We start from the raw sequence: 57,671 nt of genomic DNA on the forward strand, positions 1-57,671 counted from the left end.
TCGGCCAGCGGAATGCCTCCCACGTTCATGCCCAGCAAACCCGCAATCATGTTGATCGGCAGCGCCAACACGGTCACGATGGTCAGCACATACAGACTGTGGTTGTCCGACTCGGCCACGCGCGCAGCAATTTCTTCTTGCAGCAGCTTGATGCGCTCTTGCAACGCGGCCATGTCGCTCAGCGCCACGTTGAACTCCTCGGTGGATTGGCGCAAATCGGCCAAATCGTCCTGCGCAATCCAATCGGGCGGGCGGTGCAGCAAGCGAAACAGCGAAGCTGGCTCTGGTGCCAACAAACGTTGCAAGCGCACCAGCAAGCGGCGCAGCGCGCTCAGATCAGCCCGTTTGGCCCCCAGACGACCAGCCAGCAAAGTATCTTCAATGTCATCGACCCGTTGGGTGGTAGCGCGCACAATGCCCGCCAGCACATCGCCTTGGTCGTGCATCAAGTGCACCAGCAGGGCCATGCTGCTGGGCAAGCGCTCGCCGTGGCGCACCGCATCGCGCAGCCGGTCTATGGCACGCAGGGGTTGCAAACGGGCCGACACCACCAGCCGCTCGCCCACGTAGAGCCACAACGTGGCCAAGTCGGCGGCCTCAAAGGCAAAGTCATAGCGCACATCGTTCACCACGGCCAGCAAGGCCTCGTCGTGCCGCTCCACCCGGGTAGAACGCGAGCTTTCGCTCAGTAAGTCGTGGAATTCGTCGGGCAACTGCACTTGGCTGCGCAGCCATTTGCGCGTAGCGGTGTGCGACAGGCTGAAGTGCAGCCACACAAAGCCTTGCTGCGCGGTGCGGGCGGTCTCAAGCCTGTGCAAAGCCTGCAGGCCATCGACGTTGTGCCCTTGACCATGGGCATCGAAATAAAACCCGCACACCAGCCCCGAGTCGTCGGAGCCATAGCTATCCACCGCTGACATCAGCTTTGGGCGGCCACGTGCAGTAGCACGCGCTCCACTTGGGCAAAAATGGCGGCCCAGCTCATGCCTTGCGCGGTGTCACGGGCGGCTGCGGCACAACGCTGGCGCAGCGCGCTATCGCGCACCATGGCCTCGGTATGGGTCAGCAAGGCTTGCATATCGGTCGTGCCGCCCTGCGCAGGGTTGTAATGGGCCAGCAAACCATTGCTGCCGTGCTGCACCAGCAAGCGCGCTGCAGCATCGTCGTAGGCCACCACGGGCAGCCCGCTGGCCATGGCTTCTAGGCACACGTTGCCAAAGGTTTCAGACACACTGGGAAAGACAAACACATCGGCACTGGCGTAGTGCGCAGCCAATGCTTTTTCATCCAAAAAGCCCGTAAATAACGCCCTTGGGCTTTCGCGCTGCAGGTTCTCGCGCTGGGGGCCATCTCCAGCCACCACCAAGCGCAGGTGTGGGTAAAGCGGCTGCAGCGCGTTGAACACCTGCAGCAGTACCGACAGGTTTTTCTCTGCCGCCAACCGGGCCACGCACAAGAGCACCACATCACCATCGGCCGCGCCCCAGTTTTGGCGCACAGCATCGGAGCGCTTGGCTGGGTCAAAGTGGCCGACGTCTACACCACGCGGTACCGCGTGCAGGCGCTCGAACCCCAGTGCGTGCAGTTCTTGGCGCAGCTGTTCGGTCGGCACCATGGTGCTGTGGGCCAGGTTATGGAATTTGCGCAAGTAGGCGATGATGGGTTTCTTGAGCAAGCCCACTTTGTAATGCTCGGTATAGGCGTGGAAGTTGGTACGAAAGTCGGTACTCACTGGGATGCGCATCTTGCGCGCCACCTTGAGGGCTGACCAACCCAGCGGCCCTTCGGTAGCGATGTGCACAACATCAGGCCGCTTATGACTCCACAAGCGGGTCAGCTCGCGTTTGGCAGGCAAGCCCACACGCAACTGGCGGTAAAACGGGATGGGCATGCCCTTGACCAGCACATCGGGTTGCGGTGCGTCCCCCCCCACTTCGGAAGGGTGGCGCGGGCGAATCACGGTGATGGCATGCCCCAAATCGCGCAGTCCTTGCACCGTACGCGCCATGGTGCGGGCCACTCCGTTGATGTCGGGCGGGTAGGTTTCTGTCACCACGGCAATGCGCAAACTGGCCCGCGATGGGGCCAGCTCATCCACGCAGATGGTGGCGTCTGGGCTGGTGTGATCCGTGTTCATGGGCCGCCAATGTGGCAGCGCGTTGCGACAACTGTGTGACAAACGCATGGCACCCCATTGACATGGGCTTCCTGCAAGTAGGTGTGTCATCAAACATTCATGCAAAGCCGAGACAGTCGCGCCACTGGATCAGCCTGCACCCCGTGCCGGCTGTGCAACGCACTATTGCCAACCTCTATTGGAGCTGCACTGCATGAACCGTTTTCTTGACACCCTGAAAACCCAACGCTGGGACGACCACCGCTACTACCACCAAAGCCGCATCAACCAGTCGCTGCACTTTGTCAGCGCCATCTCGTTTTTGGTGGCCTATGTGTACCTGTTCATCGACCCCGCCGTGTCGGGCCTGATTGGTTGGCTCATCAGCATGAGCACGCGCCAAAGCGGCCACTTCTTCTTCGAACCGCAAGGCTTTGACCACGTGAACAACGTGAGCAACGACTACAAAGAAGCCGTGAAGGTGGGCTACAACCTGCACCGCAAGGTCGTGCTCATTGCGGTGTGCGTGGCCGTGCCTGTGCTGGCATTCTTCCACCCCCAATGGATCACGTGGGCCGCGCCCGAATCGTTTGAGACCAGCGCTTGGCGTCTCACTGGCATCGTTTGGCTGTTCTTGGGCGCTGCGGGTTTGCTGTTTCGCGTCGGTCAAATTTGGCAGCAAAAGAGCTTGCTCGAAGGCATTGCGTGGGCGACCAAAATCATCACCGACCCCGTGCACGACATCATGCTCTACCACCGCGCCCCTTTGTACCTGCTGCGCGGTGAGTTGCTCGACCCCATGGAGCATGTAAAAGACGAGTTGGCTGGTCAGCACTCCTGAGCGCGGCGCTCTATGCGCCAGTGCAAATGCATGCCCACACTCTGGCCTTGCTGCAACAAGGCCAGCCCCGGCTGACCGGGCATGTGAAAGGCATCAATCGGGTGGGTAATAGGCTCGAAACAAAACGCAGGCCCAGTGCTGGGGCGGTACACCAAACAATAACCATCGGCCTGCGGGCGCTGCGCCGTCTCGGTATGGCGCAGGTGCAAACGCAGTCCTTTGGACGGCCAGTCGATGTGCGCCACCCCATTCCACCCCGTGAATCCGTTGTCGATAAAAGTGCCGTACGCTGGCATGCCTTGGGTGGGATTCCAGTCTGACAACTCGGGCGGAAAGTCTGTGCGATGCGCCGTGGGAATGGGATCTGCCCCACTGAGCCACACGCCTTGCACGGGTGTGTGCAACACGGTGTCCGGATCACGCGCAAACCACGGGTGCTGGCCCAAGCCATAAGGCAAGGGCTGCGCACCCAAGTGGGTGACGTGCAAGACCTGCTCCAAGCCCTCTTCGTGCAACACAAAGCGCTGCAGTGCTTCGTAGTGGTAGGGGTTGCCTTGGAAGCCGCGTGAATGCAAACGCATCTCCACCACATGGGGTTCTGGTTGTTCACACTGCCACGCTTGCAGCCACCCATCACCATGAATGGGATAAGGCTCACCCACCCGGTTGCACTGCATGGGGTAGTGCTGCGGCCCCACGTCAAAGCCGCCTTGGCTGATGCGGTTGGACCACGGCAGCATGGCAAACGAGGCCAAGGTGTACATATCGGTCGTTTGCCCATCCCAGCGGCGCAGTAAATCCACCCACTGCCCACCGACATAGCACCGCCAAGCAGCCATGCCCGCCCCCAGCGTGGGCACCAACCCCAAGCGCTGCTGGGCATTGCTCAGCCAAACAATCGGATGGGACAGACAAGACTGGGCGGAATCTGGGGATGTGGCCATAACAATGCGCTCCGATGAATGAAACCGCGCTTATCAAAGCAAAGCTTGGTGGCGAGAATCAGTGCAAACACCAATCCGATTTACGTTATCAAACCAAGATAAATAAATCATTAGAAAACTATAGGTAGTCGGTCTACGATGAAAAAGCCTAACCCCAGCGCATGACGAACTGGCGGCAGGAGATAGGGAGGCGTTTGGTACATGCCTTCTTGGACTGACTAAACCAATAAACCGACAGGAGACCAGCACATGACACATCGTCGCAGCATCTTGCTCAGCGCCATGGTTTTGGCCGTGATGAGCGCCACCCCCGCTTGGGCACAGAAAAAAATCGTGGTGGGCTTTGCCCAAGTAGGCGCAGAGAGCGAATGGCGCACCGCCAACACCAACTCCATCAAGGAGACTGCGGCCAAAGAGGGCATTGAGCTCAAGTTCGCCGACGCCCAACAAAAGCAAGAGAACCAAATCAAAGCCATCCGCTCCTTCATCGCCCAAAAGGTGGACGTGATCGCCTTTGCCCCCGTGGTGAATACCGGCTGGGACACTGTGCTCAAGGAAGCCAAAGCGGCCAAAATCCCAGTCATCTTGACCGACCGCTCGGTAGAGACCAAAGACGAATCGCTGTACCTGTCCTTCTTGGGCTCTGACTTCATGGAAGAAGGCCGCAAAGCTGGCCGCTGGCTGCTGGAAAAAGCCAAGACCATGAAGGGCGAGATCAACGTGGTCGAGTTGCAAGGCACGGTGGGTTCTGCCCCCGCCATCGAGCGCAAGAAGGGCTTTGAGGAAATCATCAAGGCCAACCCCAATATCAAGATCATCCGCTCCCAAACCGGCGACTTCACCCGCGCCAAGGGCAAGGAAGTCATGGAAGCTTTCCTCAAGGCTGAGGGCAAAAAGATCAACGTGCTCTACGCGCACAACGATGACATGGCCATTGGTGCCATCCAAGCCATCGAAGAAGCAGGCATGAAGCCCGTCAAGGACATCACCATCATCTCGGTGGATGCGGTCAAGGGTGCCTTTGAAGCCATGATGGCGGGCAAGATGGACGTGAGCGTGGAGTGCAACCCCTTGCTCGGACCCCAGCTGTTTGCCGCCGTCAAGGATGTGGTGGCAGGCAAAACTATCCCCCGCCGCATCGTGACCCAAGAAGGGGTGTACACCATGGACATGGCGGCCAAAGAGTTTCCCAACCGCAAGTACTGAGCGCCAAACACCCGCAAGGGTGGTGGTCTTTGAGTGACAGGCAGCCCACGCTGGTGTGGGCTGCGTTACGGGTTCTGCCATGAGCACACTTGATAAGCCCCCAGTGCTGTCGCTGGTGGGCATCTCCAAACGCTTTGGAGCCGCCTTGGCGCTCCACAACGTCAGCCTGCAATTGCGCGCAGGCGAAATCCACGCCCTGATGGGGCAAAACGGAGCCGGAAAATCCACCCTCATCAAGGTGCTAACTGGCGTCTACCAAGCCGACAGCGGCAGCGCCACGCTGGAGGGTCTGCCGCTGCAAGCCCAGTCCCCCGCGCACGCGCAGGCCTTGGGCATCAGCACGGTGTACCAAGAGGTCAACCTCTGCCCCAACCTGTCGGTGGCAGAAAACATCTTTGCGGGCCGCTACCCGCGCAAAGGCTGGATGGGTGCTGGGCTCATCGACTGGCCCCGCATGCACCACGAGGCGCGCCAGTGGCTGGGCAAACTCAATTTGGACATCGACGTCACTGCCCCGCTGGCCCACTACCCCGTGGCAGTGCAACAGATGGTGGCCATTGCCCGCGCCTTGAGCATTGACGCCAAGGTGCTGGTGCTGGACGAACCCACCTCCAGCCTGGATGACGACGAGGTGCACAAGCTCTATGCGGTGATGCGCCAGCTCAAAGCGCAAGGCATGGCGGTGCTGTTTGTGACGCACTTTCTCGACCAGGTGTACGCCGTGAGCGACCGCATCACCGTGCTGCGCAACGGCGAACTGGTGGGCGAATACTTGGCCAGCGACTTGGATCACAACGCGCTGATTGCCGCCATGGTCGGGCGCAGCGTGGCGCTGGCCGACAGCAAGCCACAGGCAGCGCACAAGCAACAGGCATCGGGTGCGTGGCTGAGCATGCACGGCGTGGGGCGCAAAGGCGCGCTCAAACCCAGCCAACTGGACATTCGGGCCGGAGAGATCGTCGGCCTAGGAGGCCTGCTCGGTTCGGGTCGTACCGAGTTGGCGCGGCTCTTGTTTGGGCTGGATGCCCGTGACAGCGGCACGGTGCAGATCAAAGGGAAGCATGCCGCGCTGCAGTCCCCTGTGCAAGCCATCGCAACCGGCATGGGCATGTGCCCGGAAGACCGCAAGGCCGAAGGCATTGTGGCCGCGCTGTCGGTGCGCGAGAACATCGTGCTGGCCTTGCAAGCACGCCAAGGCCTGTGGCCTGCCATCAGTTACCAGCGGCAGATGGAACTGGCCAACCACTACATCGCGCTTCTGGGCATCAAAACCGAAGATGCCAACAAACCGATAGGCCTGCTCTCGGGCGGCAACCAACAAAAAGCCGTGCTGGCACGCTGGATGGCCACACAACCTGCGCTGTTGATACTCGACGAGCCCACTCGGGGCATAGACATAGCGGCCAAGCAAGAAATCATGAACCAGATCATGGCACTGGCCCAAGAAGGGATGGCAGTGGTATTTATTTCGTCCGAAATGGAAGAAGTGGTGCGCGTGTCGCACCGCATCGTGGTGCTGCGCGACCGCGAGATCGTGGGTGAACTGCCCGCTGGCAGCAGTGAACAAGCGGTGTACGCCGTGATTGCGGGGCACACATGAGCAAGGCCTCTGTATCCACCCTGTGGCAACGCATCAGCAGCCACGCTCTGCTGTGGCCCTGCGTCACGCTGCTGCTCATTTTGCTCATCAACGCCAGCCTGAATCCCGGTTTTTGGATGCTGCAGTGGCGCGATGGCCACCTCTACGGCAGCCTGATCGACATCCTCAACCGCGCCGCACCGCTCATGCTGGTGTCGCTGGGCATGACGCTGGTGATTGCCACCCGTGGCATCGACATTTCGGTCGGTGCCACCATCGCCATCAGCGCTTCGGTGGCGGCGCTCATGATCGGCGGCACGCTGGTGGTGAACAACGGCGTATCCACCCAAGTGAGCCGCTTCCCCATGGCGCTGGCCATTGGGTGCGCGCTGGGTGTGGCCTTGCTGTGCGGGCTGTGGAATGGCCTCTTGGTCAACGCCATTGGCCTGCAACCCATTATTGCCACCCTCATCCTCATGGTGGCAGGCCGCGGCATTGCCCAGCTACTGACCGATGGGCAAATCATCACCGTGTACTACTCGCCCTTCTTTTTCTTTGGCGGCGGCTATTGGCTGGGTTTGCCGTTTGCCTTGTTCATCGCCGTGGGTGTCTATGGGGTGCTGCATTACTTGGTCACCCGCACAGCACTGGGCTTGTTCATTGAAGCCATAGGCATCAACCCCGCCGCTGCGCGCGTAGCCGGGGTGAAAGAGCGCCTCATCAGCCTGTGCGTATACGGCTTTTGCGGGCTGACGGCGGGCATGGCGGGCATCATCATCAGCTCCAACGTGAAAAGCGCCGATGGCAACAACGCTGGCAACCTGATGGAGCTGGACGCTATTTTGGCCGTGACGCTGGGCGGTACCTTGCTCACAGGGGGCAAGTTCAGCTTGGCGGGCAGCATGCTGGGCGCGCTCATCATCCAAGCGCTCACCTCCACCATTTATTCCATTGGCGTGCCACCCGAGATCAACCTCGTCGTCAAAGCCGCCGTGGTGTTTGCCGTCATGCTCATCCAATCGGCCGAATTTCGCCGCATGGTGCGTGGCTGGGTGGTACGCCCCAGCGTCGGGGGTGGCGCAGCAAGGGATGCAGGAGGTACTGCATGAAAGCCTACGCACGCTTTGTACCCCTGCTGGTCACCATGCTGCTGTGCTTGGGCATGGCGGGCTACGGCTCGGTGGCCTACAACGGATTTTTCACCGTGCAGGCGTTTCTCAACCTGCTCATCGACAACGCTTTCCTGCTCATCGTGGCGGTGGGCATGGGCTTTGTCATCCTCACAGGGGGCATCGACCTGTCGGTGGGTGCCGTAGTGGCGCTGTCCACCATGGTGCTGGCGCAATTGGTGGAGAAACTGCACTGGCCCATCGTGCCGGCTATCGCTGTGGTGCTGCTCATGGGGGCCAGTTTGGGCGCATTGATGGGCTGGTTGATCCAGCGCTTTCGCCTGCAGCCCTTCATCGTCACACTCGCTGGCATGTTCTTGGCACGTGGGCTGTGCTACCTCATCAGCATCGACTCCATCAGCATCACCGACGAGGCCTATACCGCATTGGCCCAATGGCGCCTGCCCATAGGATCAGAGGCCAGCCTGTCCTTAGGGGCGGTGCTGGGCCTGCTGGTGTGGCTGCTGGCCATGGTGTTGGCGCACGGCACCGAGTTTGGCCGCACGGTGTACGCCATCGGTGGCAACGAGCAGTCGGCCTTGCTCATGGGCTTGCCCGTAGCCCGCACCACCATGCTGGTGTATGCCATCAGCGGCATGTGCTCGGCACTCGGGGGCGTGGTGTTCACGTTTTACATGCTCTCGGGCTACGGCTTGCACGCCGTGGGCATGGAGCTGGACGCCATTGCCGCCGTGGTGATTGGCGGCACCTTGCTCAGCGGCGGCGTGGGCTATATGGCAGGCACGCTGTTTGGCGTGCTCACACTGGGCCTCATCCAAGCGCTCATCATGTTCGATGGCACGCTCAGTTCCTGGTGGACGCGCATCATGATTGGCGGCCTGCTGTTTGCCTTTTGCGTGCTGCAGCGGCTGGTGCAAGCGAAGAAGCGCTGAAAGCCCCCTCTCCCCCGAAAGCCCCGCAACAGTGGGGCTTTTTCATGCCCCCCATCGGTGCTGCAGCAACTCCCGCAGCACGCTGCGTTTGATGGTTTTGGCATCCACTCCCGGTGGCGTCCACCACCAACCATCCAGCTGCATCTGGGCACAGGCGCGCAGCACGCAGGCGGTGAGCTGATCGAACTCGGCATCGGTGTACGACAGGTTGAACACCCAGCGCCCGGTGCCCACCCAGCTCAGGGCAACGCCCTGCTCGCGCAGGTAAAACTGCAGCAGCCAGTTGTAGCGGCTGGGCGCGTCAAACAGCAGCGCCCACACCGTCTCCATGCCTGCAAAGCGCACCGGGTAGCCCGCATCGGCCAGCGCCGCGTTGATGCGCTGCAGGCGCTCGCTCCACACGGCTGAACTGTTGGCGTAGAGCTGCTGCACAGCAGGCGTGTCGAGCTGGCGCAAGAAAACATTCATCGCACCCATGACATACGGGTGCGCGTTGAAGGTGCCGCGGGCAAAGCAAATGTCGGCCGGGCGGTCGTCACGGTAGCGCTGCATCCATGCGCGCTTGCCGCACACCACGCCCACGGGCAGACCACCGCCCAGCGTTTTGCCGTAGGTCACCATGTCGGCCTGCACACCAAAGTACTGCTGCGCGCCGCCCACCCCCAAGCGAAAGCCCATGAACACTTCGTCAAAGATGAGGGCAATGCCACGCTCGGTGCACACCTGACGCAACTCCTGCAGCCAGCGGGTGTGCTGCTCGCGGTCATAGGCGGCTTTGCGTTCGTTGGCCACCAGAGTCGAGTCTGACGGTGCAGCGCCGTTGGGGTGCATGGACTGCAAGGGGTTGATCAGCACGCAGGCTATGTCATTGCGCTTGCGCAGCACGCGCAGGGTGTTGGCATGGCCTTCGCGCAGCGTGAGGGTATTGGCTGCAGGTTTGTTGGGGTTGCCGGGGCCGGGCTGCACATCGTCCCACCAGCCGTGGTACGCGCCGGCAAAGCGCACCACCTTGCGGCGGCGCGTGTGGTAGCGGGCCAAGCGCACGGCTTGCATCACTGCCTCGGTGCCGGACATATGGAAAGACACCTCCTCCATGCCCGACAGGGCGCACAGGCGCTGCACGTTGTCCAGCACGCAAGGGTGGTAGGAGCCCAGCACCGGCCCCAGCGAATCGGTCAGCGCCACGCCCTCTTGGGTGCAGGTTTTGTAAAAGTCTGTGCCCAGCACGTTCAGGCCATAGGAGCCAGTCACGTCCCAGTAGGCTTTGCCATCCGCGTCTATCAGTTGGTTGCCTTGGCTGCTGGCCCAAAAACTGGTGATGGGCACGTGCTGCAAAAACACCTCGCGGAACTGGAAGGGCACGCGGTAGCGACGGGTGAACTGCAGGTCGGGCAAATAGGGTTCCGCCTGCTCGGTCAGCGCCAGCGTGTGGGGGCTGCTGCTGCGCAGGGCTTGGCCCAAGCGCTGCAGGCCGTCACGGCGCTGTTGCACCACCGTCATGGGGGCGTCATCAAGCTGAAACCAACGTGTTGCATCGTAGCTGTAGCCCGGTATTTGCCGGGCGATGCGCTGTGCCCAGCGCACATGCCCACCCAGCGTAGGGGCTTTGGCCAGCGACAACTCCAGACGCTGGCGCGCTTTGCGAAACACCCAAACCGATGCCACAGCAGCCGCTGCGGCACTGGCCAAGGTGGTGGGTTCAAGCATGAGATCGGACATAGACGGCTCCTGTGGTGAGCGTCATTTATATGAACCAAGGATGAAAACCGCATGACACTGCTGCGAACGCTGCGCCACGTGCTGGCGCACGAGGACATCAACTTTTTGCTGACCAACCGCATACCGCGCCAGTGGTGCACCATCTGGATGGGGCGCATCAGCCAAATCCGCAGCCCGCTATTCACCCGCGTGGCGCTGTGGCTGTGGTCGCGCTTTACCGACCTGGAACTGCAAGACACCGCCCCCGGCCCGTACGCCAGCGTGCACGACTTTTTCATCCGCCCGCTGCGCGCAGGGGCCCGGCCTGTGGAGGCAGCCCCCGGCGTGCTGGTCAGCCCCTGCGATGGCATCGTGGGGGCGCATGGCCGCATAGAAGATGGGCAACTGTTTCAGGCCAAAGGCTTTCCCTACCGGCTCGATGAACTGGTGGGCGATACACCGTTGGCCGCGCAATGGCGCAATGGCGAGTTTGTGACGCTGCGCATCCAGTCCAGCATGTACCACCGCCTGCATGCACCGTGCGCCGGGCGGGTGCGCGGGGTGACGTATTTCTCGGGCGACACGTGGAACGTCAACCCCATCGCGCTGCAGCGGGTGGAAAAACTGTTCTGCAAAAACGAGCGTGCCCTACTGCCCGTGGAGGTGGACGGAACCGCCGACGTGGTGGGCGTGGTGCCCGTGGCCGCCGTGCTGGTGGCCAGCATCCGCCTGCACGCCATCGACACCACCTTGCACCTGCGCTACCGTGGCCCCAACCACCTGCCGTGTGACACCACCTTTGGCGCGGGCGACGAACTGGGCTGGTTCCAACACGGCTCCACCGTCATCGTGCTGGCCCCACCGGGCTACCGCCTGCTGGAGCGCTGGCAAACCGGGGAGCGCATTCGCATGGGGCAGGCGTTGATGGGAAAGGGGTAAGCCCCTAGCAATCATGAAAAATTTTTCACAACCTATAAATTGCTTTTGCTTACCTCATATTTTTGCGCCTTAATCTTTTCGCCAATCAGCACAACAAATGCAAGAAGCGAAAAAGCTTTTAGGCTGTTGATCTTGGTTCCGTAATCCAGATGTTTACTTGACCCATGCATCACACCATGCCTATTTGGAGCCAAAGCCTTCTGCTCTAGCGAATCATTTGAGCTATGTTGTGTCAATTGGGTTTTAAGACCAAGAGTTTTCAGCCAAATATCCAAGGAAGAATGCATGCCAGCCAGATTATCAAGATCAGTCTCAAGATTTTTATATCCACGAAAAAGGTGTGCCGTGAAACCCTCCTCACAGATACCATCGGCTTGCGCAAACATGAGCGGGATAGCGGCTATGTAGCACCCCTCTGTGTGCAGTTGAAATGCGCATTCAAGAATTTCACGCCGCTCAGGGCATGCAGAAAGAATACCCTCAACAACACTGTCCCAATCCCTTTCCAAATGCTCCACCATTTCGCGATCCAGCGTGGCTTGATCTACCTTCTGCAACATGACCTCCTGAACAGAGGCTGGTGTGCATCCATTTATATACCACCCATACTCAGCTGCCTTTCCCCATATATCGCGTAGCAGTTTAGGTAAATTATCAAGAAACAATGCAAGTTGCTCAAAAAAGTGAGGGTTTTGCTTTAAAAAATTTACACACAAATTTCGCAAATTATTAAAAACATCAAGAAACTGTCCCACAAAGTTTATTTTTTCTTGGTTATCGGTCACACAAAAATCCTTGCCCACATAATAATTTATCCATTATTGCTATCCTTCTATTAAATAGCAAGGCAAATACAAAATTTATCTCACCCGCAAACGCCACCCAATCAACAGCATGGCCACCACCACAAAGCCGCCAAAGAGCAGCAGCATGCTGCCCAGCGGCAAGCCCGCTGCCAGCAGCAAGGCGTAGGCACCGGACTGCAGCAGGATGCTGCAGTTCTCATGGAAGTTTTGCACCGCAATGCTGCGGCCTGATGTGAGCAACTGCGCGCCGCGGTGCTGCAGCAGGGCGTTCATGGGCACCACGAACAGGCCGCTGATCACGCCCACCAGCAGCGTCATGGCCACGGCCCAGCCCACGCTGTGTACCCAGTGCAGCAGGGGCATGAGCGCGCCCAAGACCACGCCCAGCAGCAGCACGCGCTGGGCTTGTTCCAGCCGCACCCAGCGGGCGGCCAGCACCGCCCCTAGCACCACGCCCACGGCAGCGCAGCCTTGCAGGTAGGCACCTTGGCTCAGCGGCAAATGCAGTTGCTGCTCGGCCCACTGCAGCACCAGCAGTTGCACCACGGCACCCACGCCCCAAAACAGGGTGGTGACGGCCAGCGACAAGCGGCTGAGCGGGTCGCGCCAGAGCGCCCAGCAGTCCGCAGCAAAAGCGGTGAACGGCTTGCGCCAGGCATCCCAACCATGGGGCAGAACCGGCATCCCATCGCGCTGCACAGTGGCAATGCCGTGGCACAGCGCCCACGCCACGCCATAGGTGGCCAGCAAGCCCCACAGGGCCATGCTGGTAGGTGCCAGCAGCAGCACGCCACCCAGCCCCACGCCCAGCACGGCGGCGCTGACGGTGCTGACCTCTATCCACCCATTGGCCCAGACCAAGCGCTGGGGCAGCATGGCATCGGTAATCCAACCGTATTTAGCCGGGGCGTACAGCGCTGCGCCCAAGCCGACCAAGGCATAGGCACTGGGCACATGCACCCCCGCCAGCAGCAGCGCACAACCCGCCAGCTTGGCCGCATTGGCCCAGCGCATGACACGGGGTTTGTGCAGCTTGTCCGCCACCAGCCCCACCCAGGGGGCCAGCATCACGTACGAGACGGTAAAAAACACGCGCAGCAGCGGTATCCACCACCAGTCCCACTGCTGCTGGCGCAGCAGGGCGATACAGACTATCAACAGCGCGTTGTCGGCCAGTGCTGACAAAAACTGCGCGCCCATCAGCACATAAAAACTTCGGTTTGGCATAAGCGCAGGCAGTACAGCAAGGGTGCATGTCGGGGGTGTGACAATCTCGTGAAGCCCCTTCTTCTGCGGGGTGGATGTGGACAATCGCCCTTGTATGCCCCGCTTTTTCTTCTTGCCTATGCGCTTAACGCAGCCACCCCAGCACTTCCAACGCTTTAGCGCTTGGCTCTCACTGCCGCAGCTCATCAGTTGGGGCAGCGTTTTTTATTTGTTTGGCCTGCTCATGCAGCCGCTGGAAGCGGAGCTGGGTTTGGGCCGCGCCCAGTCGTCGCTGGCATTTAGCCTGTGCTTGCTGGCCGAAGGCGCGGGCAGTTGGCTGGTGGGACGTTGGATAGACCAAGGCCGGGAGCGGCTGGTCATGGCCACGGGGTCGGTGTGGGTGGCGCTGGGTTTTGTGGCGCACACCCAGGTGCACTCGCTGGCAGCCCTGTACGCCGTGTGGGTGTGGCTGGGCTTGGGCGCAGCAGCCACGCTGTACAACCCGGCTTTTGCGCTGGTGACGCGGCGCTTTCCGCACGACTTTCGGCGCGCCATCATCACCATCACGTTTTTGGGCGGGCTGGCCAGCACGGTGTTCATCCCGCTCAATAGCTGGTGGATCGCACTGTGGGGCTGGCGCGATACCCTGTGGCTGCTGGCCGCGCTGCAGCTACTGGTGTGCTTACCCGTGCACCTGTGGCTGCTGCAAAGTTCGCCGCCGCAGTACCCGCAAACCGCACACGACGCGCAGCCCGTGCAGCAAGCACAGGGTTCGCCTGCGCAGCCGAGCCATGCCTCCCACACCGAACACAGCCACTGGCGTGCGCACTTGCGCTGGCCTTTTTGGTTGCTGGCGGCCTACATGGTGCTGATGGTGTCCATCACCACCGGGCTGGCGGCGCACATGGTGCCGCTCTTACGCGAATCGGGTTTGCCCGACCACTGGGTGGTGCTGATTCCGGCGGCCATTGGCCTGTTCCAAGTGCTGGGGCGCATCGTGCTGTTTGTGATGGAGCGCCAGTGGGATGTGCACCAAGCCAACCGCTGGATATCGGCCCTCATTCCTGTGGGTCTGGTGCTGCTGGTGCTGGTAGGTTTGCACCCCGTGCCCGCCCTGCTGTTTGTGCTGCTCTATGGCATGGGCAACGGCATGACGACGATTGTGAAAGGCACGGCCATGGCGCTGTACGTGAGCCGCACCCACGTGGGCGTGCTCAACGGCCTGCTGGGCTTGCCCGTAGCGGCAGGCCGTGCCTTGGCTCCCTTGTCGCTGGGCCTGCTGTGGACACCTAGCGTGGGCTACCGCTATGCACTGTGGTGGCTGCTGCTGGCCAGCCTCTTGGGCATGGCGGCGCTATGGGGGGTGCAGCGCATGGCGCAAACCCACGCGGCCCCAACACCGCGCTAATGCAGCCTGTCCTAGCCAAAACGCAGTCTGTCGCATAGCGCTGGCGAGGGTGCGGTGGCCTCCCCTAGAGTGCCCGCACGGTGTCAAACTGGCGCAGAGCAATCACCACAGCGCCAGTGCACCCTGAACGAGGAATTCGTATGCCAAAGTCTTCTCTTCCCCGCCAGTCTGGTGGCACCGTGCGCCACGCTGCTGCCCGCTTGCACCACGCGCTGGTGCGGGGCTTTCACGCTTATGCCAGTTGGCTGGTCAGCATCAGTTGGTGGCGTTTTATCCTGCTGGCGGTCTTATTTTGGGTGCTGGTGGGCATAGTGCAGGAAATGCTGCCCTCGCAAAACCGATGGAGTCTGTGGATGGACTCATCCAACGCCACCGCCAGCACCGAGGAGGCTTCTACTACGGCTCCACGCAGTGTGGAGATCGTTATAGGTGACGATGGCCTCCAAATCCAAAAACAGAGCAGCCCCAGCGAGGGAGCGCAGGTATCCATCGGCGAGGACCATGTGCGCATCACCGCTCCGGCCTCACCGGGGCTGTCGCGCATCAGCGCCCATGCCCTGGATCGTTGGGAACGCAGCCTGTACAGAACCAGCTTAGACAGGGCCATCTCCAGCATGGTGTGGCTACTCATCGTGGCGTCCATCATCATCAAAATCTCTTACCAAGGGCGCATTCAAGCCGAAGCGGTGGCAGCAGCAGCCACCGAAACGGCAGAAACCGAAACCCTGAAACGGCAAGTAATGGAAGCGCGCCTGGCCGCCATGCAAGCGCAGGTGGAGCCGCACTTTTTGTTCAACACCTTGGCCAGCATAGAGCACCTTATCGAGACTGATGCGCCGCGTGCCGCCCGCATGCAGCGCAGCCTGATCCACTTCTTGCGCGAAGCCATGCCCACCCTGCGCGAGGCCAATGCCCAAGCCACGCGGGACTTGGGCCGCGAGCTGGCCGTGGTCTTGCCCTACCTAGACATTCTGCGCATGCGCATGGATGAGCGCCTGCAAACGGAGGTGCAAGTACCCGAAGGGCTGCACTCGGCCCTGTTTCCCCCCATGGTGCTGCAAAGCTTGGTGGAGAACGCCATCCGCCACGGCTTGGAACCCCAAGCCGATGGTGGCCTGCTGCGCATTGCGGCGGTGGTGAACAATGGCCAGCTAGAGGTATCGGTGAGCGACACAGGGCTGGGTTTTTCCCACGGACAGACGAGCGGTACCGGCGTGGGCTTGGCCAATATCCGCGAACGCTTGCAGCTGCTGTATGGTCAGCAGGCCGAGCTGCGCATCAGCACCCCCGCGCAAGGTGGCTCCTGCGTGACGGTGTGCGTGCCCTACCAAGTGCGCCCAGCGTGAACCAAGGAGTGGCGGTATGAATACCTTGCGGGTGATAGTGGCCGACGATGAGCGACTGATGCGCGAGCAGTTGTGCCAGCGTCTGCAGGAGGTGGCCCCCCACATCGACATCGTGGCGCAGGCCCGCAACGGAAGCGAAGCGGTGGCGCTGACCGCGCAGCACCAGCCCGATGTGGTGTTCTTGGACATTCGCATGCCCGGCCTGTCGGGCATCGAAGCGGCGCAAGCCATTAGCCAGTTGCCCACGTGGGACGAAACGGGCACCACCCCGTGGGCGGGCTGCGAGATGGTGTTCGTCACCGCCTACGACCAGTACGCGGTGGCCGCCTTCGAACAAGGCGTGGTGGACTACGTGCTCAAACCCGCAGAACACGAGCGGCTAGCCCTGACCCTGCAGCGCCTGCAAGATCGACTGGAGGCACGCTTGCAGCAACGGCACAGCGCGGCAGATGCCAGCATGATGCCGCTGCACACCCCATCTATGCACCGCTTGCTGCAGCAGCTCAGCAGGCAGCTAGCGAGTCCAGCCCCCGTGGCCGCTGCCCCAGCTCCGCTGCAATGGATTCAGGCCACGGTGGGCAACAGCATCCAACTGATCCCTATCGACGAGGTGCTGTTCTTCATGTCCGACGACAAGTACACCCGCGTGCAAACCGCCACCCAGCAAGCCCTGATCCGCACGCCCATCAAAGAGTTGCTGAACACTGTGGACATGGACAAGTTTTGGCAGATTCACCGCAGCACGCTGGTCAACACCCGCGCCATCGCCAAAGTCACCCGCGACCACCGCGGGCGGCAAATCGTCAGCCTAGTGGGCTGCGACGAAACGCTGGAAGTGAGCCGCAGCTTTGCGGGGTTGTTTAAGGGGATGTGATCCTCACAAATTCGGCGCCAAGAACCGCTGTAGCTCCTCCACCTTCACACCCCGGCGTGCCGCCATGTCTTCCACTTGATCCGTGCCCACTTTGCCGACGTTGAAGTACTGCGCCTCCGGATGGCCAATGTAGAAGCCGCTGACGCTGGCGGCGGGGGTCATGGCCAGGCTGTCGGTCAGACCCATGCCGATGTCTTCGCACTGCAGCAGGGCAAACATGTCGCGCTTGACGCTGTGGTCAGGGCAGGCGGGGTAGCCGGGGGCGGGGCGTATGCCTTGGTATTGCTCGCCGATGAGTTGCTCGTTGCTCAGCGTTTCGCCCGCCGCGTAGCCCCACAGGTCGGTGCGGACTTGCCAGTGCATGCGCTCGGCCAAGGCTTCGGCCAAGCGGTCGGCCAAGGCTTTGAGCATGATGGAGTTGTAGTCGTCGTGCGCGGCCTCAAAGGCTGCAGCGCGTGCTTCAGCACCGATGCCCGCCGTCACGGCGAATAAACCCACGTAGTCGCTCACCGTCTCGGGAGGAGCCACAAAGTCGGCCAAGCAGCGGCTGGGGCGCAGGTGGCCGTCGGGACCTTCTTCTTTGGGGGTTTGCTGGCGCAGGCCGTGCCACACCAGGGCGCGCTCGCGGCGCTCTTCGCTGCTCCACAGCACGATGTCGTCACCCACCGCGTTGGCGGGGTACAGGCCCACCACGGCGTTGGCGGTGAGCCAGCGGCCATCGATGATTTTCTTGAGCATGGCTTGGGCGTCGGCCAGCACCTTGCGGGCTTGCTCGCCCACCACCTCGTCGTCCAAGATGGCGGGGTAAGGCCCGGCCAAGTCCCACGTCTGAAAGAAAGGGCCCCAGTCGATGTACTGCGCCAGCTCGGCCAGATCGCAGTTTTTGAACACGCGGCGGCCAATGAATTTGGGCACGGTGGCGCGGTACTGCGCCCAGTCGATGGGGGTTTTGTTGGCGCGGGCTTTGTCCAGCGGCCACAGGGCGACGGGTTTTTTGCTGGCGTGCAGTTGGCGCACTTTGTCGTAGTCGGCCTCGACCTCGGCCACGTAGGCGTCGCGGCCATCGCCCAGCAGGCCTTGGGCCACGCTCACGCTGCGGCTGGCATCGGGCACGTAGACGACGGGGCCTTCGTAATGGGGCGCAATTTTGACGGCGGTATGCACACGCGAGCAGGTAGCACCGCCAATGAGCAGCGGCGTGCCACGGCTGCGGAAGTAGTCGTCCTTTTGCATCTCGCCCGCCACGTACTGCATCTCTTCCAGACTGGGGGTGATGAGGCCGGACAGGCCGATGATGTCCGCGCCCTCTTCCTTGGCTTTGGCCAAAATTTCATGGGCGGGCACCATCACGCCCATGTTGATGACCTCGAAGTTGTTGCACTGCAAGACCACGGTGACGATGTTTTTGCCGATGTCGTGCACGTCGCCCTTGACGGTGGCGATGACGATCTTGCCCTTGCTCTTGACGTCCATGCCCGCGGCTTGCTGCTGGCGCTTTTCTTCTTCGATGTAGGGCACCAAGTGGGCCACAGCGCTTTTCATCACGCGGGCGCTTTTCACCACCTGGGGCAGGAACATCTTGCCTTGGCCAAACAGGTCGCCCACCACGTTCATGCCGTCCATGAGCGGGCCTTCGATGACGTGCAGCGGGCGTCCGCCTTTGGCCAGCACCGCTTGGTAGGCTTCCTCGGTGTCTTGCACGATGAAGTCGGTGATGCCGTGCACCAGCGCGTGCTCTAGCCGCTTGTTCACGCTCACAGGCGCTTCGGGCGTGCCGCGCCATTCGAGCTTTTTGCTCTCGTCTTTGGCCCCGCTCTTGGCGGTTTCGGCGATCTCGACGAGGCGCTCGCCCGCGTCAGGGCGGCGGTTGAGCACCACGTCCTCGACACGTTCGCGCAGGGTGGGCTCCAGGTCGTCGTACACACCCACCATGCCCGCGTTGACGATGCCCATGTCCATGCCCGCAGCAATGGCGTGGTACAGGAAGACGGTGTGGATGGCTTCGCGCACCGGGTCGTTGCCCCGAAAGCTAAAGGACACGTTGGAGACGCCGCCGCTGACCTTGGCGCCGGGCAGGTTTTGCTTGATCCAGCGCGTGGCCTCGATGAAGTCCACCGCGTAGTTGTTGTGCTCTTCAATCCCCGTGGCGATGGCGAAGATGTTGGGGTCAAAGATGATGTCTTCGGCGGGGAAGTCCACTTCGTCCACCAACAGGCGGTAGGCGCGCTCGCAAATCTCGATCTTGCGCGCATAGGTGTCGGCTTGGCCTTTCTCGTCAAAAGCCATGACGACGGCAGCAGCGCCATAGCGGCGCAGCAGCTTGGCTTGGTGCAAGAAAGCGTCCACGCCTTCTTTCATGCTGATGGAGTTGACGATGGCTTTGCCCTGCACGCAACGCAGCCCAGCCTCAATCACGCTCCACTTGGACGAGTCGATCATGACGGGCACGCGGGCGATGTCGGGCTCGCTGGCCATGAGGTTGAGAAAGCGCACCATGGCCGCTTGGCTGTCGAGCATGGCTTCGTCCATGTTCACATCCACCACCTGGGCGCCGTTTTCCACCTGCTGGCGCGCCACGGACAACGCGTCTTCGTAGCGGCCTTCCAAAATCATGCGGGCAAAGGCTTTGGAGCCGGTGACGTTGGTGCGCTCGCCCACGTTCACAAACAGGCTGCCCGCGTCGATGTTGAGCGGCTCCAGCCCGGACAGGCGCATGGGCTGCACAGCACTTGCTGCCATTTTGATAGCTGCATCAGCTTGCTGGACGGGCTCTGCAGCCGAATTGGAGGGGGAATTTTGCATACAACTCACCTGAACAATGGAACACAGGTGAGCGTCGTTGACCGGGTATGGGGCGGCTTGCTATGGCAGAGGCCGCCAGCTCCCAAGCCTGACAGGTCGCTAGGCGCGGGGCCTAGGAACTGCTGCAACGCTCCTTGGGAGAGGCGGCGATTTTAGCGCCTGCGCCACCGCTGGCGACAGGCGCTGCGCACTCAGGTCACTGGCGCGGGGTTGAACAGCACCAAGGCGTTGTGCAGCTTCCAGTGCTCGGCCCAGGTTTTCTTGCCACTGGCCACATCCAGCATCATGTGGAACAGTTCCCAACCGGCCTCTTCGATGGTCAACTGCCCAGTGGCGATGCGCCCGGCGTTGAAGTCCATCAGATCGTGCCAACGGCGTGCCAAGTCGTCACGGGTGGCGACCTTGATCACCGGGCACTGCTCCAAGCCGTAGGGCGTGCCACGGCCTGTGGTGAAGATGTGCAGGTTCATGCCAGCGGCCAGTTGCAGCGTGCCGCAGATGAAGTCACTGGCTGGGGTGGCGGCAAAGATCAAGCCTTTTTGCGCCACCTTCTCGCCGGGGGCGATCACGCCTTGGATGGGGCCGCTACCGCTCTTGACGATGGAGCCCATGGCTTTTTCCACGATGTTGGACAAGCCGCCTTTTTTGTTACCCGGCGTGGTGTTGGCGCTGCGGTCGGCTTGGCCACGGGCCAAGTAGGCGTCGTACCAGCCCAGTTCGCGCACGATGGCGTCGGCCACTTCGGTGGTGGCGGCGCGGCGCGTCAGTTGGTCCACGGCGTCACGCACTTCGGTGTTCTCGCTGAACATGACGGTGCCGCCTGCTCGCACCACGAGGTCGGTGGCGTAGCCCACGGCGGTGTTGGCGGTGATGCCCGAAAAAGCATCGCTGCCGCCGCACTGCACGCCCACCACCAAATCGGCCACGGAGCAAGTCTCGCGGCGGCGTTGGTTCAGGCGCTCCAAGTGGGCTTTGGCTTGCACCAAGATGTGGTCAATCATGGACATAAAGCCCACGTGCGCTTCGTCTTGCAGGCACACCACGTCCAGTGCTTCGGGGCCGGTGCTGTCCGCGCCTTGGATGGGAATCACACGACCGGGCAGCAGGCGCTCGGGTTGCAGCTTTTCGCAGCCCAAGCTCACCACCATGACTTCGCCGCCGAAGTTGGGGTTGCTGGACAAGTTGCGCAGAGTGCGGATGGGGATGATGGCATCGGGCGCATCAATGGCCACGCCGCAGCCGTAGGTGTGCTCCAAGCCCACCACGCCGTCGACGTTGGGATAGAGCGGGAGTAGTTCTTTTTTGATGCGCTCTACCGCCACATCCAACACGCCGGCCACGCACTGCACAGTGGTGGTGATGGCCAGCAGATTGCGGGTGCCCACGCTGCCGTCGGCATTGCGGTAACCCTGAAAGGTATAACCCTCTAGGGGGGGCAAAGCTTGTGGTGGTTGGGGGGCGGGCAGGCCCTCCAGCGAGCGGGCCGCTGGCATGATGAGGCGCTGCTCGTTGACCCAGCCACCGGCAGGAATATCTTGGTTGGTGTGGCCGATGATGACGTTGTAACGGCGCACTTCGCTGCCTTGGGGCAGGTCAACCAAGGCTACTTTGTGGCCTTGGGGCACGGTTTCCACCAGAGTGGGGCCGTTGGGCAACTGGGCGCCGGCACGCAAGCCACCGTCGTTGACAACCACCGCCACGTTGTCGGCAGGGTTCATCATGATGGCGCGGGGTTGCTGCACGCTGTTTTCGGTTGTGGTCATGGCGGCTATCCTTCCAAAGGATTCAGGCTGGAACACTCGCAGTGAATGCCCAGCCTGTTCAACAGATTCATGGATCCGGCAACCAACACTGCCGGATGCTCAATTCCTTGAGACTTACTGGGGACCCAGTTTGTCCATCAAAACCTTGAGTTCAGCCACTTCGTGGGCTTCCAAGTCAGACAGAGGTGGGCGCACTGGGCCTGCTGGGTGGCCAGCGATAGCAGCACCAGCCTTGACGATACTCACAGCGTAGCCTTCCTTGCGGTTGCGGATGGCCAAGTAAGGCATGAAGAACTCGCGCAACAGGCGGTGTTGGGTCGCCATGTCGTCGGTACGGATCGCTTCGTAGAACTCCATCGCGGTCTTGGGGATGAAGTTGAACACAGCGGAAGAGTACACGGGGGTACCCAGCGCCTTGTATGCGGCTGCGTAGACTTCCGCTGTAGGCAGGCCACCCAAGTAGGAGAAGCGGTCACCCATCTTCATGTAGATAGCGGACATCAGTTCGATGTTGCCAACGCCGTCCTTGAAGCCGATCAGGTTGGGGCAACGCTCGGCCAAAATAGCCAGCGATTCAGGGGTCAGGCGGCAAACGTTGCGGTTGTACACGATGACGCCAAACTTCACGCTCTTGCACACGGCTTCTACGTGGGCGATCAGGCCTTCTTGGCTGGCTTCAGTCAGGTAGTGGGGCAGCAACAAGATGCCGTGGGCACCTTGGCGCTCGGCTTCTTGGGCGCACTGGATAGCAAAACGTGTGGGGCCGCCAGCACCAGCAATGATTGGCACCTTGCCTTTGCAGGTTTGCACCGCAGTGCGGATGATTTCGGGGTATTCCTCTGCAGTCAGCGAAAAGAATTCGCCAGTGCCGCCAGCAGCAAACAAGGCGCTGGCACCGTAGGGAGCCAGCCATTCGAGGCGCTCGATGTAGGTTTTGGCGTTGAAGTTGCCTTGGGCGTCAAAGTCTGTCAAAGGAAATGACAGCAGGCCAGAAGACATGATGGACTTGAGTTCTTGTGGAGTCATAGTGGTTCCCAGTTAAGTAAATTGAAAAAGTGTGGAGTGGTTATTTGATGAGCGACGGCAGCCAGAGCGAGAACGCAGGCACATAGGTCACCAAGAGCAAAGTCATGCCCAAAGCGCCGTAAAACGGCGTGATGGTGCGCATGACCTGCCCCACGGAAATTTCCCCAATGGCACAGCCGACAAACTGCACCGTGCCCACAGGCGGCGTGTTCAAACCCAAAGCACAGTTGATCAGCATGACGATGCCAAACTGCAGCGGGTCCATGCCAAATTGCATCGCGATAGGCATGAAGATGGGGGTGCAAATCAAGATGGTGGCCGCCATATCCAGGAAAGTGCCCAGTACGAACAGCAGCACGTTGATCATCAAGAAGATGACCCACGGATTGGAGCTGATGTACTGCATCAGTTCACCCGTCTTTTGGGGCACTTCGTACAAGGCCAAGAAGTAACCGAAGGCGTTGGAGATGCCGATCAGGAGCAGCACCACACCGGTGGTTTTGCACGCCTTGACGCAAGCCTTGAGGAAGTTCTTCCATGTGAGCGTGCGGTAGACAAAAATGGTGATCAGCAATGCCCAAGCGACTGCGATAGAAGCCGACTCAGTCGCGGTAAATACACCCGACAAAATGCCGCCCAAGATGATGACCACAACAAACAAGCCGGGCAGTGCCGCCAAGAAGGCGCTGATCACCGCAGTCCAGCCTGCGAACTGGCCCGATGTGGGGTAACCACGGCGCACCGCTACCCAGTAAGCCGCACCCAAGTTGCACAGCGTCAAAATCAGCGCAGGTACCAAACCGGCCAAGATCAAGCCCAAGGTACTGATAGAGGCGATGCCTGCAGTAGCCAAGGTGAAGATGATCATGTTGTGCGAAGTCGGCATGATGGCCCCCACCAAGGCCGCATGGGTCGTCACGTTGACGGCATAGTCGGCGTCATAGCCTTCTTTTTTCATCAACGGAATCATCACCGAGCCAATCGCAGACACATCGGCCACGGGGGAACCTGCCACACCACCAAAAATGGTGCAGCCCAGCACGTTGCTCATGCCCAAACCACCGCGCACATGGCCCACCAAACTGTTGGCAAAGCGCACGATGCGGTCGGCGATACCGCCATAGAGCATCAACTCACCGGCAAACACAAAGAAGGGAATGGCCAAGAAGCTGAACACTTCCATGCCGCCGAGCATCTTCTGAAACACCATGGCTACTGGCAGGCCCGCAACCATGATGGTGGCAATGGATGACAGACCAATGGCAAATGCCACTGGAACCCCCATCAACAGGAAGATCGTGAACGTAATACACAGGACGGTCAGTTCCATGACTCCTCCACCTCTTGACCACGCAAAATGGCCACAATATGTTCGATAGAAAACAGCACGATCAGTGCGCCAGCAATAATCAGCGGCACATAGTCAATGCCATCGGGCAAAGGCAGCATGGGTTTTTTCTCATTCCATTTGAGACTGGCCCATTGCCAACTGCTGTAAGTCATTACGACACCGAAAACCACTACACAGCCATGGATCACCAACTCCATGATGCGTTGGCCTTTTTCTGGCAGCAATGCGACCAAAGATTCCAAGCCGATGTGACCTGCATCGCGCACGCCCACAGCCACTCCAAACGACGTCACGAAGAGCACCAGCAACAAGGCCATGTCCTCCGCCCAGGTGGGGGTGTCATTCAGTACATAGCGGCCAAAAACCGCCCATTGCACCGCGATGATCACTGCGATCAGGCCAATAATTCCCAGCACGAGGCTGAGCTTGGCAAGCGCCTTGCAGAATTTTGTAAACATGTATTTCTCCTAGCTGCGCCGACTGGCTGTCGGCGCAGTGGTCTGCATTGACCAATGCAGCCCCATCGCGGGGCTGCCGTTCACAGTTACTTGGTGTCTTGAGCAGCCTTGACCAAACGCTTTTGGTCAGGCGTTGTCATGAACTTCAAGTACACAGGCAACATGGCTGCTTGGAATTGGGCTTTGTCCACTTCCACGAACTGCACGCCTTGCTTTTTCAGAGACTCCATGGATTTCTCTTCTTGCTCGTCCCAAGCTTTGCGCTGGAAAGCCACGGATTCTTTGGCAGCTGCACGCACTTGGTCTTGCTCAGCCTTGGACAGCTTGTCCCACACCACTTTGCTCATGAGCAAAATTTCAGGTGCCATGGAGTGCTGGGTACGGGAATACACCTTCACTGCTTCAGCGTGCTTGGCGGTATCGAACGAAGGAATGTTGTTTTCTGCCGCATCCACCAAACCAGTCTTCAGACCGGTGTACACCTCACCGTAAGGCATGGGTGTGGGGTTGGCGCCCATGGCTTGGGCCATGGCAATAGCCAAGTCAGAAGGCTGCACGCGGATCTTCAAACCCTTGACATCATCCAAAGTCTTGATCGGTTTTTTGGCGTAGATGGAGCGTGAACCGCTGTCGTAGAAAGCCAGGCCAACCAAGCCATTGGATTCGCAGCTTTTCAGGATTTCTTCACCCACTGCACCGTCCAGCACCTTGTGCATGTGTTCTTCTGTGCGGAACAAGAAGGGCAAAGTTGGAATCATGGTCAATGGGCAAATACCGTTCACCGCCGTGATATTCACGCGGGTCATTTCCAGCGCGCCAATCTTGAGCTGGTCAATGGTTTCTTTTTCAGAACCCAAAGCACCCTTGTTGAACACCTTGATCTTGAACTTACCGCCACTGCTCTTTTCCAGCGTAGCACTCATGTGTTTGACGGCTGCCACAGTGGGGTAGTTGTCGTCGTTGTGCACGTCTGCGGACTTGAATTCCACAGCGGATGCAGCCAAGCTGGCCATAGCCAACAAACTCACCAACAAACGAGGTAGTGTTTTCATAGTGTCTCCGTTTTAGTTTAGAGATTGGTCGATACGAGAGGCGTTCCACTGGCATCTGTGAGGATGCTTTGTGGCTCATCCAGGCCTCTCACTCCTGGATTCAGTGCAAACACGCCACCTGCCAAAGGTTGATCGGAAAGATCCCCCCCCGGACGAATGGAGGTCACAAACAAGGTATCCATTTTGGTTCCGCCAAAAGCACACATGGCAGGCTTTTTGACCGGCACGGCTAAGGACTTGTCCAGCTTGCCATCCGGCGTGAATCGGTGTACCAAGCCACCATCGTTGGCACAAATCCAATAGCAACCATCTTGATCAACCGCCGCACCATCAGGACGGCCAGGCATGGGCGTCATGTCAACAAACAAACGACGCTTACTGGGAATACCACTGTCAATGTCGTAATCAAAGGCCCAAATCGCTTGCACATTGGGGTGAGAGTCGGACAGGTACATGGTGCGACCATCGGGGCTGAAGGCCAAACCGTTTGGCGTGATAAATCCATCCAGCACGGCATCCAATTGGCGACGACCTTGGCCATCGAAGCGGTAGAGCTTGCCGTCTGTAGCGGCCAGCCCCATATTCATGACCATGGTGCCAGCCCAAAAGCGGCCTTGGCGATCGCAACGACCGTCGTTAAAGCGCATGCCTTCGTGGCTGTGGGTCACGCCTGCCAGCATCTGCACGCCCATGCTGCCGTCATCGGCTGGAGTCAACAAACCAATCCCGGTTTCCATACCGGCCACCCAACGGCCCCATGGCGCATCGTCGCTGCCCGCTTGCAAGGCCACGCAAGCCAACATCTCGGGGGCTTGCCAGGAACGCGTCTGCCCACTGGACTGGCTCCAGAACCACAAACGGCGCTCGGCGATATCCACCCAAAACAAACCTTGGTGGCGCACACTCCAAACAGGGCTTTCGCCCACGCCGTTGCGTGCATCTACGATGAGTTCTGCGTTTGCCATGGTCAGTTCGTGATTAAGGGTTGGCCTTGACGAATGCACCGCCTTGGTAGATTGCAGCAGGATCTTTCGGATCGGGGGTCGCTGTGTTGGCGTACACCTCTTCGCGGAACACAGCCGAGCTGTCTTGTGGCTTGTAACCAATGTGGCGTGCGCCAGAGTTGTCCCACCATGTCACGGGGTTGTCGGACACACCGTAAATGATGCTGTGGCCCACAGCAGGCGCGCTCAACGATGCCACCAACAAGCGCAGCAAATCGTCGTAGCTCAGATAAGTGCACAGCATGCGGCGATCGCGTGGCTTGGGGAAGGACGAGCCAATGCGCAAGCACACGGTCTCGATGCCGTAGCGGTCAAAGTAGTAGCGCGACAGGTCTTCGCCATAGGCCTTGCTCAAGCCATAGTAACCATCGGGACGGGGAGCGCTGTCCACAGTGATGGTTTCGCTTTGCTTGTAAAAGCCAATCACGTGGTTGGAGCTGGCAAAAATCACGCGCTTAACGCCGTGCTTGCGGGCTGCTTCGTACAGGTTGTACACGCCCAAAATGTTGGCTTGCATGATGGCTTCGAAAGGAGCCTCCACCGAAATACCACCCATGTGGATGATGGCGTCGCAGCCTTCCACCATGGCATTGACTTCGGCCGCATTGGCCAAATCAGCTTGTATGACCTCTTCACCGGCTTTGGCAGGCTCCATGGCCGCCTTGTCAGACAAGCGAATCACATCGCAGTAGGGCTTGAGGGTCTCACGCAAGACTTTACCCAGACCACCAGCAGCACCGGTCAGGAGCAATTTGTTTGCAACTTTCATTTATTTACTCTTTCACTGTCTTATTGGCATTAATTTTCGACAAACGACTTGCTATTTGCTACAGTTTGGCATCGCCCAACTTACAAGTTGTCTGACAACTTTGGCGACTGTAGCCAAGGCATAAGAAGCGAGTCAAGAAAAAAATGAACAACCTAGTACAAACCCTAAGCGGCCCGGGACGAGGACGACAACGTGGCCTGGTACCGGAAATCGTGCAGGCCATCAGCCACGATATTCGCGCCGGCGCGATTGCCCCAGGAGAAAAATTACCCTCGGAAGCCGAGCTCATGGCACGCTTCTCTGTCAGTCGCACCGTTGTGCGCGAAGCCATTTCGCGCCTGCAAGCTTCCGACATGGTGGAAACGCGGCACGGCATTGGCACGTTTGCCAAGCACGTCAGTGAGCAAGCCACGTTTCGCATCGCACCCGAGGACTTCTCCACCGTAGCCGACGTCATTTCTTTGCTGGAACTGCGCATCAGCTTGGAAACGGAGGCCGCAGGCCTTGCTGCCTCTCGCCGTTCCGAACACGATTTAGAGCGCATTGCCGCCGCGCTGAAGGTGTTCCACCAAGCTATCCAAGAAACTTCAGATGCGGTGCCGGCTGACTTCCAGTTCCACTTGGAAGTGGCACGTGCCACAGGCAACCGCCACTTTGAAGACCTGATGACCTACCTAGGCACCATGATCATTCCGCGTACCCGCATCAATACGGCCAACGCGGCACCTGAAGGACGTTTGGCCTACCTGCAGCGCGTACACGGTGAACACGAAAACATTTACGAGGCCATTCGGGCTGGCGATGCGGATTCAGCCCGGGCTGCCATGCGCACCCACCTGTCCAACAGCCGCGAACGCTTGCGCCGATCGCAAAACCAAGACAGTGCTTAAACGCCGTCTTTAGTCTGGGCTGAGCGTCTGCCATGTGCCCTGCGCGGCACTGACCCTGAGGGCGTCGAGTATGCGCATATTCTGGATAGCATCCTCCACCCCATAAGGCAGGGGGTGCACACCCTGCACGGCCTGCGCAAAAGCTTGGCCCATGAGGGCGTACTGATCGCAAGGCGGCAAGTCTTCGGACTGGGCGGCGGCTGCACCCGGGGCACTGCCATCGTCCCACCAAATGCGGCTGGCTTGCTGGGGCTGCGCATTGACCGGAATCTGCATTTCCAAGCGCGCAGCACTGCCCATGAGCTGCAAGCGCTGGTACGGTGCCGATTGGGTAGATACGGTAAAGCTGAGTTGACGGCCTTGGCCAAAGTCGAGCAAAGCAGTGAAGGTGCGATCGACGCCAAAGCGCGCATCCACATCGGCCAGCCCCAGCACGCGCACAGGTTCGGCATCGAAAAAGAAACGCCCTGCCACCACGGGGTAGCAACCTATATCCATGAGCGCCCCACCGCCCAAAGCGGCTTGGTTGCGGATGTTGCCCGGATCGGCGTTGAAATAACTGAACTGCATGTTCATGCTGCGCAATTCGCCCAATCGGCCTGTGCGCACCAGTTCACGGGCACGCAGCCATTGGGGATGGAAGCGCACCATAAACCCTTCCATGATGTGCACGTGGCCAGCCACCTCGCGCAGTTGCGCGGCTTCCTTCGCCGTCAGCGCGATGGGTTTTTCGCACAGCACATGCTTACCCGCACGGGCTGCTGCCAAGGTGAGCGGCACATGCCAATCGTTGGGCAAGGGGTTGTAAATGGCGTCGATGTCCGGATCGGACAGCAAATCTTCATAACGACCGTAGGCCTTGGCAATGCCCAAGGCTTGGGCTGCTTGCTGGGCCTTATCCAAGCTGCGCGAGGCAATAGCCGCTACCTCAATGGCAGATGCTTGCTGCAAGGCGGGTATGACTTTTTGCGTCGCGATTTTGGCGACACCCACGATTCCAAACCGTACACGTGACATAGGCCAACCCTTTATTGCAAGCTAGTTAATTGGCCTGTGCATACGCAGACCAGAAATTGCGCGTCTTCACCGGGGCAACCGCATTGGCAATAGCGCCGATATGGTCTGGCGTAGTGCCACAGCAGCCGCCCACGATATTGACCAGACCTTCGGCGGCAAATTCGTGCACCAAACGGCTGGTGATTTCGGGCGTTTCGTCAAAGCCGGTATCGCTCATGGGATTGGGCAGACCGGCGTTGGGGTAGCAACTGATGAAGGTATCGGTGGCCACGCGGTTGAGCTCTTGTATATAGGGGCGCATGAGTGCCGCACCCAAGGCGCAGTTCAGGCCAATCGACAGGGGGCGCGCATGGCGCACGCTGTGCCAGAAAGCTGTCACCGTCTGGCCCGACAGAATGCGCCCAGAGGCATCGGTCACCGTACCGCTGATCATGATGGGCAGGCGCTCGCCACTGGCTTCAAAGTACTCGTCGATGGCAAACAAGGCCGCTTTGGCGTTGAGCGTGTCAAAAATCGTCTCCACCAACAGCACATCGGCCCCCCCTTCGACCAATGCCTGCGTTTGGTCGTAGTAAGCAACGCGCAATTCTTCGAAAGACACATTGCGCGCGCCGGGGTCATTCACATCGGGGCTGATGCTGGCGGTTTTGGGCGTAGGGCCCAAGGCTCCGGCCACGTAGCGGGGTTTGTCGGGGGTGCTGTACTTGTCGCACGCTTGGCGCGCCAAGCGGGCGGACTCGTAGTTCATCTCACGCACCAAGTGCTCCATGCCGTAATCGGCCTGGGCCACAGTGGTGGCACCAAAGGTATTGGTTTCCACCAAGTCGGCACCAGCGGCCAAGTAACCTTCGTGGATGTCGCGGATCACATCGGGGCGTGTGAGACTGAGCAGCTCGTTGTTGCCCTTCACATCGTGCGGAAAGTCGGCAAAGCGCGCACCACGGTACTGGGCTTCGTCCAGCTTGAAGCGTTGGATCATGGTGCCCATAGCGCCATCGAGGATCACAATGCGTTGCTTCAAAATTTCGGGCAGCGCTTGCGCGCGGGTGTAAACAATCGGCTTCATCTCTCACCATTCACAATACAGGGTTGAACATGGTGAGCGCAGTTGTGGTGCCCAAGCCTGACCACAAGCCCGGCCAGTGGCCGAACTGCAGCTGCAACGCTCCTTGGGAAGCGCGAATTTTAAGCCAGTGAATTGACCAGCCTTAGCCCTTCATCCCCTTTGCCCTCTCTGAGCGACTGCCAACACATCCTGCGCAGCGTGTTTGGCTACGACCAGTTCCGTGGCGAACAAGCTGCTATCGTGGAACATGTCTGCCAAGGCGGGGATGCGCTCGTACTCATGCCCACCGGTGGCGGCAAGTCGCTGTGCTACCAGATACCGGCCATCGCCCGCGCCCAAGCAGGGCTGGGGGTGTGCTTGGTCGTATCGCCACTCATCGCCCTCATGCACGACCAGGTGGGCGCACTGCACGAAGCCGGGGTGAGCGCGGCGTTTCTCAACTCCACGCTCAGCCATGAAGAGGCGCACCAGATAGAGCAAGCCCTGCTGCGCGGTGAACTGACCTTGCTGTACGCTGCGCCAGAGCGCGTGAACAACAGCCGCTTTCTGGCGCTGCTCGATGCACTGGCGGCGCAAGGCCGCTTGGGCCTGTTCGCCATCGACGAAGCCCACTGCGTGAGCCAATGGGGGCACGACTTCAGGCCCGAGTACCGGGCGTTGACACTGCTGCACGAACGCTACCCGCAGGTGCCCCGCTTGGCGTTGACCGCTACCGCCGACGCCCTGACGCGCGAAGACATAGTGGAACGACTGCAACTGCAGGATGCGCGCCAGTTTGTCAGCAGCTTTGACCGCCCTAACATCCGCTACACCATCGTCGAAAAGCAAACGCCGCTGCAGCAACTGCTGCGCTTTGTGCGCGAGCACGAGGGGGACAGCGGCATCGTCTACTGCCAGAGTCGGCGCAAGGTGGAGTCGGTGGCCGAGGCCTTGGTAGAGGCCGGCTACGCAGCCTTGCCCTACCACGCGGGGCTCGACAGCAGCGTGCGCCAGCACCACCAAGACCGCTTTTTGCGCGAAGAAGGCCTCATCATGGTGGCCACTATCGCCTTTGGCATGGGGATAGATAAGCCCGATGTGCGCTTTGTGGCGCACTTGGACATGCCCAAAAACATCGAAGGTTATTACCAAGAAACCGGGCGTGCCGGGCGTGATGGACTGCCCGCCCAAGCCTGGATGGTCTACGGCCTAGCCGACGTAGTGCAGCAACGCCGCATGATCGACGAAAGCCCGGCCAGCGACGAATTCAAGCGTGTGCAGCGCGGCAAACTCGATGCCCTGTTGGGCTTGGCCGAGGCCAGCGACTGCCGCCGCGTGCGCTTGCTGGCCTACTTTGGCGAGGAGAGCCACGCCTGCGGTAACTGCGACAACTGCCTGCAGCCCCCTGCGACGTGGGATGCGACTGAAGCAGCGCGCATGCTGCTGTCCACCATTTACCGCATCGCCCAGCACGATGGGCGCAGCTTCGGTGCCGGGCACCTCATGGACGTGGTGCGCGGCAAAGCGAACGACAAAACCGCGTTGTACGGGCACGACCAACTCAGCACCTGGGGTGTGGGACAACAGTACAGCGAGGCACAGCTGCGCAGTGTGCTGCGCCAACTGCTGGCCATGGGGGCCGTGGCGGTACGCGGGGGGGATTTCAACACGCTGGAGCTCAACGATGCATCACGGCCCGTGCTGCGTGGCGAAGTGCCGGTACTGCTGCGCGAACCCAGCCACCCAGCAGCAGCACGCGGGCAACGCCGCCCTGCCCGTTTGGGGGCGGTGGTCAAAGCCCCCGTGGCATTGGACAGCGGTGGTTTGCTGCGCTACAGCGCGCTCAAAGCATGGCGCGCCCAAGTGGCGCGTGACCACAATTTACCGGCGTATGTGATTTTTCATGACGCCACCTTGGCCGCCATCGCCCAGCGCCAACCCCAGAGCTTGGGGGATTTGGAGGGCATTAGCGGCATGGGCAGCCAAAAGCTGCAGGCCTACGGTGAAGCTGTTCTCCACGTGCTGGAGGAGCTGGCGCAGGCCCAGTAGCGAACCACTTAGTGGGTGCTGTAAGCGCTTTCGTATTCCATGGCAGCCCCGGTGATGGTGGACTGCAAACGGCTGATAGCACGCTGGTGGCGTTGCGCTTGGGCTCCAGCAGCTTGGGCACGGTGCTTTTGGAGCAAGGTGTGCAATTTGCTGCGGCAATCGTCCAACACACCGGCGAAGTTCAAGGCGATGTAGGCCGAGTGGTTGGCATGGCTGTTGCGGAACTCGTCCAGCCAGTAATCAAACAGTTGCCACTGGTAGGTGCCTTTTTCAGGAACTTGGATGCTGTCTTTGCGCATAAATTGGTAATGCAGTAACAGAGATAGAGCTTTCACGCGCCAGCCTGTGACTTGGTTGACATGGTTTGCAAAAAAATTTGCATGGCCCCCACCACTGCCGCATATGCTTGCATCCATGCCTGAGAAAACCCTGCACCTGCGTTCGTTCGACCTCAACTTACTGAAAGTGTTCGACGCCATCATGGCCGAACGCAACATCACCCGGGCTGCAGAGCAGTTGGCTCTAACGCAGCCTGCCGTCAGCAATGCCCTGCGCCGCCTGCGCGATGCACTGGGCGACGAACTGCTGGTGCGCAACGGACGCCATTTGGAAGCCACGCCCCGTGCCGAAGGCCTGTGGCTGGCCGTGCGCGAAACCCTGCAGCAACTGGAAAACCAATTGGGGCCGGGCAACTTCACGGCGCAGGCAGCGCAAGACATCTTTACCTTGACCATGGCCGACGCCACGGCGGCTGAAATACTGCCGCGGCTGATGCAAATACTGGCGCAAGAGGCATCGGGTGTAGCCGTGCGCACCGTGCCCCTGACCACCCGAGACCCGCGCAAAGCCTTGGAAGCCGGGGAAGCCGATCTGGCGATAGGCCACTTCCCCGCCGTGGTGGCCGACTTGACCGCCCACACCCACGCTGGGAGCGCGCATGCGTTCTCGCACATGCGCTTATTCGTAGGCAACTATGTCTGCGTGATGCGCAAAGACCACCCCTTAGCTGTCGGCCCACTGGGTTTGGACGATTTTTGCAACGCTCGCCACTTGCTGGTGAGCTTTTCGGGCCGAGCGTTTGGCTTTATTGACGAAGCACTGCGCCACCACAAACGCAGCCGCCGGGTGGTGCTAACGGTGAACCAGTTTTTTACCGCAGGGCGCGTGGTCACGCAAACCGACATGCTGACCGTGCTGCCGCGCCATTTTGTCAATGTGACGGGTTTTGCGGATCAACTGGTGGTGCGCGACCTGCCTATTGAAGTGCCGCCGATCCAAATCGATGCACTGTGGCACTTGCGACTGGAGCGCTCACGACCGCACCAATGGCTGCGCGAGCAAATAGCCCGCGTGGCCACCACGGCGTTCAACGATCCTTACTGTCTGCTGCCCTAGCCTGTGTGCTGCCTGCTTCTGGCAGCAGTTGCTGGTAACTCCACTGGGCCAGCTGCAGCAGTTCGCTGCTGGGAATTTGCCCCGTCACTGCATACGCCATGCGGCCTTGTTGCCAATAGAAAGTCTGTCCTTGCGCCCCCGCCATGCTGGGCAAAGGACTTTCCTGGAGGGAGAATGCTGCACCACCTGAGTCGGGTGAGGTGGATGCGCTGCTTGCCGCCGGCGTGGCTGGCAAAACGCTCACATACAAGGTGACACGCTGACCATTGGGATGCTGGTACATGAACATGGCGCGCGTCAGTGTCGTGCTGGTAGTCCCTGCCCCGCTTTGCCCTGCAGGCAACAGCCGCCCACCGACCAAGCTGTAGCCTGCGCCAGTCCATTGCGGCACCTGCAGCGGCTGACCCAGCCGCTTGCTCAACCACTGCACCAAATGGGCTTGCTGCTCTGCACTCACCTCGACCGGATGGCGCACTTCTGGCTGGTAGACCACATGGGCTATTTGCGCATCACGCACAAAGCCGGCCGCAAAGCCTGCCCCTGTGGGGTGCAACCACCAACTAACACCCCCACCGACTGCTGCCCCCAATATGAGCCAGCAGCAAGCCACCCATGCGGGCTGTCGCCATGCCGCACGCAGAGCCAACAACGGCCAAGATAGTGGACGCTGCTGTTGTTGCTGGTGCAGGCGTTGCAGCATGCTGGGCGGTATCCCCTGCTGCAAATAGTCTGTATGCAAAGCACGCAGCCCTGTACTGTGGGCTTTGCACTGCGCAACCCAAGCGGCTTGCTCTGGTTGCGCTGCCAAACGCTGCGCTACTTCTGTGGCTTCTGCGGCACCCAGTTGCCCATCCACAAAGGCATGCAGCGTGATGGGGTCGAGTGGCTCGTACTCGGTACTCATGGCACTGCCCTCAAACCTTGGGGTTTGCTACCCCCTGCTTCCATGGCCTGATGCAGCCGCTGCCGCGCCCGCGACAAGCGCGACATGACTGTGCCCACAGGCACTTGCAGCACTTGGGCCGCTTGTTCATACGACATTTCTTCCACACACACCAGTAACAGCACCTCACGCCCTGCGGCTGGCATGCTAGCCAGCGCACGCTCCAAATCCATGCGCCCTTCCAGTTCTCGGTGCGGTTGGTAGCTGGGCTCCCAAGCGCCTAGTTCTTCCATATCCAAGTGTGGCTGCTGGCTGCGCAACTGGTTCAGGTAGAGGTTGTGCATCATTTGCAGCAACCAAGACTTGAGCGCTTGGACTTCATCCCCCTGCTCGGGGGCACGCCATAGATGCTGCTTGCGCAGTGCCCGCTCCAATGTGTCTTGCACCAAGTCGTCCGCACTGCTGGCCTGGCCAGTGAGCAGACGGGCATAGCGGCGTAGCCGAGGGATGAGCCCCAAAGCCAAGCCCACTATGTCAACGTCTGCCATGGTTTGTTAGGCCTCAAACGGTATTCAAGGGGTTGCCAGATGCCAGACTTTGTTCACACCATCGCCGGTTTTGTCACCGGGTTTCTGGTCTTTGACCCAGTAATACAGAGGCATCCCCTTGTACGCCCACTGGCGGCTACCGTCGTCACGGGTCACCACGGTCCAGCTCCCTTGTGCTGTGGCAGTGGCACTTGCCACCAGCGGTGGCCAATTGGCAGCACAAGGGCCATTGCATACACTTTTGCCACTACCTGCGGTGTCTTTGTCAAAGGTGTAAAGCGTCATTTGAGTAGGGCCAACCAGTACCCCGTTGTTGCTTGTCGCCGGTGCGCTGGCCATGCTCGCGCAGGCACTCAAACCCACAATAGCCACGCCTAGCAGAACACCTAAGACGGTGTGCTGATGTGTTTGCTTCAACATGTCTTGCTCCTTAAAAAATGCATGACATGGCTTAAACACGGTTCAGTCGGGCTTTATTCCGTGTTGTGGCTATTTTTTTCCTGCATGTCTTGCGCCAAAGCGGTTTGCGCCCCCTGTGTTAGCGCCCGTGTGAGGCGGTCTATCACGTCCGAATTGAGGTTCCAGCAGTGCCAGTAGAGCTGCACAGCTAGGGTGAAACCGGGGAGCAACTCCACCATATCGCCACTGTCCAACCAAGGCTGCACCAACTGACGGGGCAGCACACTGGCCCCCCAACCGCTGCGCACGGCGTGCATTTGTCCATGCCCACTGGGCACAAAGCGCTGGCGCAACGACACCCGGCGCAATTTGAGCGCGCGCGCCACAAACTCCGTCTGCAAGTCGTCTTTGCGGTTGAAAGCGATGAACGGAATGCTGCGGAAGTTTTGTGGACTCAAACCCTGTGGGCAATGCGCTTGCGCGTACTGAGGGCTGGCTACGGCTACATAGTGCATGCTGCCCAGCGGTGCCACTTTGCAACCGCGCAGTGCCCGGTCGTTGGTGGTAACGCAGCCCAGCACCTGGCCTTCACGCAGCCAGTCGTGGGTGAAATCTTGGTCATCGGTGATGATTTCCAGCGGTAAGCCGTCCTGCAGCAGGCCATCGAGTGCGCCCAGCGCCCAGGTGGCGATGCTGTCGGCGTTGATCGCAATCGATACACGCTCTTCTTCGCGTGGCGCGGTGCTTTGCAGCGCCAATTCTTGCAAGTCAAAATCCAAATCCGCCCGCAGCAAACGCATTTGCATGGCATGTTTGAGCAGCAAACGCCCCGCTGCTGTGGGCTTGACCGGACGGCTGCGCACCAGCAACACGGTACCGATTTGGGCTTCTAGCGAGCGCAAGCGCTGCGATACCGCCGACTGGGTGATGGACAAACGCACCGCAGCGCGCTCAAACCCGCCTTCTTCCACGATGGCGGCCAAGCATTCCAGAGCGTCGGGTTCAAAACTTCGCATGGGTGCCATTGTATTAACGCAGCTTATGTTTTCGCAATCTGTTTAATTGCTCTTTTAATTGACTGGGCCTTGCTTCACACTCATGTGCCATGAAAATCATCGTCCTTGGCGCCGGAACCATCGGCATTAGCACCGCCTGGCATTTGCTGCAGCGCGGCCATGACGTCACCGTGATTGACCGCCAGCCCAACGCGGCGCTGGAAACCAGCTTCGCCAATGGAGCACAAATCTCGGTCAGCTACTGCGAGCCTTGGGCCAACCGCGACGCGCCTTTGAAGGCACTCAAGTGGATGCTGAGCAAAGAGGCCCCGCTCTTATTCCGTCCCCAAAACCCCTTTGGCGAGGGCTTTCGCCAGTATTTGTGGGGCCTGCAGTTCTTGGCCAACTGCAATGACCGGGCATTTGAACGCAACGTGCAGCAACTGGTGGCTTTGGGCTCTTACAGCCATGCCGCACTCAAAGACATCGTGGCCGAGACCGGTATGGAATACAACCGACTGGAACGCGGCATCGCCCACTTTTACAGCGACCAAAAGTCCTTTGACACCGCTGGTGAAGCGGCCGAGCTGATGCGCAAATACGGCGTAGATCGCCGCGTGGTGAGCAAACAAGAATTCTTGGACATCGAGCCCGCCTACCGCGCCTATGCCGACAGCATTGTGGGCGGCACCTTCACACCGGGCGACGAATCAGGCGACTGCTTGGTATTTACCCAAAAACTGGCCGAACTGTGCAAAGCCAAGGGCGCGGAACTACTCTACGGCTACAGCGTGACCGCCCTTAAACCCAGTAGTGGCGCCCGCGGTGCTATGCATTCTGTAGCAATCCAAGCTGTTTCCACGAGCTCTACAGCCCCATCGCACATGGAAATCCACAAGGCAGACCACATCGTGGTGGCCTGCGGTTCCTACACCGCGCCGTTGCTGCGCACCGTGGGCGTGAGCCTGCCCATATACCCCGGTAAGGGCTACAGCGCCACGTTCCAAATCCTCAAGCCCGAGCAAGCTCCATGGGTATCTACCATTGATGACTCGAAGAAAGTGGCCATCAGCCGCTTAGGCGACCAGCTGCGTGTGGCGGGCACCATCGAGGTGGGCAACTACGACCTGACGCTCGAGAGCGATGTGGCCCGCGCCCGCTGCCACATGCTGTCGCGCCGCATCGAAGAAGTGCTGCCCGGCGTGTGCGACACCCGCACCGCAGAGCAAGGCGGCCAGCCCAACTACTGGACTGGCCTGCGCCCCGCCACCCCCACCAATATTCCCTACATCGGCCAAACCCCCGTGCGCGGCATCTGGGTCAACGCTGGCCACGGCACGCTGGGTTGGACGCATGGCGCAGGTTCGGGCAAAGCACTGGCTGAGTTGATGAGTGGGCACACGCCAGAACTGGCGTTCCAGTTTTATGGAACATAGGTGCCATGTCCCTCTGCCTGCCACATCTCTTCCATCATTTTCGCCATAGCAAGGCTCACCGAGCCCGATCCAGCGCGGACAGTGAACGGATACGCAGAGACTCTTGTTGCGATACCTACTTGCGAGGAATGACAAACGGACGCATGCATCAATGCCGCTTGCGCGCAGCCGCTGGCAGGGCGCGCAAGTCGTTGTACTCGGGGTACACCGCCACGAATTCGGCTTTGCCTGTGGCGTTGAATTGGGTGCCAAACTGCCGTTCGGCATTGCGCTGGGCTTCGTTGAAAGAATTGGCACGGGTTAAGCCAATTTTTTTGCCGTGTGAGTAGATAGAAAAGTTCATTTCAGCAACTCCTTGCCTAAGCAAATAACGAGGTGCTCAGAGTACTCCTCCGCACAAAACCCCAGTGCTGACAGGGATGCGCAATTTGTGAACAAAGTCGGCGCCCGCTGCGGTGAACACCTCTACGCCGTGTCCCCCAAACACTCCACAAGCAATCTGGCCGCCCGGCTGGGTTGGGGGCTGCGGCGGGTGATGGCAAAGAAGTCGCAGCGGTAGTGCAGTACAGCGGGGTTGAGGGCGCGCATCCAGCCGCGCTGCACAAACTGCTCGGCGTAGTGGTCGGGTAAAAAACCCACAAAGCTGCCACTCAGTATCAGCGTGGCAATGGCCTCTTGGTCAAAGCCCGTGGCGCGGCGGGGCAAGCGGCGGGTTTGGCTCAGTTCCATATTGGGCGAGTGGTAGCCCAAGCCCGCGATACCCATGTCGGCCAATGCATCCCAGTCCATATCCATGTCTGTTTCTGCATGCTCCCATAGTGGGTGTGCCTTGCTGCAGTACAAATACATGCTCTCGTCAAATAGCTGCAGGTAGTCGAGCATGTCCGAATTGCGATGCCCGGGAATGATGCCGACGTCAAACTGCCCATCGAGCACACCGCGCTCGATGGCGTTGAGCGTGGCCACATGCAGGTTGAGCTGCACGTCTGGCGCTGCAGCATGGAATGCGGCTATGGCCTCGTGGATGTGCGAGGCCGGGTTGCTGGCCGTTTTGTCAAAAATGGCCAACTGCAGCGTACCGCCCATGCGCTGGTGAATCGCATCCAAACCACTGCGAAACGCCTCGGCTGCTGCCAGCAGTTGTCGCGTTTGGGCGTATATCTGCTCGCCTTCTGCTGTGAGGGCAAAGCCCGCCCGCCCGCGGCGGCACAGCGTCAAGCCCAACCGGGTTTCCAGGTCTTTGATGTGGCGGCTCACGGTGGATATGCCAATGTTGAGCTCCAGCTCTGCCGCAGCCATGCCACCGCAATCCACCACGGTTTGGAACACGCGCAGCAGGCGTAAATCCATGTCGCTGATCGGCCCCAGCAGGGCTTTGCTTTTTACTTTCATGAAATAGCAAGTAAACCTTGATATTTGCCACTTTATACGAGTAAAGGCTTTTTCCACAATGGCAGGCATCTGTAGACAGAAGGGCTTTGCCATGAACCTCAACGACCAACCCCAACCGATCACCAGCGCCACACCGTTTGCCGCCACGCCCGACAAACTGGAAGCGCACTGGATGCCCTTTACCGGCAACCGCAACTTCAAAGCCAAGCCGCGCATGTTTGTGCGCGCCGAGGGTTGTTATTTGTACGACGACCACGGCAAGGCGTACTTTGACGGCCTCTCCGGCCTGTGGACATGTGGACTGGGCCATGGCCGCGCCGAAATCACCCAAGCGGTGGCAGCGCAAATTGGCACGCTCGATTACGCGCCCGCCTTCCAGTTTGGCCACCCCTTGTCTTTTGAGTTGGCCAACCGCATCGTCGAGCGCATGCCCAAGGGCTTGGACCATGTGTTCTTCACCGGTTCTGGCTCGGAGTCGGCTGATACCTCGCTCAAAATGGCCCGCGCCTACTGGCGCGCTAAAGGCCAAGCCAGCAAAACCCGCCTGATTGGCCGCCTCAAGGGCTACCACGGCGTGAACTACGGCGGCATTTCGGTCGGCGGCATCGTGGGCAACCGCAAGATGTACGGCCAAGGCATTGAGGCCGACCACCTGCCCCACACCCAGCCGCCTGCTGGCTCCTTCTTCCAAGGCATGCCACCCGCGCAAGCCCAAGCCAGCGGCTACCGCGGCGCAGGCCTGGCCGAAGACCTGCTGGACCTGATCGCCCTGCACGATGCCAGCAACATCGCCGCCGTCATCGTCGAGCCCATGGCGGGTTCGGCTGGCGTGGTCATTCCGCCCGTGGGCTACTTGCAGCGCCTACGCGAGCTTTGCACGCAGAACAATATCTTGCTCATCTTTGACGAGGTGATTACTGGCTTTGGCCGCATGGGCGCATGGACAGGGGCTGAAGCCTTTGGCGTGACGCCCGACATCCTGAACTTTGCCAAGCAAGTGACCAACGGTGCCCAGCCACTGGGCGGCGTGGTGGCGACCAAGGAGATTTACGACACCTTCATGGCACAGGGTGGCCCGGACTACATGCTGGAGTTTGCCCACGGCTACACCTACAGCGCCCACCCCGTAGCCTGCGCCGCTGGCGTGGCTGCCATGGATGCACTGGCGCGCGAAAACGCCCCCCAGCGCGTGGCCGAACTGGCCCCGCACTTCGAGCAAGCGGTGCACAGCCTGCGCGGTGCCAAGCACGTGCTGGACATCCGCAACTACGGGTTGGCTGCGGGCTTCACCATCGCCCCCGTGCCCGGCGAACCCGCCAAGCGCCCCTTTGAGATTGCCATGGCCATGCTGGACAAAGGCTTTTACGTGCGCTACGGCGGCGACACCATCCAGCTGGCACCGCCCTTTATCAGCACGCCCGCCCAAATCACCAGCTTGGTCAGTGCGCTGGGCGACACCTTGCAAGCGGCCGCCTAACAACGCACTGCACCACACCACATTGCTATCGTTTTAATAGCTGCAACAGCCCTATCCACGGGCTTTGCAGCCAATTTTGCTAGGAGACTTGTTTTGAGCACTACAACCATTGGCCATTTGATTGGCGGCCACATCGTCACCCCCGCCGGGCGTAGCCAACCTGTATACAACCCCGCCACCGGCCAAGCCGACAAGCAAGTGCTGCTGGCCGAAGTTGCCACGGTGGAGGAAGCCATTGCCAATGCGCAAGCCGCCTACCCCGCGTGGCGCAATACGCCACCGCTCAAGCGCGCCCGTGTCATGAGCAAGCTCAAGGAGCTGCTGGAGCAGCACGCCGATGAACTCTGCGCCCTCATCACCGCCGAACACGGCAAAGTGCTGGGTGACGCGTTGGGCGAATTGCAGCGCGGCATCGAAAACGTGGAATACGCCAGCTACGCCCCCGAGCTGCTCAAGGGCGAGCACAGCAAAAACGTCGGCCCCAGCATCGACAGCTGGAGCGAGTTCCAAGCCCTGGGCGTGTGCGCAGGCATTTCGCCCTTCAACTTTCCCGTCATGGTGCCGCTGTGGATGTGGCCCATGGCCGTGGCCTGCGGCAACACTTTTGTGCTCAAACCGTCTGAGCGCGATCCCAGCTCCACCCTGCGCGTGGCCCAACTGGCGCTGCAGGCAGGCTTGCCACCGGGCGTGCTCAACGTCGTCAACGGCGACAAAACTGCCGTGGACACCCTCTTGCACGACCCGCGCGTCAAGGCCGTGAGCTTTGTCGGCTCCACCCCCATTGCCGAGTACATCTACAGCGAAGGCTGCAAGCACGGCAAGCGCGTGCAGGCATTGGGCGGTGCCAAAAACCACGCTGTCGTGATGCCCGATGCGGACATTGCCAACGCCGTCAACGCCCTGATGGGCGCTGCCTACGGCTCCTGCGGCGAGCGCTGCATGGCCATCCCGCTGGTGGTGGCCGTGGGTGACGCCACAGGCGACGCTGTGGTGGCGGGTCTGAAGGCCGAGATCGCCAAGATGAAGGTTGGCCCCGGCACCGACAGCAGCTGTGACATGGGCCCACTGGTGACCAAGCCACACTTTGACAAAGTGAAGGGCTACGTAGACCAAGGCGTTGCCGAGGGAGCCACGCTGGTGGTCGATGGCCGCAGCCTGAAGGTGCCCGGCCACGAAGACGGTTACTTCTTGGGTGCGTGCTTGTTTGACCATGTGAAACCCGGCATGCGCATTTACCAAGAGGAAATCTTCGGCCCTGTGCTGGGCGTGGTGCGCGTGAAAACACTGCAAGAGGCCATGGACCTGATCGACGCGCACGAGTACGGCAACGGCACCTGCATCTTCACCCGCGACGGCGAGGCGGCACGCTACTTCACCGACCACATCCAAGTGGGCATGGTGGGGGTGAACGTGCCCTTGCCCGTGCCCGTGGCCTACCACTCGTTTGGCGGCTGGAAGCGCAGCCTGTTTGGCGACCTGCACGCCTACGGACCTGACGCCGTGCGCTTTTACACCAAGCGCAAAACCATCACCCAACGTTGGCCCAGCGCTGGCGTGCGAGAGGGAACAATCTTTAGCTTTCCCAGCAGCCGCTAAAGCAGCCTAACGCCCCACGCAGGGGCAAGAAAGCACCATTTCTTTACAAAGCACCCCAAAAGGGTGCTTTTTTTATGCCCAATGCATATGCATATGAGGGAAAACGACATAGAAATTTCACAAAACGCCTATAAGATTGCATTTCAGTAAAGTTGTTTAAACAAATAGCATGGCTTGGCATGAGATGTGCATACCAACTTTACCTACTTTGTTTTATGGAGTGAATTTATGCGTATATCTTGGAAAAATTGGGCCCTTGGCCTTGCCACAGCCGCCACATTGATCAATGGTGCTTTGGCTGCAGAAACGAAATGTTTTTTTGACTCGCAAACCGGCGGTGCTTTCATGATGGGTTCTGGCGACAAGTCCAGAGCCATTAACCCACAGCCCGCTGCAAACGATTGGTATGACGTCATTTACCGTGGTGATCTTTTCTATTGCCCAGGCGGGTCAGGTACCATTGACTGTTCCCACTCATGGGGTAAAACCCAATCCACCACCTACTCATGGTCATGGGGCCTGTCAACCGACTTGGGTGGTATCAAAACCATCGGGAAAGCACTGGGCTTGGTCAGCCTCAGTGCTGAGTACGGTGTAGCCAAAACTTACACCACTGCGTTCACCGAAACGATTCGGATCAAACCTGGTTATTACGCACGCCCCATCCAAGTGGTTGCACGCCGCTGGACACAAGGCAAGTACCAAGGCGTATGGTTCCGCACAGATAGCACTGGCGTGGAGTACTACATTAGTGCGTGGAAAAAATGCCAGTGGTACTGGTGGAACGATGGCTACAACTGGGGCAAATGGACATCGAACCTTGAGAAGTATCGCTACGATACCTACGATGTGAAACCTTCTGTCTCCAAGTTGATATAACCACTCACTGCCTCCCTTGGGAGGCAGTTTTTCTCTAAAGCTATGAAAGCACTGATTCTTTGCATCGCCTGCACCGGGGCCTTATCGCTGGCAGGTTGTGGCGGCAACTTGGATAGCGCAAGCGATCCGAGCTCATCCAGCAACAACGAAAAAGCCAGCAATTCAGCCAACTCTGAATTCATGTCGTATGACCACAGCAAACTGAGCCTGAGCCCATCGACATGGCGCATCACGGCAGGCACAGGAAACGGCTTCATGGCCAAAGCCATTGCCGCATCGGATGCAGTCAAAGGAGTGACCACTGACGATGGCCAAGGCGGCGTACTGGTCGATGCCGAAAACCTCACGCCACAAAGCATCAATGCAGCCAAAGATGCTCTGGATCAATTTAGAGTTATTGCTATTGACTCAACTGCAAGCACTGGAAGTCATGACCAAGCGGTCAAGGCACTGGAAGCCATTACGGGGGCCTCTGGCAACTTTTTGGTAAACGGTGGACAAGAGCCCGTTGGTTTTGTGGTGGTTAAGTACCAAGATGGTGGTTACAACATAACCCCTCTGATACCTGACACAGCCATCTTGCAACCCAACGGGGGAGACAACAGGGTATCGACCATCTTGCAGCTCAAGGCCATGACTACGGCCTCCGATGACGGTAAGTCAGTATTCGCACCCAAAGCAAACTGATACTTCAAAAATTGGCCTGTTAGGATTGCTCGGTCTTCGTGACCGGGCACTTTTTTTGTCATCCACCACATTCCAATACCATCGGCAGTTCCGCGACGAGTTGTGTGCCATCAACTTACAGCGCTGCACTTGGCTGCTGCGTTGCATGGCTGGCCTGCTGGTCGCGCAAGCCCCCGTGCTGTGGCTGCTGCAACCGCAAGTTTGGTACATCGCAGGCGTGCTGACTTTGGCCGCAGGCATGGGTGGGCTGTCTTGGCTCAGCCCCCAAATGCTGTTGCGCTATCGCCAGCCCTTGGGCAAGTCCTGGGTGGGCATAACGGCGCTGCTCTGGCTGTTGGGCAGCACCTGCAGTGCGCATGTGTGGTTTTCGGGTTGGCTGGCCGACACACCAGCGGGCTCTGTTTGGGTTGCGCTGAGCTTGCTGGTGCTGGTATTGGGCCACTTGCTGCTGGGCGTGGTTCTGCTGCTGCCTCCCACTACCTTGCTGGTGCTGCATGCTGTGCACTATGCACTACTGGCAGGTAGCTACAAAGCTTTTGCTTGGCTCACTGGGTACAGCGTTGGTCTGTTGCAAGGTGTGGGGGTTCTCTACGGAGTGGTCATAGCCTTGGCCTCTATCGGCCTAGGCACTTTGGTGTGGCATATGGCACTGCAGTTACTCAACACGCGCCACATGTTGCACAAGGCCCAAGACGACGTGCAAGTGCGCCAGCGCGAGTTGGAGCGACTGACGCGCCACGATGCGCTGACCGGTGTCTACAACCGCGCCGCGCTGCACGAGCTGTGCCGCCAGGAACTGGCTCGGGCGCGCCGACAAATGAGCCACACCTCGTTGTTGCTGATCGATTTGGATCACTTCAAGCACATCAATGACACCTGGGGCCACCCTGCTGGTGATGCGGTACTCAAGCATGTGGCCAGTCTGATTAGCCGCACCGTGCGTACCACCGATTTGGTGGCCCGCTTGGGTGGCGAGGAGTTTGTGGTGCTAGCCCCCGCCACCGTTGGCCAAGCGGCATACATATTGGGTGAGAAGCTGCGCCAGCGCGTACAAGCCTCGCCAGTGGTGTGGAACGACGAAACCATCCACGTGACCATGAGCATCGGCTTGGCCGAGTGCAAACCGGCCAGTGGCGCAGACTTTGCTGCCTTGTATGCCACGGCCGATGCGGCGCTTTACCAAGCCAAAGCGCAGGGGCGCAATCGCTTGGTGTGCACGCCCACCATCAGCGCATCGCTGTCAGAGCACTGACCGCAGCGCGCTTGGCAGCACCCATCACAGCTTGCAAGCTGCTACGCGGTTGACCTTCACGGTGCTACCCCCCGCTGTATTGGCCCACAGCACGTCACCAGCCGCTGTGGTCACAAACTCCTGGAAGTTGTCGATGGCCATGCTGGTGGTCACGGGACCCTCGGTGATCACGCCATCCGACAAACGCGCCACGGCCAGCACCAGCTTGCCCGCTGATTTCCAACCCAGCAGCAAGCGGTCTGTGCCCAGCTTGGCCATATAGGGGCGGAAGGGATAGGCACTGTCCAAATTGGTAGCGATGCTCACGGTGCTGGTAGTAGTCAGTGCCGTGCCTGTATTGGGCACTTTGGCCAGTTTGAGCTTGAGACTGCCACTGGTGCTGTCGAGGTAGTTCATCATGAAACCATCGGTCACGGGCACCATGCCACCGAGCGCCCGTGTCGCTGGATCGGTATTGCTAAGCCACTGCAGATTGTTGGCGCTTGCTGTCGATGTACTCAAGCGTGCCACCTGCATGCTGTTGGGGAAACCATCGCCATGGCATGCGGCACCCCAAGTGCCGTTGTAGCCCAAACGCACCGACCAGCTATGGCTACAGCCCCAATCCCAGCCCCCGCTTTGCAGCGCGCCTGTTGTGGCATTCACAAACTTGAAGGTGTCGCCCGCGTGGATATCGACCTCCCCTGCCACGCCGGTACGCTCGGTAGACATGGCTGAACGGTAGTAGACGCCCACACGCTGCCCATCGGTTGCCAAACGGGCGGTGTGACCGTACCACCAGATGAATTGCGCTCCAACGCTGTCCACATTGCCCTTTTTGGTCAGTGTTGTACGGCTGGTTTCGCTGCCATCGGCGGTGTTGAGCAACACCAAGTCCATCTTGCCGCACACCGCGTTATCGGGTGTGGCGCTGCCCTTGCAGTATTTGGAGGAATAGATATCAGCATCGTTGGACATGACCGCCAGTGCCAACTTGTTGTTGACAGTCAGGATGTCGTGCACCTCCAAGCCCGCCACACCCGGTAGCGTGCTAGACAAGGTGTCCGTCGCGCTGAGCTTGGCCATGCCAATTTTCTGGTTGGTGCTGTCCGTCCACGCCAGCACCGTGCTGCCATCGGCCTGCGGAGCCACGACCGTGGGGGTGTATTCGTCAGATACCGATACCTGTCCGCCCGGTGTCACGCTGGTGGTGCGCAGACGCTGCGCCAACGCATCGCACCCCGCAGGGGCTGCAGCAGCGCTGGCCATGCCCGATTCCGTGGCGCTGGATCCCGATTGCGCTGTGCTAGAGCCTCCACCACATGCCACCAACACCACTGCCGATACAGCGCACAAAGCCATATGCGCGGGGCGACCCAAGAAAGCATCCCGTATGCCCGAAGTTTGGATAGACATTAACGTTCTCCTAAAGTGATTGGGAACGCCATGCTCTGCCTTTTTGATACATTTGTAAATAAACAAATACAAAAATGGGCGATTTGCCGCCCAACGGCAGTCAAGCTGTGCTGGCCGCGCAACGATGGGCGACAATGCCCCTTTGTCTTCCCCCTAACCCGCGACCCGTTCGCCCGATTTCCATGGCCCTGATTACCCTGCAAGACGCCCAACTCGCTTTTGGCCACGTGGCCCTGCTCGACCATGCTGCCTTTAGCCTCGAATCACAGGAGCGCGTGGGCCTGATCGGGCGCAACGGCGCAGGCAAATCGTCGCTGCTGAAAATATTGGGCGGCATGGAAAAGCCTGACGATGGCACCGTGCATGTGCAAACCGGACTGCGCGTGGCCTACGTGGCCCAGGAGCCGCAACTCGACCCAAACGCTACGGTTTTTGTAGCAGCCCAAGCAGGTGTGGCGGGCGTTATAGCCCTGATTGAGCAATACACCAGCGGCGAAGGCGATTTGGATGCGCTGCAAAGCGGTATCGAAGCGCAAGACGGCTGGAACTGGGAACAGCGCGTGCGCGAAACACTGGAGCGCCTGCACCTGAACGCCGATGCGGTGGTGGGCACGCTGTCCGGTGGCACCAAAAAGCGTGTGGCACTGGCCCAAGCCTTGGTAGCCCAGCCCGAGGTGCTGCTGCTCGATGAGCCGACCAACCACCTGGATTTGGACAGCATCGAGTGGCTGGCCGACCTGCTGCGCAGCTTCAAAGGCAGCCTTATCACCATCACCCACGACCGCGCTTTTTTGGACGCCGTGGCCACCCGCATCGTCGAGCTCGACCGTGGCCAGCTCATGAGCTACCCCGGCAACTTTGCCGCCTACGAGGCCCAAAAGGCCGAGCAACTGGCGCAGGAAGCCGTCATCAACGCCAAAGCCGACAAGCTGCTGGCGCAGGAAGAAGTGTGGATTCGCAAAGGCGTAGAAGCACGCCGCACCCGGGCGCAAGCCCGCATTGAACGCCTGAGCGTGCTGCGCAAAGAGCATGCCGAACGCCGCACGGCCCAAGGCAGCGTGCGCATGGACGTGGCCAGCGGCGGCCTGTCGGGCAAGTTGGTGGCCGAACTCACGCATGTGAGCAAAACCTTCACGGCTGCCGATGGCAGCGAACGCACCATCGTCAACGACTTCAGCGCCACCATTCTGCGCGGCGACAAGATAGGCCTGCTCGGCCCCAACGGCGCAGGCAAGACCACGCTGCTCAAGCTGATACTGGGCGAACTGCCGCCGGACGCTGCGCCCGACTGGGCACCAGCCCCCGAGCCGGGCGAACAACCGTGGGGCACGGTGCGACGCGGAGCCAACGTGACCGTGGCTTACTTTGACCAGATGCGTGCCGCCATCAACCCCGATGCCACGCTGGAGGACTTCATCAGCCCGGGCAGCGAGTGGATAGAGATTGGCAACCAGCGCAAGCACGTCAAGAGCTATTTGGGCGACTTTTTGTTCTCGCCCGCCCGCGCCAACTCACCCGTGCGCAGCCTCTCGGGCGGTGAGCGCAACCGCCTGCTGCTGGCGCGCCTGTTTGCCCGCCCCGCCAACGTGCTGGTGCTCGACGAACCCACCAACGACCTCGATATTGACACGCTGGAACTGCTGGAAGAGCTGCTGCAAACCTACGACGGCACGGTGTTTTTGGTCAGCCACGACCGGCGCTTTTTGGACAACGTAGTGACCAGCACCATCGCCTACGAACCCGAGTTGGGCGAGGGCTGCTGGCGCGAGTACGAAGGCGGCGTGAGCGACTGGCAAACCCAGAAAGCGCGCAGTTTGCTATCAAAAAAGGAGCTGTCACAGCAAGCTGGTAAAGGCTTAGAGCCCAAAAACACCTCCAAACCTGTAGCCGAGGCTGCACCCATGCCTGCTCCAGCAGCACCAGCCCCTGCGGCCCCACCCAAACGCAAGCTCAGCTACAAAGAACAGCGCGAACTCGATACCCTGCCGGGCCTGATTGAGTCGCTGGAAAAAGAGCAAGCCACCATCCAAGCCCAACTGGCCGACGGCAGCCTGTTCGCCAGCGACAACGCCAAAGCCATGGCCTTGTCACAACGCAACGCCGCGATTGAAGAGCAACTGCTGCAAGCCTTGGAGCGCTGGGAAGCGCTCAGCTAGCGCATACAGGGCGGCCAGCCTGCCGCCGAATTGCTGACGTTATCAGCAACCCCATTGACATACTTTTTGTTTAACGTTTGAATTGGTATGCGCACAACAATGCTGTGCGCAGTTGCGATGTTCAAAGTTACAAGGGGGTTATGTGAAAAATATGGCACGTGGCATGTTGGTACATGCATCTGCGACAGCGTATTGCGCCGTCTTTGTGGTCGGTTCACTGGGGTTTTTGGGGCAGGCCAACGCACAAACACCCAATCTCTCAGCCAAAGCACAAAAGTACCAGCAGATGTGCCAATCTGCTGGCGGTTATTTCCAGACCGGCACGGTCAACACGCCCCCCAACAGTGACTACCCCCAAGTCACCAATTACAAATCCGGCAAAAAGCGCAACGGTATTCCGCTATCGCATACCCACATCGAAATCACATCGGCCATCGATGGCAATGTGTATGACGTTGCAATAGACAACGTTTTCGCAAACGATTACAGCCCCCAAAAGTACAGCGTTCCAGCCTCGTATGTCAAAGGCATCCAAGGTGGTGCCAATCTGTATTTGTGCAGTGGCAATCCCAGCCAAGTGCCTTATTCAGAAAACGAGGGCATGGCCAATCAAGGGTTTGACTGGGTACACACCAACTGCGCGCAAAGCGGCTACACCGGCACGTTTCAGAACGGCTTTATCTACAACGACCAGGGCGTGAATCTGACCAATAGCCAAACCTACTGCTATTTGTGGCCATCCAAATGAAACACGCAGCACCCGTTATGAACACGCGCACCAAAGTCATCATCGACACGGATGTCGATTTCGACGATTACATGGCCATTGTGTATCTGATGCTCAACCCGCAAATCGAGGTGGTGGCGATTTCCGTCACAGGTTGCGGGGCTGTGCATTTGTCCAAGGGCGTGGAGAACGTTGCCAATTTGCTGACACTGTTTGGCCAAGGCGCACTGCATCTGCCCATTTTGCGCGGAACGTCAGCCCCCCTGAGCTTTAGCAATGTCTTTCCGGCCGATGTGCGCAACGGCGCTGATATTCACTATGAAGCGCCGTTCCCCGCAACCAATCCGTCCCCAGTTATCCACAACGCACAAGACTGGTTGCACGATTTTTTTATTAACAACCATGAACCCATCACCATCCTCTCCATTGGCGGTGGTACCAATTTCGGCACGCTGTTTCGCACGGCCCAGCAAGACCCCATTCTCCAAGCGAAACTCAAGAGTGGAATACAGCAAATCGTGATGATGGGGGGCAATATCCTGCCGCGCTACATCACTCCAGGTGCGGTGGGCAATATTGAGCCCACCTTGGGCAGCAATGTGATCTACCGCAACACGGTCGCCGAATGGAATATTTTTATTGACCCACTGGGTGCGCAACTGATGTTTGAATTTGGCGTTCCACTGCGCTTGATCGCCCTGAACGCCACCAACGATGTGCCGCTGGATCAGGGCTTTGTGGATGCGCTCAAAAGCATCGACACACCAGCGGCGAAATTCCTCAGCGCTGTCTTGGCCTATCCCGGCAATGCTGCTGGCATTGGTACTTATCTGTCCTTCTGGGATCCTTTGGCCGCCTGCACGATTGCAGTTCCATCGCTGGTCAGCACCCAAGTGTTCCCACTGATGGTCTACCAAGAGCTGAACGAGGAAGACGACCAAAGTGCCAGCCTGATAGTGGATGCCAAGTACGGCTCCCCCATAGATGTCGCGATTTCAGCCAACAAGAACGCTGTTTACAGCGAATTCCTGCGGGTCATGCGCCTGTCCACTACATAACGAATGTCCAACCAGAGAGGGAGAAAGTGAAATGTTCCAACGTTCAATGAAAACCTGCATACAGCTTAGCTGTGTGGCACTACTGGGCGCATCGGCCAGCGCATTGGCGGCCGATATGCACAAACCAGCCAACACCTGCACGGGCACTTATCCCAGCTACTGGCAAGACATCGCGCCCAAGTTTGCCGATATGTGGAAGGGCCAAACCATCAGCAATGCGCCCACTGGCGCGTACTCTGGACCTATCTTCAAGCTCTCGGACGACTATCCACGCCAGCCTGTAGACGATAAAGCCCACCAGCCCTGGCGCTCGTCCAAATTCGATGCATTGTTCGATCCTGCCACCAAGCCCAAAGTCAAAGAAAAATTGGCCAAAGAGTATGGCTGGCTGGTGTACCAGTACATTCTGGCTGGCAATATCAACCGCAGCGGACAGACAGACTTTGATGTCTGCGAAAACCCTGTTCGCCCCTGGTACCACATCGCTTTCCAGACCTACGATCCACTCAGTGGTCGTGAGTTTATTCACGGCTTGACGCGTGAAGCGCCCGTGACGTTCTCCATCAAATCGGGCACAGGCACTGCGGCCACCACCATGTGGGCCGTAGCCATTTACAACGCCACGGCGGCCTACACGCTGGGCACTGTCTGGCAAAAAGACGGTACCGCCAAAATTCCCACAGCCAACATCCGTTTTGATGAAGGCGCTGTGATTGGCAAACCCCTGTTCAACACGGCCACGCTGGATCAACTCCCAGTACTGGCCAATATGCCACGCTGGAATGCCAATATTTCTGACCCGACCTTCTGCCAAACACCAGAGAATGCAACGATGGCAGAGCAATCCAACCTCTGCCCTCGCAATTACGCCAAATGGAACGATGTGCGCCTGATGCAGTTCGATATTTCCGTGGCTGACCACCGCGCCAAAAGCACGGGCTGGGTATACGGCACCTTTGTCGCCGATGGGCAGCGCAAAGCCAAGGTCAAAGACCAGTGGCAGCGGGTTAGTTTGCTGGGGCTGATGTGGGGCAACGATACGCCACCTGCAGGCCAATTGGCATACAACTACCCCCCCAATCCACGCAAAAACGGCTTCAAACAGGAAGTCATTTTCTGGGACGTGGTCGATGAGCTGAACTCCTACGGCGGCACGGGCACCGTGCAACGCATGGGGCATTTGGGTTCCAATCACCGCCTGAACGGCCCGGCCGACAATGCCAATAGCTCCTGCATGTCCTGCCATGGCACGGCCTCTGTGCCCGACAAGACCTTCACAACGCCGCCACTGCTGGCTCAGTTCTCTGCGATGACCAAACAATCCGTGGCACCAGTCAATGGATTGACCGATGTAGGTCTTGATCGCAGCGGTACACCCGCCACCCAGCAAAATGGTGTGACATTCAGTGAAATGGATGCCATCTATTTCGCCAATGTGATGGCTGGAACATCGTTCAACATGACCACACCGGGCGGCAAAAACGTGATGGGTGAAGGCGTACCGGCCTACCCCAACCCAGCACAAAAGCAATGGATAGCCTTGGATTACTCCCTCCAACTGTCCATGTCACTGAAGCAGTGGATGCAGTGGCAAGCGGATCAGGCAGCGCAAACACCGTCTGAAAACCGCAAATTCGTCAAACCATTGCGCCGCGTCCAGTAAGCCGCGGCCATTCTGACGGCACCGGGCCGTCACCTGCACCACGTATCCAAGGCGATTGCGTGGTGCAGGCACCGTCCTGCCTGCCCCCCACCGCCATCAGCGGCTGCCTTTGTTCATAAAAAGATACATCTGCCGGCATCCAGCCGCAAAAAGTTAGCGCTATGCATGTTTAGACTACCGTTCGTTTTGCAATTTCCATAACGAGCGGGACAAATCTATGACTGCAGCCATGCGCACCAGCGCGTCAGTAATCAGCACTTTTGACACCACCTTCCCCGTCACATTTCGCTGGGGCGTAGCCACTAGCGCTTACCAAATCGAGGGAGCCGCCGCCCAAGGCGGTCGCGGCCCTTCCATTTGGGACGCTTTTTCGCACCGCCCCGGCACGGTGGTCAACGGCGACACGGGCGATGTGGCCTGCGACCACTACCACCGCTGGGAGTCCGACTTGGATCTGATCCAAAGCCTGAATGTGGACAGCTACCGCTTCTCGGTATCCTGGTCGCGCGTGCAACCGCAAGGCTATGGCGCTTGGAACCAAACTGGGTTGGACTTTTATGACCGCTTGGTCGATGGCCTGCTGGCACGCGGCATCAGCCCCTTCATGACGCTGTTCCACTGGGACTTGCCGCAAGCCCTGCAGGACAAGCAAGAAGGCTGGGAAGCGCGGGACACCGCCTACCGCTTTGCCGAATACGCCGAGCGCATGGGCCGCTTGCTGGGCGACCGCGTGGCCAGCATCGCCACCCACAACGAACCGTGGGTGGTAGCCGTGCTGGGCAACGAACAAGGCATTTTTGCCCCAGGCAAGAAAGACGTGCCCACCATGCTGCGCGTCTCGCACAACCTGCTGCTGGGACACGGTTTGGCACTGCAAGCCATGCGTGCAGCCGGGGTAAAAGCACCACTGGGCATCGTGCTCAACCAATCGCCCGCCACCCCAGCCACCGAGAGCGAGGCTGACAAGCAGCTCGCCGAGCAAGAGTATGCCCGCTTCGTGCGCTGGTACATGGAGCCCATCTTCTGCAAGCGCTACCCCGACAAAACTGGGCGTCCACTGCCTGACAACATTGAAGCTGGCGATATGGACACCATTGCGCAGCCACTGGACTTCTTGGGCATCAACTACTACACCCGCATTTGGGCCAGCAGCAGCACCCCCCCCGTACCCGCACCCAACAAGGATGGCGTATCGGACATGGGCTGGGAGAACTACGCCCAAGGCCTGACCGAATTGCTGCAAGGCATTCATCGTGACTACACACTGCCTCCCATCTACATCACGGAAAACGGTTTTGCCGAAGCCGACACCGTGGCCCATGGCCACGTGAATGACCCCGGTCGATTGGCCTATATGCAAAGCCACTTGCGCGCACTGCGTGCAGCCATGGCAGCGGGAGTGGATGTGCGCGGCTTCTTCTACTGGAGCCTGATGGACAACTTCGAATGGGCCAGTGGCTACGCCAAGCGCTTTGGCCTAGTGCACGTGGACTACGCCACGCAACAGCGCACGCTGAAAAACAGTGCGCTGTGGTACCGCGAGTTTGTGAAAAGCCAGCGCGCTTAAAGGCCGCTGGGCAACGCCGCTCCTCGATGCATTCATGGCATCGGGCGGTCTGCATCCATTTTCAAGAAATGGTCTTCAATGAAAGATTGCTCGGCCACTTGGCGCTTGAGTGCTTGTTCCAGTTTTTCAATTTGGGCCAGCAAGGTTTTCTCGCGGGCGGCAAATTTGTCCAGCAACTCCATGCGCTCTTGGGTCATCATGCCCGCCTCTTCGGGGCTGATCACGGTTGGTGGCGCGTCAAAGTGCTGGTGGTTGATTTGCGCCCGTATTTCATCGAGCTGGCTAGCGTTCTCTTCCGCGTGCCGCTCGGCTTTGCGGGCACGCTCGCGGGCCTGCTCCAGTTCAGCCTGCAGCTCTTGGGTACGTTGCTGCAATAGCGCCACTTGCCCACCGGCTGTACCTCGCTCTTGCAAATCTTCTTGCAAAGCCGTGCTGGCCTGGCTAGCGCCAGTGAGCCGCAGTTGGGCCATTTCCAATTCTTCTTGCAAACTGTGGTTTTGGGCCAGCGCTCTGTTGAGTTCGGCTTGGAGTTTGGCACGCAGGTCTTCTTTGGTGGCCTCCTCCGCTCCATCGGCGTGACGGCCCTGCATGTCTTGCCGACGCATGTGGTCACTGATGTTTTTGAGCTGAAAAGACAGGTCTTGCAAGGCACGACCATGGGTGTTGTCGCGCATATGGTGGGCTTGGACTACACGCTCCAAGTCGTTGGTCGTGCGCTTGGCCGCAAGCTTGAGCTGCTTGCCTGCCTCCATGCTCAGGCTGGCGGCCTTGAGCAAATCGGCTCGGCCTTGGCGTATGGTGTCCTGAATCCTATACAGGATGAAACCCGCCACGGCCATAAAGACCAAGTTGGCAAAAAACAGGAAGCCATACGCAAAGTTAAGCCATTTCATGTCTTCACCACAAAGAAGGCCATGCGCCCTTCGCCATAGCCTGGAATGGAGATGCGGTAATCGGAACGCTGGCCATCCTGGGCCACGATTTCAGCCAACTTGGCAAAGGTGTTTTGCACCACACTGACTTTGCTCAGCGTGACATCGAGTTTCACTGGCAATGCCGACTGCTGCAAACACACCGATGCCCCGCGCAAAAAGTCACTGGCTTTGTCCAGCATCGCTTGGTCAGGGCTGCCACTGGCCATATGGGTACGCACCTGCAACGGCTGCATGCGCGCGGCACCACCGCCCACCATGCACACGGCATTGCTGTCCATGATGCCCACGGCATAAACGCCTTTGCGCCCGGCTGCGGTGTACAGGCCCAACAAGTTGTTGGCGGTGAGCTTATCCAACGTGAGCTTTTCGTTGGGAATCAGACGAAATGGCACATTGCCCAAGTGGTTCACCAGCAGCAATTGCATGTCCGAGTGACTCAAGGGCGCATCGCCGTCGTCAGGGGCTTGGGCTGCGCCGGCATTGCGTGGGTTCATGGCGGCGGTAATTTGCTGCACCAAATCTTTGACGGCGTTGTGCACCACAGCGGCCAACTCGGCATCATTGAACGGTTTGTGCAGTATGAACAAAGCCCCGTTGCTGATGGCCTCTTCCAGCATGCTGGGGGTTCGTTCGGTGGTGACAAAACCCACACGGATGTTGTCATGCCCCATTTGCCGCAAAGCCTGCACCATTTCCAAACCCGACACTTTGGGCATGTGCCAGTCGGTGATAACCAAGTCGGGCTTGAACTGCTCAATCAAATCCAAGGCCTGCTCGCCATCTTGTGCCGTTTGCACTTCCAGCGGGCTGTAGCCGCAGTTGGCAATTGCTCGCTTGACGATGGCTTGGATGGCACGGCTGTCATCCACCACCAGAAAACGCAGTGGAGTGGGCAATTGGACAGGAGCGATGGACATGGTCTAGTGGCTCTTACGTTACGTATGGAGAATATGAAAAACAATCACCTGCAGCCTTGCCAGCGGCGTATGGCTGCAATATATAGCGCTAGCCGTGCTGCGTGTTGTGATATGCGCAAACTCCGATGCAGAAACGGCAAAAGGCAATCCAATCGTCATATCGGCATCGCCGCTGATATGCAAAGCAATGCTGTCTGACAACACATTACACACTTCCGAACAAGCATCGCGCAGATCGGCTTCTGGCAATGTGTCGGGGGCTTGGCCAAACATATGCGCGGCCACGGCCAAGGCGTCAGGCCGCTCAATCAGCACCGCCACACCAGCCGTTCGGTTTTCAGCCGCTACATCCAAGGGCATGAAATAGCTGAATTCGGTGTAATCGAGCGCACGCCCTTCAGCGCTTGTGTAGTCAAACCCGCGGGATTCGCCCGCCAAAAACTGCCACGATTGCCCCAAGCTAGCGCGCACCAATTCAACTTGGTACGGCTGCAGGGGGTCAGGTATCCAAAGCACGAGGGGTACTGCCAAAAAAGCTTAGAAACTTTCCCATTCGTCGTCAGTACTTCTTGCTTTGGCGGCTACAGGTTTTGGCAAGGCAGGTGCCGCTTTGGCCAAAACCGTGGGTTTGGCAGGGGCAGGCGCCACCGGTTTGCGGGGTGCTAGGGCTGGCTTGCTGGCTGTACTGGCCGTGTGGGGTGCACTACTGGGTTGGTGTATCGCACTGCGGGGGACATTCGTGCCGTTGAGCTTGAATACCCCCACCGCCTGCACCAGCTCTTGGGCCTGCCCTTTGAGGCTGGCCGCCGCCGCGGCCATCTCTTCGACCAAGGCCGCGTTTTGCTGCGTCGTCTGGTCTATGGTTGTTACTGCGGTACCAACTTTGTGCACGCCTTCGCTTTGCTCGGCACTGGCGGCACTGATTTCGGCCACGATGTCGGTCACGCGTTTGATGCTGCTGACCACCTCTTGCATGATCTGACCTGCTTGATCCACTTGGCTGGTGCCCTTTTCGACCCGTTCTACGCTGGTGCTGATCAGGGTTTTGATTTCTTTGGCCGCTTCGGCGCTGCGCCCTGCCAAGGCGCGCACTTCACTGGCTACCACGGCAAAGCCTCTGCCTTGTTCGCCTGCGCGGGCCGCTTCTACGGCGGCGTTCAGGGCCAGGATGTTGGTTTGGAAGGCGATGCCGTCGATGACGCCGATGATGTCGGCAATCTTTTTGCTGGCTTCGTGGATACCGCGCATGGTGCCCACCACTTGACCAACTACCTCACCACCTTGCACCGCTACAGTGCTAGCGTTTTGGGCCAACTGATTGGCCTGCAGCGCGTTGTCAGCGTTTTGGCGGACGGTTGAACCCAGTTGCGCCATACTGGCAGCGGTTTGTTGCAGTGAGTTGGCTTGGCTTTCAGTGCGGGAAGACAGGTCTTGGTTGCCTTGCGCTATTTCGTTGCTGGCCAAGGCCACGGAATCGGAGCCACGCCGCACATTGTTCACCACGGTCACCAAGTTGCCCTGCATTTTTTGCAGCGATGCCAGCAAACGCCCGACCTCATCGGTAGTGCTCACCGTAATAGAAGCACTCAAATCACCCGAGGCGACGCGCTCGGCCACACTGGTCGCCTGCTCCAACGGCTTCGTAATGGTTCCCGCCAGCAACCAAGTGCACACCCCCCCCATGGCGATGCCGATAAGGCCCAACGTCATCAGCAATATATTGCTGGTCTTGCGGTTGGCCTCAATCTCAGCACCCAGAGCGTTCACTTGCGCACGCTCGACTTGCAGCAAATCCTCTATCCTCTTCATGTACTGGACGGTTTTGGGAAGATAGTCTTGCTCGAGCAGCTTAAGGGCCTCATCACCCTTTCCCTCATTCTTGAGGGCAAAAATTGCTTCACGCGCTGCTGTGCAGGCTTTGCGCAAGGACTCTATGTCGGCCACAGTGGCCTTTTCCTCGGGCGTGTTCATTTCCTCTTGCATGGCCTTGAGAAGTTCTGCCGATATTTTTGAAGACTGCGCCTGTTCGCCTTTAAAAAAATCCATCAAGGTAGGGTCTGAAC

General features: G+C 59.4%; 51 protein-coding genes and 2 riboswitches (2 of these 53 cut by a window edge). Of the genes, 23 read left to right on the top strand and 28 right to left on the bottom strand.

The window, feature by feature from the left end; translation table 11 throughout:
- On the bottom strand, positions 1-920 hold the 5' portion of the coding sequence (locus KIK84_RS07200) for a transporter (protein ID WP_214122397.1). It extends 94 nt beyond the left edge of the window; the window shows 920 of its 1,014 coding nt (coding positions 1-920); it begins with the start codon at positions 918-920; its stop codon lies beyond the left edge, outside the window.
- A complete protein-coding gene (locus KIK84_RS07205; protein WP_214122398.1) occupies positions 920-2,137 on the bottom strand; it encodes a glycosyltransferase family 4 protein in 1,218 nt (405 codons plus the stop codon). The genes KIK84_RS07200 and KIK84_RS07205 overlap by 1 nt, the downstream gene beginning before the upstream one ends.
- Before the next feature lie 193 nt (positions 2,138-2,330).
- Here KIK84_RS07205 and KIK84_RS07210 point away from each other — a divergent pair, with 193 nt between their 5' ends.
- Positions 2,331-2,957 (top strand): hypothetical protein, encoded by a 627-nt coding sequence (locus KIK84_RS07210; protein WP_214122399.1) that lies wholly within the window; start codon positions 2,331-2,333, stop codon positions 2,955-2,957.
- Here the strand turns inward: KIK84_RS07210 and KIK84_RS07215 are convergent.
- Positions 2,945-3,901, bottom strand: coding sequence for an aldose 1-epimerase (locus tag KIK84_RS07215; protein WP_214122400.1), 957 nt, complete (start codon positions 3,899-3,901; stop codon positions 2,945-2,947). The two genes, KIK84_RS07210 and KIK84_RS07215, sit on opposite strands and share 13 nt — an antisense overlap.
- 249 nt (positions 3,902-4,150) lie before the next feature.
- On the opposite strand from KIK84_RS07215, the gene KIK84_RS07220 reads away from it, so the two are divergent.
- From KIK84_RS07220 to yjfF, 4 genes are all read left to right on the top strand, one after another.
- Positions 4,151-5,107, top strand: a complete 957-nt coding sequence (locus tag KIK84_RS07220; protein ID WP_214122401.1) for an ABC transporter substrate-binding protein — start codon at positions 4,151-4,153, stop codon at positions 5,105-5,107.
- Between the two features lie 79 nt (positions 5,108-5,186).
- The gene (locus KIK84_RS07225; protein ID WP_214122402.1) at positions 5,187-6,707 is read left to right on the top strand and encodes a sugar ABC transporter ATP-binding protein; all 1,521 of its coding nucleotides are present in this window, start codon (positions 5,187-5,189) and stop codon (positions 6,705-6,707) included.
- Positions 6,704-7,795 carry an ABC transporter permease gene (locus tag KIK84_RS07230; RefSeq protein ID WP_214122403.1) on the top strand — a complete coding sequence of 364 codons (1,092 nt, stop codon included), beginning with the start codon at positions 6,704-6,706 and terminating at the stop codon, positions 7,793-7,795. The genes KIK84_RS07225 and KIK84_RS07230 overlap by 4 nt, the downstream gene beginning before the upstream one ends.
- Positions 7,792-8,748: a galactofuranose ABC transporter, permease protein YjfF gene (gene yjfF, locus KIK84_RS07235; RefSeq protein WP_214122404.1), complete on the top strand. Its 957-nt coding sequence runs from the start codon at positions 7,792-7,794 to the stop codon at positions 8,746-8,748. Before KIK84_RS07230 ends, yjfF begins: the two co-directional genes overlap by 4 nt.
- 42 nt (positions 8,749-8,790) lie before the next feature.
- On the opposite strand, the gene KIK84_RS07240 is transcribed toward yjfF, so the two are convergent.
- Positions 8,791-10,467, bottom strand: coding sequence for an aminotransferase class III-fold pyridoxal phosphate-dependent enzyme (locus KIK84_RS07240; RefSeq protein ID WP_250207841.1), 1,677 nt, complete (start codon positions 10,465-10,467; stop codon positions 8,791-8,793).
- Between the two features lie 51 nt (positions 10,468-10,518).
- Between KIK84_RS07240 and asd the strand changes: the two genes are divergently transcribed.
- Positions 10,519-11,385, top strand: a complete 867-nt coding sequence (gene asd, locus KIK84_RS07245) for an archaetidylserine decarboxylase (protein ID WP_214122405.1) — start codon at positions 10,519-10,521, stop codon at positions 11,383-11,385.
- A gap of 32 nt (positions 11,386-11,417) precedes the next feature.
- Here the strand turns inward: asd and KIK84_RS07250 are convergent, their stop codons facing one another.
- The gene (locus tag KIK84_RS07250; RefSeq protein WP_214122406.1) at positions 11,418-12,170 is read right to left on the bottom strand and encodes a hypothetical protein; all 753 of its coding nucleotides are present in this window, start codon (positions 12,168-12,170) and stop codon (positions 11,418-11,420) included.
- A 75-nt stretch (positions 12,171-12,245) separates the two neighbouring features.
- Positions 12,246-13,418: a lysophospholipid transporter LplT gene (gene lplT, locus KIK84_RS07255; protein WP_214122407.1), complete on the bottom strand. Its 1,173-nt coding sequence runs from the start codon at positions 13,416-13,418 to the stop codon at positions 12,246-12,248.
- Between the two features lie 94 nt (positions 13,419-13,512).
- On the opposite strand from lplT, the gene KIK84_RS07260 reads away from it, so the two are divergent.
- The 3 genes from KIK84_RS07260 to KIK84_RS07270 all read left to right on the top strand — a co-directional run bounded on the left by KIK84_RS07260 (position 13,513) and on the right by KIK84_RS07270 (position 17,025).
- Positions 13,513-14,805, top strand: a complete 1,293-nt coding sequence (locus tag KIK84_RS07260) for an MFS transporter (RefSeq protein ID WP_250207842.1) — start codon at positions 13,513-13,515, stop codon at positions 14,803-14,805.
- A 140-nt stretch (positions 14,806-14,945) separates the two neighbouring features.
- Complete coding sequence (locus KIK84_RS07265) at positions 14,946-16,151, top strand: sensor histidine kinase (protein ID WP_214122408.1); 1,206 nt, start codon at positions 14,946-14,948, stop codon at positions 16,149-16,151.
- A gap of 16 nt (positions 16,152-16,167) precedes the next feature.
- Complete coding sequence (locus tag KIK84_RS07270; RefSeq protein WP_214122409.1) at positions 16,168-17,025, top strand: LytR/AlgR family response regulator transcription factor; 858 nt, start codon at positions 16,168-16,170, stop codon at positions 17,023-17,025.
- A gap of 3 nt (positions 17,026-17,028) precedes the next feature.
- Here the strand turns inward: KIK84_RS07270 and metH are convergent, their stop codons facing one another.
- The 8 genes from metH to KIK84_RS07310 form a co-directional block, all read right to left on the bottom strand.
- Positions 17,029-19,827, bottom strand: coding sequence for a methionine synthase (gene metH / locus KIK84_RS07275; RefSeq protein ID WP_214122410.1), 2,799 nt, complete (start codon positions 19,825-19,827; stop codon positions 17,029-17,031).
- Positions 19,828-19,849: 22 nt separating this feature from the next.
- A riboswitch (S-adenosyl-L-homocysteine riboswitch) is annotated at positions 19,850-19,969 on the bottom strand.
- A gap of 49 nt (positions 19,970-20,018) precedes the next feature.
- Complete coding sequence (gene garD, locus KIK84_RS07280) at positions 20,019-21,590, bottom strand: galactarate dehydratase (RefSeq protein ID WP_214122411.1); 1,572 nt, start codon at positions 21,588-21,590, stop codon at positions 20,019-20,021.
- A 114-nt stretch (positions 21,591-21,704) separates the two neighbouring features.
- Complete coding sequence (kdgD, locus tag KIK84_RS07285) at positions 21,705-22,616, bottom strand: 5-dehydro-4-deoxyglucarate dehydratase (RefSeq protein ID WP_214122412.1); 912 nt, start codon at positions 22,614-22,616, stop codon at positions 21,705-21,707.
- A gap of 40 nt (positions 22,617-22,656) precedes the next feature.
- Positions 22,657-23,946, bottom strand: coding sequence for a TRAP transporter large permease (locus KIK84_RS07290; protein WP_214122413.1), 1,290 nt, complete (start codon positions 23,944-23,946; stop codon positions 22,657-22,659).
- Positions 23,937-24,425 carry a TRAP transporter small permease gene (locus tag KIK84_RS07295; RefSeq protein ID WP_214122414.1) on the bottom strand — a complete coding sequence of 163 codons (489 nt, stop codon included), beginning with the start codon at positions 24,423-24,425 and terminating at the stop codon, positions 23,937-23,939. The genes KIK84_RS07290 and KIK84_RS07295 overlap by 10 nt, the downstream gene beginning before the upstream one ends.
- Positions 24,426-24,511: 86 nt before the next feature.
- Entirely contained in the window at positions 24,512-25,477 is a 966-nt protein-coding gene (locus KIK84_RS07300; protein WP_214122415.1) for a TRAP transporter substrate-binding protein, read from the bottom strand.
- Between the two features lie 17 nt (positions 25,478-25,494).
- Positions 25,495-26,442, bottom strand: a complete 948-nt coding sequence (locus KIK84_RS07305) for an SMP-30/gluconolactonase/LRE family protein (protein ID WP_214122416.1) — start codon at positions 26,440-26,442, stop codon at positions 25,495-25,497.
- 13 nt (positions 26,443-26,455) lie between these two features.
- Complete coding sequence (locus tag KIK84_RS07310; RefSeq protein WP_214122417.1) at positions 26,456-27,250, bottom strand: NAD-dependent epimerase/dehydratase family protein; 795 nt, start codon at positions 27,248-27,250, stop codon at positions 26,456-26,458.
- A 143-nt stretch (positions 27,251-27,393) separates the two neighbouring features.
- Here KIK84_RS07310 and KIK84_RS07315 point away from each other — a divergent pair, with 143 nt between their 5' ends.
- Positions 27,394-28,140 (top strand): FadR/GntR family transcriptional regulator, encoded by a 747-nt coding sequence (locus KIK84_RS07315; protein WP_214122418.1) that lies wholly within the window; start codon positions 27,394-27,396, stop codon positions 28,138-28,140.
- Positions 28,141-28,149: 9 nt separating this feature from the next.
- Here KIK84_RS07315 and KIK84_RS07320 read toward each other — a convergent pair whose 3' ends face one another.
- Together KIK84_RS07320 and KIK84_RS07325 are read right to left on the bottom strand one after the other, a co-directional pair.
- A complete protein-coding gene (locus KIK84_RS07320) occupies positions 28,150-29,157 on the bottom strand; it encodes a Gfo/Idh/MocA family protein (protein WP_214122419.1) in 1,008 nt (335 codons plus the stop codon).
- Positions 29,158-29,182: 25 nt separating this feature from the next.
- Positions 29,183-30,223 (bottom strand): homocysteine S-methyltransferase family protein, encoded by a 1,041-nt coding sequence (locus KIK84_RS07325; protein WP_214122420.1) that lies wholly within the window; start codon positions 30,221-30,223, stop codon positions 29,183-29,185.
- A 27-nt stretch (positions 30,224-30,250) separates the two neighbouring features.
- Positions 30,251-30,334: riboswitch (S-adenosyl-L-homocysteine riboswitch) on the bottom strand.
- A 57-nt stretch (positions 30,335-30,391) separates the two neighbouring features.
- Here KIK84_RS07325 and recQ point away from each other — a divergent pair.
- Complete coding sequence (gene recQ / locus KIK84_RS07330; protein ID WP_502757549.1) at positions 30,392-32,251, top strand: DNA helicase RecQ; 1,860 nt, start codon at positions 30,392-30,394, stop codon at positions 32,249-32,251.
- An 8-nt stretch (positions 32,252-32,259) separates the two neighbouring features.
- On the opposite strand, the gene KIK84_RS07335 is transcribed toward recQ, so the two are convergent.
- The gene (locus KIK84_RS07335) at positions 32,260-32,586 is read right to left on the bottom strand and encodes a hypothetical protein (protein ID WP_214122421.1); all 327 of its coding nucleotides are present in this window, start codon (positions 32,584-32,586) and stop codon (positions 32,260-32,262) included.
- 67 nt (positions 32,587-32,653) lie between these two features.
- Between KIK84_RS07335 and KIK84_RS07340 the strand changes: the two genes are divergently transcribed.
- The gene (locus KIK84_RS07340) at positions 32,654-33,646 is read left to right on the top strand and encodes a LysR family transcriptional regulator (RefSeq protein ID WP_250207844.1); all 993 of its coding nucleotides are present in this window, start codon (positions 32,654-32,656) and stop codon (positions 33,644-33,646) included.
- Here KIK84_RS07340 and KIK84_RS07345 read toward each other — a convergent pair.
- The 4 genes from KIK84_RS07345 to KIK84_RS07360 all read right to left on the bottom strand — a co-directional run bounded on the left by KIK84_RS07345 (position 33,618) and on the right by KIK84_RS07360 (position 36,492).
- Positions 33,618-34,550: an anti-sigma factor family protein gene (locus KIK84_RS07345; RefSeq protein ID WP_214122422.1), complete on the bottom strand. Its 933-nt coding sequence runs from the start codon at positions 34,548-34,550 to the stop codon at positions 33,618-33,620. The genes KIK84_RS07340 and KIK84_RS07345 overlap by 29 nt on opposite strands.
- Entirely contained in the window at positions 34,547-35,077 is a 531-nt protein-coding gene (locus KIK84_RS07350) for an RNA polymerase sigma factor (protein ID WP_214122423.1), read from the bottom strand. Before KIK84_RS07350 ends, KIK84_RS07345 begins: the two co-directional genes overlap by 4 nt.
- A 24-nt stretch (positions 35,078-35,101) precedes the next feature.
- Positions 35,102-35,416, bottom strand: coding sequence for a COG4315 family predicted lipoprotein (locus KIK84_RS07355; protein ID WP_502757550.1), 315 nt, complete (start codon positions 35,414-35,416; stop codon positions 35,102-35,104).
- 134 nt (positions 35,417-35,550) lie between these two features.
- Complete coding sequence (locus KIK84_RS07360) at positions 35,551-36,492, bottom strand: LysR family transcriptional regulator ArgP (RefSeq protein ID WP_214122425.1); 942 nt, start codon at positions 36,490-36,492, stop codon at positions 35,551-35,553.
- An 89-nt stretch (positions 36,493-36,581) separates the two neighbouring features.
- Here KIK84_RS07360 and KIK84_RS07365 point away from each other — a divergent pair, with 89 nt between their 5' ends.
- Positions 36,582-37,907, top strand: coding sequence for a D-amino acid dehydrogenase (locus tag KIK84_RS07365; RefSeq protein WP_214122426.1), 1,326 nt, complete (start codon positions 36,582-36,584; stop codon positions 37,905-37,907).
- Between the two features lie 148 nt (positions 37,908-38,055).
- On the opposite strand, the gene KIK84_RS07370 is transcribed toward KIK84_RS07365, so the two are convergent.
- Positions 38,056-38,250, bottom strand: coding sequence for a hypothetical protein (locus KIK84_RS07370; RefSeq protein ID WP_214122427.1), 195 nt, complete (start codon positions 38,248-38,250; stop codon positions 38,056-38,058).
- A gap of 122 nt (positions 38,251-38,372) precedes the next feature.
- Positions 38,373-39,299, bottom strand: a complete 927-nt coding sequence (locus KIK84_RS07375) for a LysR family transcriptional regulator (protein WP_214122428.1) — start codon at positions 39,297-39,299, stop codon at positions 38,373-38,375.
- A gap of 91 nt (positions 39,300-39,390) precedes the next feature.
- Here KIK84_RS07375 and aptA point away from each other — a divergent pair, with 91 nt between their 5' ends.
- From aptA to KIK84_RS07400, 5 genes are all read left to right on the top strand, one after another.
- Positions 39,391-40,776, top strand: coding sequence for an omega-aminotransferase AptA (aptA, locus tag KIK84_RS07380; protein ID WP_214122429.1), 1,386 nt, complete (start codon positions 39,391-39,393; stop codon positions 40,774-40,776).
- Between the two features lie 93 nt (positions 40,777-40,869).
- The gene (locus KIK84_RS07385; protein WP_214122430.1) at positions 40,870-42,372 is read left to right on the top strand and encodes a CoA-acylating methylmalonate-semialdehyde dehydrogenase; all 1,503 of its coding nucleotides are present in this window, start codon (positions 40,870-40,872) and stop codon (positions 42,370-42,372) included.
- Between the two features lie 186 nt (positions 42,373-42,558).
- Positions 42,559-43,251, top strand: coding sequence for a hypothetical protein (locus KIK84_RS07390; RefSeq protein ID WP_214122431.1), 693 nt, complete (start codon positions 42,559-42,561; stop codon positions 43,249-43,251).
- A gap of 42 nt (positions 43,252-43,293) precedes the next feature.
- Positions 43,294-43,938, top strand: coding sequence for a hypothetical protein (locus KIK84_RS07395; RefSeq protein WP_214122432.1), 645 nt, complete (start codon positions 43,294-43,296; stop codon positions 43,936-43,938).
- A gap of 55 nt (positions 43,939-43,993) precedes the next feature.
- Entirely contained in the window at positions 43,994-45,190 is a 1,197-nt protein-coding gene (locus tag KIK84_RS07400; protein WP_214122433.1) for a GGDEF domain-containing protein, read from the top strand.
- Between the two features lie 24 nt (positions 45,191-45,214).
- Here the strand turns inward: KIK84_RS07400 and KIK84_RS07405 are convergent, their stop codons facing one another.
- Positions 45,215-46,585, bottom strand: a complete 1,371-nt coding sequence (locus KIK84_RS07405) for a hypothetical protein (RefSeq protein WP_349815912.1) — start codon at positions 46,583-46,585, stop codon at positions 45,215-45,217.
- A gap of 182 nt (positions 46,586-46,767) precedes the next feature.
- Between KIK84_RS07405 and KIK84_RS07410 the strand changes: the two genes are divergently transcribed.
- The 5 genes from KIK84_RS07410 (at position 46,768) to KIK84_RS07430 (ending at position 53,756) form a co-directional block, all read left to right on the top strand.
- A complete protein-coding gene (locus tag KIK84_RS07410; protein WP_214122434.1) occupies positions 46,768-48,741 on the top strand; it encodes an ATP-binding cassette domain-containing protein in 1,974 nt (657 codons plus the stop codon).
- Between the two features lie 163 nt (positions 48,742-48,904).
- Positions 48,905-49,489 (top strand): hypothetical protein, encoded by a 585-nt coding sequence (locus tag KIK84_RS07415; RefSeq protein WP_214122435.1) that lies wholly within the window; start codon positions 48,905-48,907, stop codon positions 49,487-49,489.
- A 17-nt stretch (positions 49,490-49,506) separates the two neighbouring features.
- The gene (locus KIK84_RS07420; protein ID WP_214122436.1) at positions 49,507-50,526 is read left to right on the top strand and encodes a nucleoside hydrolase; all 1,020 of its coding nucleotides are present in this window, start codon (positions 49,507-49,509) and stop codon (positions 50,524-50,526) included.
- 31 nt (positions 50,527-50,557) lie between these two features.
- On the top strand, positions 50,558-52,189 hold the full coding sequence (locus tag KIK84_RS07425; protein ID WP_214122437.1) for a hypothetical protein: 1,632 nt from the start codon (positions 50,558-50,560) through the stop codon (positions 52,187-52,189).
- Positions 52,190-52,406: 217 nt separating this feature from the next.
- Positions 52,407-53,756, top strand: a complete 1,350-nt coding sequence (locus tag KIK84_RS07430; protein ID WP_250207845.1) for a GH1 family beta-glucosidase — start codon at positions 52,407-52,409, stop codon at positions 53,754-53,756.
- Positions 53,757-53,788: 32 nt separating this feature from the next.
- Here KIK84_RS07430 and KIK84_RS07435 read toward each other — a convergent pair whose 3' ends face one another.
- The 4 genes in view from KIK84_RS07435 to KIK84_RS07450 are tightly spaced (at most 21 nt apart) and all read right to left on the bottom strand, a layout consistent with a single transcriptional unit that may run on beyond the window.
- The gene (locus KIK84_RS07435; RefSeq protein WP_214122438.1) at positions 53,789-54,649 is read right to left on the bottom strand and encodes a hypothetical protein; all 861 of its coding nucleotides are present in this window, start codon (positions 54,647-54,649) and stop codon (positions 53,789-53,791) included.
- Complete coding sequence (locus KIK84_RS07440) at positions 54,646-55,608, bottom strand: response regulator (protein ID WP_214122439.1); 963 nt, start codon at positions 55,606-55,608, stop codon at positions 54,646-54,648. Before KIK84_RS07440 ends, KIK84_RS07435 begins: the two co-directional genes overlap by 4 nt.
- A gap of 18 nt (positions 55,609-55,626) precedes the next feature.
- Positions 55,627-56,124, bottom strand: coding sequence for a hypothetical protein (locus KIK84_RS07445; RefSeq protein WP_214122440.1), 498 nt, complete (start codon positions 56,122-56,124; stop codon positions 55,627-55,629).
- 21 nt (positions 56,125-56,145) lie between these two features.
- Positions 56,146-57,671: the 3' portion of a methyl-accepting chemotaxis protein gene (locus KIK84_RS07450; RefSeq protein ID WP_214122441.1), read on the bottom strand. Its footprint extends 226 nt past the window's final position; only the last 1,526 of its 1,752 coding nucleotides appear in the window; its start codon lies off the right edge, out of view; the stop codon is at positions 56,146-56,148.

The sequence above is a fragment of the Curvibacter sp. CHRR-16 genome (genome assembly GCF_018474005.1).
In the GTDB taxonomy this organism is placed as follows: Bacteria; Pseudomonadota; Gammaproteobacteria; order Burkholderiales; family Burkholderiaceae_C; genus Allorhodoferax.

What these genes read in the sequence shown, in the direction of transcription:
- KIK84_RS07205 (WP_214122398.1), bottom strand. Translation starts at nt 2,137, where the DNA reads ATGAACACGGATCACACCAGCCCAGACGCCACCATCTGCGTGGATGAG.
- KIK84_RS07210 (WP_214122399.1), top strand. Translation starts at nt 2,331, where the DNA reads ATGAACCGTTTTCTTGACACCCTGAAAACCCAACGCTGGGACGACCAC.
- KIK84_RS07215 (WP_214122400.1), bottom strand. Translation starts at nt 3,901, where the DNA reads ATGGCCACATCCCCAGATTCCGCCCAGTCTTGTCTGTCCCATCCGATT.
- KIK84_RS07220 (WP_214122401.1), top strand. Translation starts at nt 4,151, where the DNA reads ATGACACATCGTCGCAGCATCTTGCTCAGCGCCATGGTTTTGGCCGTG.
- KIK84_RS07225 (WP_214122402.1), top strand. Translation starts at nt 5,187, where the DNA reads ATGAGCACACTTGATAAGCCCCCAGTGCTGTCGCTGGTGGGCATCTCC.
- KIK84_RS07230 (WP_214122403.1), top strand. Translation starts at nt 6,704, where the DNA reads ATGAGCAAGGCCTCTGTATCCACCCTGTGGCAACGCATCAGCAGCCAC.
- yjfF (WP_214122404.1), top strand. Translation starts at nt 7,792, where the DNA reads ATGAAAGCCTACGCACGCTTTGTACCCCTGCTGGTCACCATGCTGCTG.
- KIK84_RS07240 (WP_250207841.1), bottom strand. Translation starts at nt 10,467, where the DNA reads ATGTCCGATCTCATGCTTGAACCCACCACCTTGGCCAGTGCCGCAGCG.
- asd (WP_214122405.1), top strand. Translation starts at nt 10,519, where the DNA reads ATGACACTGCTGCGAACGCTGCGCCACGTGCTGGCGCACGAGGACATC.
- lplT (WP_214122407.1), bottom strand. Translation starts at nt 13,418, where the DNA reads ATGCCAAACCGAAGTTTTTATGTGCTGATGGGCGCGCAGTTTTTGTCA.
- KIK84_RS07260 (WP_250207842.1), top strand. Translation starts at nt 13,513, where the DNA reads ATGCCCCGCTTTTTCTTCTTGCCTATGCGCTTAACGCAGCCACCCCAG.
- KIK84_RS07265 (WP_214122408.1), top strand. Translation starts at nt 14,946, where the DNA reads ATGCCAAAGTCTTCTCTTCCCCGCCAGTCTGGTGGCACCGTGCGCCAC.
- KIK84_RS07270 (WP_214122409.1), top strand. Translation starts at nt 16,168, where the DNA reads ATGAATACCTTGCGGGTGATAGTGGCCGACGATGAGCGACTGATGCGC.
- metH (WP_214122410.1), bottom strand. Translation starts at nt 19,827, where the DNA reads ATGCAAAATTCCCCCTCCAATTCGGCTGCAGAGCCCGTCCAGCAAGCT.
- garD (WP_214122411.1), bottom strand. Translation starts at nt 21,590, where the DNA reads ATGACCACAACCGAAAACAGCGTGCAGCAACCCCGCGCCATCATGATG.
- kdgD (WP_214122412.1), bottom strand. Translation starts at nt 22,616, where the DNA reads ATGACTCCACAAGAACTCAAGTCCATCATGTCTTCTGGCCTGCTGTCA.
- KIK84_RS07290 (WP_214122413.1), bottom strand. Translation starts at nt 23,946, where the DNA reads ATGGAACTGACCGTCCTGTGTATTACGTTCACGATCTTCCTGTTGATG.
- KIK84_RS07295 (WP_214122414.1), bottom strand. Translation starts at nt 24,425, where the DNA reads ATGTTTACAAAATTCTGCAAGGCGCTTGCCAAGCTCAGCCTCGTGCTG.
- KIK84_RS07300 (WP_214122415.1), bottom strand. Translation starts at nt 25,477, where the DNA reads ATGAAAACACTACCTCGTTTGTTGGTGAGTTTGTTGGCTATGGCCAGC.
- KIK84_RS07305 (WP_214122416.1), bottom strand. Translation starts at nt 26,442, where the DNA reads ATGGCAAACGCAGAACTCATCGTAGATGCACGCAACGGCGTGGGCGAA.
- KIK84_RS07310 (WP_214122417.1), bottom strand. Translation starts at nt 27,250, where the DNA reads ATGAAAGTTGCAAACAAATTGCTCCTGACCGGTGCTGCTGGTGGTCTG.
- KIK84_RS07315 (WP_214122418.1), top strand. Translation starts at nt 27,394, where the DNA reads ATGAACAACCTAGTACAAACCCTAAGCGGCCCGGGACGAGGACGACAA.
- KIK84_RS07320 (WP_214122419.1), bottom strand. Translation starts at nt 29,157, where the DNA reads ATGTCACGTGTACGGTTTGGAATCGTGGGTGTCGCCAAAATCGCGACG.
- KIK84_RS07325 (WP_214122420.1), bottom strand. Translation starts at nt 30,223, where the DNA reads ATGAAGCCGATTGTTTACACCCGCGCGCAAGCGCTGCCCGAAATTTTG.
- KIK84_RS07340 (WP_250207844.1), top strand. Translation starts at nt 32,654, where the DNA reads ATGCTTGCATCCATGCCTGAGAAAACCCTGCACCTGCGTTCGTTCGAC.
- KIK84_RS07345 (WP_214122422.1), bottom strand. Translation starts at nt 34,550, where the DNA reads ATGAGTACCGAGTACGAGCCACTCGACCCCATCACGCTGCATGCCTTT.
- KIK84_RS07350 (WP_214122423.1), bottom strand. Translation starts at nt 35,077, where the DNA reads ATGGCAGACGTTGACATAGTGGGCTTGGCTTTGGGGCTCATCCCTCGG.
- KIK84_RS07355 (WP_502757550.1), bottom strand. Translation starts at nt 35,416, where the DNA reads ATGGCCAGCGCACCGGCGACAAGCAACAACGGGGTACTGGTTGGCCCT.
- KIK84_RS07360 (WP_214122425.1), bottom strand. Translation starts at nt 36,492, where the DNA reads ATGCGAAGTTTTGAACCCGACGCTCTGGAATGCTTGGCCGCCATCGTG.
- KIK84_RS07365 (WP_214122426.1), top strand. Translation starts at nt 36,582, where the DNA reads ATGAAAATCATCGTCCTTGGCGCCGGAACCATCGGCATTAGCACCGCC.
- KIK84_RS07370 (WP_214122427.1), bottom strand. Translation starts at nt 38,250, where the DNA reads ATGAACTTTTCTATCTACTCACACGGCAAAAAAATTGGCTTAACCCGT.
- KIK84_RS07375 (WP_214122428.1), bottom strand. Translation starts at nt 39,299, where the DNA reads ATGAAAGTAAAAAGCAAAGCCCTGCTGGGGCCGATCAGCGACATGGAT.
- aptA (WP_214122429.1), top strand. Translation starts at nt 39,391, where the DNA reads ATGAACCTCAACGACCAACCCCAACCGATCACCAGCGCCACACCGTTT.
- KIK84_RS07395 (WP_214122432.1), top strand. Translation starts at nt 43,294, where the DNA reads ATGAAAGCACTGATTCTTTGCATCGCCTGCACCGGGGCCTTATCGCTG.
- KIK84_RS07405 (WP_349815912.1), bottom strand. Translation starts at nt 46,585, where the DNA reads ATGTCTATCCAAACTTCGGGCATACGGGATGCTTTCTTGGGTCGCCCC.
- KIK84_RS07410 (WP_214122434.1), top strand. Translation starts at nt 46,768, where the DNA reads ATGGCCCTGATTACCCTGCAAGACGCCCAACTCGCTTTTGGCCACGTG.
- KIK84_RS07415 (WP_214122435.1), top strand. Translation starts at nt 48,905, where the DNA reads ATGTTGGTACATGCATCTGCGACAGCGTATTGCGCCGTCTTTGTGGTC.
- KIK84_RS07420 (WP_214122436.1), top strand. Translation starts at nt 49,507, where the DNA reads ATGAACACGCGCACCAAAGTCATCATCGACACGGATGTCGATTTCGAC.
- KIK84_RS07425 (WP_214122437.1), top strand. Translation starts at nt 50,558, where the DNA reads ATGTTCCAACGTTCAATGAAAACCTGCATACAGCTTAGCTGTGTGGCA.
- KIK84_RS07430 (WP_250207845.1), top strand. Translation starts at nt 52,407, where the DNA reads ATGACTGCAGCCATGCGCACCAGCGCGTCAGTAATCAGCACTTTTGAC.
- KIK84_RS07435 (WP_214122438.1), bottom strand. Translation starts at nt 54,649, where the DNA reads ATGAAATGGCTTAACTTTGCGTATGGCTTCCTGTTTTTTGCCAACTTG.
- KIK84_RS07440 (WP_214122439.1), bottom strand. Translation starts at nt 55,608, where the DNA reads ATGTCCATCGCTCCTGTCCAATTGCCCACTCCACTGCGTTTTCTGGTG.